Source organism: Kribbella deserti (genome assembly GCF_042434725.1).
In the GTDB taxonomy this organism is placed as follows: Bacteria; Actinomycetota; Actinomycetes; order Propionibacteriales; family Kribbellaceae; genus Kribbella; species Kribbella deserti.
The window spans coordinates 1-56,598 of sequence record NZ_JBHLTC010000026.1; the positions used below are offsets into that span (position 1 = coordinate 1).

Below are 56,598 nucleotides of genomic sequence, written 5' to 3' on the forward strand. Positions count from 1 at the left end.
GGGCGACGGCACCTTCAACAGCGGCCAACCCGTCGGCCACGGCTGGACCGGCTACCGCCCGGCAACCTACTGACAGCAGATCTACCGCCCACTGGCCATCCGAAGGCCAGTGGGCGGTAGATCGAGGCTATGCCTGCTGGAGGCGCTGGAGCTCTTCGCGGCAACTACGCCAGGCACTGTGGCCGCTGTCGATGAACTCGAAGTGGCCGACGTCAGGGAGTTCCGTCAGGGTCACGGTAGCGCCGGCGCGGGTCGCCGCGTCGCGGTAGCGGCGGCTCTGCTCGATCGGCACGATGCGGTCAGCGGCGCCGTGCACCAGGGAGATGGGTACGTCGAGCGGCACCTGCTCGTACGGCGACGCGAGCTCGTACCGCGCCGGGTCTTCGGATGGGCTCGCGCCCATCAACGACCGAACCGCCTGCCCGCCGAGGTTCGCGCGGACGCCGTCGACGAGATCGAGTACGCCGGCCTGGGACACCGCACCTTTGAGAACCACCTTCGGCGCGGCGCCGGGAGCAGTAGGCGGCAGGCGGTGACGGCCCGCGGCCCAGACGGCGAGATGGCCTCCGGCTGAATGGCCTACCGCGACAACGCGACGAAGGTCGAGCCTCGGTTGACCTTCGAGCGCATCGATCGCGGCGGCGACATCCTCGAAGGTCGCGGGCCAGCCGCCGCCATCGCCGACCCGGCGATACTCGATCGCGTAGCCGGCAATACCGTGCGCCGCGAGATCCTCGGCGAGCGGCGTGGCCAGCTCGACGCCGTACCCGCTCATCCAGAAGCCGCCGTGGATCACGACCGCCACCGGTACGACGGCATCGCCCGGCGGCAGGTGGAGGTCCGCCACTTGCGACGGGTCCGGCCCGTACGTCACGCGCTGGACGGCGCCCGCGGACTTCTTCTGGCTACAGCCCGTCGCGAGCGCCGCCGTACTGAGCGCCATGGACAGTACGACGCGCCGGGTGATCGTCATGCCAAGTGTTCGTCACCAAAGCTCTCCCGGATCGGCCAGGCCGGCCGCGCGGGCCACCGACGCGGCGGCCCCTCGGATCGACGCGGCCGGCCAGCGAGATCGGCGTGGCGATTCAGGCGGTTAGGTAGCCGCCGGAGGCGTCGAGGTCGGTGCCGATGACGGCGCTGGACTCGTCGGAGCTGAGCCACATCACCACCGACGCCATCTCCTCCGGCCGGACGATCCGCTTGATCGGATAGTCCTGGGCGATCTGTTCGTAGGTCACCCCGAACGCCTCGGCGGCCCGGCGCAGCATGGGCGTGTCGACAGCGCCGGGCGCGAAGGCGTTGACCCGGATGTTGTCGGCGGCGTACTCCAGGGCGGCGACCTTGGTCAGCGAGGCCACCGCATGTTTGCTCGCGTTGTACGGCGCGATCGTCGAGAAGCCCACCTCGGCGGAGATCGAGGCCGTGTTGATGATGACGCCGCCACCCTGCTTCAGCATCGGCGGGATCTCGTACTTCATCCCGAGGAACACCCCGGCGACGTTGGTACGCCAGACGGTCTCCAGGTCGGTGAGCGTCTGCTCGTGCATCCGAGCCACCCGTGGGCTCTCGATCCCGGCGTTGTTAACGGCGACGTCGAGCCGCCCGTACCGCCTCAGGCAGGCGTTGACGAGGTCCTTCACCTCGGACTCGTTGCGCACGTCGGCTCGCCGGTACGTCGCCTCGCCGCCGGTGGTTCGGATCTCCTGCTCGATCTTCCGGCCCAGGTGGGCCCGGCGGCCGCAGAACAAGACGCGCGCGCCTTCGGCCGCCATGGCCCGCGCGGTCGCCGCACCGATACCCGAAGTGGCACCGGTGATGAGCACGACCTTGCCGGCGAACCGCCCAGCCCGCGCGACCTGCCCGGAGGTGGACGGGGCTGAGGCGGAGGAGGCGGACGCGGCGTGGGCGGGATTGGCCAGGGCCGCCGCGCTGCCGACGGCGCCGAGCGCGCCGATGGTGAGGGCCTGCCGCCGGGTACGACGTACTGCTGGTTTGTCTGTCACTGGGAGAACCTTTCGATCGGCGGGAAGGTCAGAGCGGGAAAGGCGGGCGGGAAATGCGGGGCGGGAAAGGCGGGGCGGGAAGTCAGGGCGCGAGGCGGGTCGGCAGCGGCGCCAGCGGGTAGTTCCGCCAGAAGTACGCGTCGGCGGCGTGCTGATCGCTCGGGTAGTTGACCGCCTCGGCGATGCGCCCGGCCTTGATGCGGAACGCCAGTGCCCAGGTGATGTCGAGTCCCTCCGGCCGGGTGCTCCAGCCGCGATGCAGGTCGACCACCCAGTCGCCGTCGGCCGCGAGGAAGATCGGGTCGGCGCGGAACCCCGCCTTCGCCAACTGCGCGAAGAAGGCCAGCACCTCGTCTGCGCCGTGCTTGGTCCCGGCCAGTGGGTGATGGCCCGGGATGGTCCAGCGGATGTCCGGCGCGAAGTACCTGGTGCGCATCGCGTTGAGGTCGTTCGCGGCGTAGGCCTCGTAGTAGCCGCGGATCAGCTTGACGTTCGGGTGTTCCCCACGTTTCGCGTACGCCGTACCAGGCACCGCCAACGCAGCAGCGGTCGTCAAAGCGGCCCCGCGCAACAGCGTGGCCCGGGAAATGTCCGACATGGCAGAACTCCTTGGTTCAGAGGGTGATTGGGCAGATTCCTTCCGACGGTCGGACCCGAAATGCGGGTTGCCACGCTCCTCCCTGCCCACGGTCGGACGCGGAATGCGATCCACCGGCGCGTAACCGCATTCCGCGTCCGACCGTGGGTAGGTCAGCTGCGGTGGCGGGTCGTATTCCGCGTCCGACCGTGGGTAGGTCAGCTGCGGTGGCGGGTCGTATTCCGGGTCCGACCGTGGGTGGGGTGGTAGTGGTGGTGGGTCGTGTTTCGGGGTGACCGTGGCTGGGCTGCTGTATGTCAGGAGATCGCGGGGGTAGGGGTGGCGTCCAAGACCTTTGGCTATGCAGTGCGTGCATAGGCGTGCATAGGCGTGCATGGGCGTGCATGGGCGTGCATGGGCGTGCATAGGCTGGTGGTAGGGACCGGGGAGGATGAGGGCGCGCATGGATGTGGATACGCGGTCGTTGCGGTACTTCGTCGAGGTGGCGGAGCAGCTGAACTTCAGTCGTGCCGCTGAGCGGCAGTTCGTGTCCCAGCCGGCGTTGAGCCGGAGCATCCGCCGGCTGGAGGAGGATTTGCGTACGCCGCTGTTCGAGCGAACGGCCCGCGAGGTGAAACTGACGGCCGCCGGTGAGGCGTTGCTGCCGTTGGCGCGGCAACTGCTCGCCGACTGGCAATCGGCCCAGCGCAGTACGCGCGTTGCGGCGGCGGCGAGATCGCGCATCCTGCGGGTGGGGTTCACCGCCTCGGGTGCGGGATCACTGGCGACGCGGGCCTACACCGAGTTCAAACGCAAGTATCCCGACTGCGCGGTGGAGCCGAAGGGGTTCGAGTGGGGTGGGGAGGTCGCTGCGCTGCACGACGGCCTGGTGGATCTCGCCTTCGTCTGGATGCCCGCGGACACCACCGGACTGCACACGCGGATCGTCGCCGTCGAACCGCGCCTGGCCGGGCTAGCGAGCGATCATCCGCTGGCGGGCCGGACGGAGCTCTCGATCGCGGACCTCGCGGAGGAGCCGATCGTGTGGACCCGGAAGGCGCCGCGCGGTTGGGTCGACTGGTGGGCGGTCAATCCGCGCCCGGACGGCCGCGAGCCGATCTGGGGACCGGAGAACGACAACGTAGAGGAAATGCTGGAGCACGTCGCGGCGGGATCGGCGATCTGCATCGCGCCGGAGTCACTGCGGCTGCACTACGGCCGGCCCGATCTGGTGTGGGTGCCGATCGTCGACATTGCGCCGCTACGGATCGCGATGTGCCGCCCGATCGACTCCAGCAATCCGACGGCCGCCGGCTTCGCCGCCGTGGTCGAAAGCCTGCTCCCCAGCTAGGGCCCCGGCTGAGGCCAACAGAGAAGCGCGAAGGCGCCCGACGGAAATCGCCGGGCGCCTTCGCGGACTTCTTCAACACTTCGAACCTTCAGCCGTGATGGCCTCAGGCCGCGTTGGTTCAGGCCAGCGTGGCCAGGGCGTCGTTCCAGGTCTTCGACGGGCGCATCACGGCCGCGGCCTTGGCCGGGTCCGGGTGGTAGTAGCCGCCGAGGTCGACCGCGTTGCCCTGTACGGCGAGCAGCTCGTCGACGATGGTCTGCTCGTTCGTGGCGAGGGTTTCGGCCACCGTGGTGAAGGCCTTCGCCAGCTCGGCGTCGTCGGTCTGCGCGGCCAGCTCCTGCGCCCAGTACAGCGACAGGTAGAAGTGGCTACCGCGGTTGTCGATGCCGCCGACGCGACGGGTGGGGGACTTGTCCTCGTTGAGGAATGTCGCGGTGGCGCGATCCAGGGTGTCCGCGAGGACCTGGGCCCGGGCGTTGCCGGTCGTCTGGGCGAGGTGCTCGAAGCTGGCCGCCAGCGCGAAGAACTCGCCGAGGCTGTCCCAGCGCAGGTAGTTCTCCTTCACCAGTTGCTGCACGTGCTTCGGCGCCGAGCCGCCCGCGCCGGTCTCGAACAGGCCACCGCCGGCCATCAGCGGTACGACCGACAGCATCTTCGCGCTGGTACCCAGCTCGAGGATCGGGAACAGGTCGGTCAGGTAGTCGCGCAGCACGTTGCCGGTGACGGAGATGGTGTTCTCACCGCGGCGGATCCGGTCCAGCGAGAACTTGATCGCCTCGACCGGGGCCAGGATCTTGAGCTCGAGACCTTCGGTGTCGTGCTCGGTCAGGTACTGCGTGACCTTCGAGATCAGCAGCGCGTCGTGGGCGCGGGTCTCGTCCAGCCAGAACACGGCCGGGTCGCCGGTGGCGCGGGCGCGGGTGACGGCGAGCTTGACCCAGTCGCGGATCGGGGCGTCCTTGGTCTGGCAGGCGCGGAAGATGTCACCGGCGGCGACCTCCTGCTCCAGTACGACGTTGCCGGCGGCATCGACCAGGCGGACCGTACCGGCCTGGGCGATCTCGAACGTCTTGTCGTGGCTGCCGTACTCCTCGGCCTTCTGCGCCATCAGGCCGACGTTCGGCACCGAGCCCATCGTGGCCGGGTCGAACGCGCCGTTCTCGCGGCAGTCGTCGAGCACGACCTGGTAGATCCCGGCGTAGCTGCTGTCCGGCAGTACGGCGAGAGTGTCGTGCTCCTGGCCGTCCGGGCCCCACATGTGACCGGAGGTACGGATCATGGCCGGCATCGAGGCGTCGACGATCACGTCGGACGGCACGTGCAGGTTGGTGATGCCCTTGTCGGAGTCCACCATCGCCAGCGCCGGGCCGTCGGCCAGCTCGGCCTCGAACGACGCCTTGATCGCGTCGCCGTCCGGCAGTCCGGCCAGGCCGGTGTAGATCCCGGCGAGGCCGTCGTTCGGGCTGAGGCCGGCGGCGGCCAGCGTCTCGCCGTACTGGGCGAAGGTCTTCGGGAAGAACGCGCGCACCACGTGCCCGAACACGATCGGGTCGGACACCTTCATCATGGTGGCCTTCAGGTGCACCGAGAACAGCACGCCGTCGGCCTTCGCGCGGGCCACCTGCGCGGTGAGGAACTCGCGCAGCGCGGCGGCGTGCATGACGGAGGAGTCGACGACCTCACCGGCGAGCACCGGGATCGACTCGCGCAGCACGCTGGTGCTGCCGTCGGCGCCGGCCAGTTCGATGCGCAGGGTGTCGTCGGCCTGGACCACGTACGACTTCTCGGTCGAGCGGAAGTCGTTCTCGCCCATGGTGGCGACGTTGGTCTTGGAGTCCGCGGTCCACTCGCCCATTCGGTGCGGGTGGTTCTGCGCGTACTGCTTGACCGAGGCGGGCGCGCGGCGGTCGGAGTTGCCCTCGCGCAGCACCGGGTTCACGGCCGAGCCCTTGATCTTGTCGTACCGCGCCTGGACGTCGCGCTCGGCGTCGGTCTTCGGCTCGTCCGGGTAGTCCGGCAGCGCGTAGCCCTGGGCCTGCAGCTCGGCGATGGCGGCCTTGAGCTGCGGCAGCGAGGCGGACACGTTCGGCAGCTTGATGATGTTCGCGCCCGGCGTCTTGGCCAGGTCGCCGAGCTCGGCGAGCGCGTCCGGAATGCGCTGGTCCTCGGTCAGGTGGTCGCCGAAGACGGCGATGATCCGTCCGGCCAGCGAGATGTCCCGGGTCTCCACACCCACCCCGGCCTGCGCGGCGTACGCCTGGATCACCGGCAGGAACGAGTAGGTGGCCAGGGCCGGGGCCTCGTCCGTGTGCGTGTAGATGATGGTCGACTCAGTCACCGCGTACTCCGCTTCCTCTGCTCCGTCTATGTCGCCCGCGGGTCACCCCGCCAGGCATGCCCACCCTAATGGGCCGGGCGGCCGCGCCCGACCGGGAGTGGCGATGGTCACCGACCGTCGTAGGGTTGCGGGTATGGAGCAGGAGCCGAGTTGGCGTGAGAAGCGGCGCGAAGCCGCCATCGCGCACGGTGCCGCCCTGGAGAACCAGCGAGCCGCCGAAACCGCGCAGGCCCGGGCGCTACTGGCCGATTTCGTCGAGACGATGACGGCCCTCGGCATCGAGCCCGTGCCGTTGCGGGCCCCGGTGGTCGGGTCCGGCGCGAGCTACCGAACCGGTCTCACCGGCTGGTACCTGCGTCGCAACCGGTCACTCGGAGTAGATGCCGAGTGCAACTTCTACGTGCTCGGCACCCCGGCCAGCCTCAAGGCCCGGCTCCTCGGCGTAAAGGTCCTGCCTTCCGACCCGCCCTTGGTGGTCGGCCGCGGCGCCCGCGACGGCGAATCCCTCCCTCTGGCCGAACTCCTGCAAAACCGCCTGACCGAGGCTGAAACCGGCTGATTCTGACCGGCACCTGCGGTTCATCTGGGGTTTGGGTGGTGGCTGGGGGTGGGTTACGTGGCGGGGACAGGCTGGCGACCGCTTTCCACGGACCCGCCCTGTCGCAGGAGGAGCTCTATGTCTGTCTCTCGTCGTCGCTTTCTCGGTCTGGGAGGCGCCGGTACTGCCGCCGTACTGCTTGGCACCGGTAGCTGGGACGCCTCGACCACGTTCGCCGCGCCGAAGGCCGGGAACCCGTTCACGCTTGGCGTTGCCTCGGGTGATCCGCGGCACGACGGGGTGGTGTTGTGGACCCGGCTCGCGCCCGACCCGTTCGCCGTCGACGGTCGTGCGGGTATGCCGGCCAGGCCCGTGCGGGTCGAGTACGAGGTGTCGCGGGATCCGCTGTTCCGGCATGTTGTACGGCGCTCGAGCGTGGTCGCGACTCCTGAACTCGGGCACTCGGTCCACCCCGAGGTGCACGGGCTGGCGCCGGATCGCGAGTACTACTTCCGCTTCCGTACGGCCGGGGAGATCTCGCCGATCGGGCGTACGAAAACGACGCCGCAGCCGCTGGCCAATCCGCGCGAGCTGCGGTTCGCCTTCGCCTCGTGCAACGCCTGGCAGGACGGCTACTTCACGGCGTACGAGCACCTCGCGAACGAGGACCTGGACCTGGTCGTCCACCTCGGCGACTACCTGTACGAATCGGGCGTGAAGACCAACCGGCGTGGGGTGGTCACCGATCCGCGGTTCCACACCGAGACGTTCGACCTCGCGCGGTACCGGCTGCAGTATTCGCTGTACAAGTCCGAGCTGCCGCTGCAGCAGGCGCACGCCCGGTTCCCGTGGATCCAGACGATCGACGACCACGAGGTGGAGAACAACTGGGCGGGCGACCTGTCCCAGGCCGACACCGAGCCGGACCAAGACCCGGCCGTGTTCCGGGTACGACGTGCCCAGGCGTTCCAGGCGATGTACGAGAACATGCCGCTGCGGCACGACCAGATGCCGTCCGGCCCGGACGTCAAGTTGCACCGGCGCCTTCCGTACGGCCGGCTCGCCGACATCACCATGCTCGACACCCGGCAGTACCGTTCCGACCAGCCCTGCGGCGACGGCGCCTCCGCGGTTTGTGACGACCGGTTCGACCCGGACAACACGATGCTCGGCGGTAAGCAGCGCAAGTGGCTGCTCGACGGCTTCCGCCAGTCGCGCGCCCGCTGGCAGGTGCTCGGCAACCAGGCGCCGATGGGCCAGACCGACTGGGAACCGGGCCCGACCACGCATGTATGGCTCGACCCGTGGGACGGCTATGTCGCCGAGCGGAACCAGGTGCTCGCGGCGGCGCAGGACAGCGGCGTACGGAACCTGGTGGTGATCACGGGGGACCGGCACCAGAACTACGCGCTCGACCTCAAGCGGGACTTCGCGGATCCGGCGTCGCGGGTGGTCGGTACCGAGTTCGTCGGTACGTCGATCACGAGCGGTGGCGACGGCGCGGACACCACCCCGCAAGGCGAGAACTTCCTCGCGGCCAATCCGCATCTGAAGTTCTTCAACGCCCAGCGCGGTTATGTCCGGGTGACGGTCGACCGGCAGCGGTGGCGCAGTGACTTCCGGGTCGTGCCGTACGTGACCACGCCCGGCGCTCCGATCAGCACCCGGGCGTCGTACGTCGTGGAGGACCGGCGGCCCGGCGTACAGGCGCTCTGAAGAGGCCCGATTCGGCTGTCGCGGCAGTGGGCCACCGATTCACCAGCCGGACGGCCTGGTGACGGGGAGTAGTTGGCGTTTGAGCTGGGTGGAAAGGATGGTGTGGGGGATCGGCGCGGATGAGGATGTCACGCGTCTTGATCGGCCCTACCGCGAGGAGCACCGATGCGTGCGCGCCTGCACCGGATCCTGCTGTGTGCAACGATTCTGACCTGCCAGCTGCTCCTTCCCACTCATGCCGGCGTCACCGCGGGCGACGAGACGTGGAACCCGTCGACCGCAACGCACGCAGGCATTCCGACGCCCGCCGGGGCCGGTCCGTACTACCAGTACGCGCCATCCGTCGTACAGCTCTCGCCGACCGAGCGGATGGCCTACTACTGCGCGAACCGGGTTCCCGGGCAGGTGTGGGATCACATCGGCGCCAACAAGGGCACCAAGCAGGCAGACGGTAGCTACGCGTGGAGCCAGATCTCCTTCCCACTGGACCCACAGCGGGCTGGTACGCCTAGCTGGGCGTCGAGGCACATCTGCGATCCCGAGGTCGTCCGCGGCTCGTTCCGGCTTGGAGGCCACACCTACGGCTGGGCGATGTTCTTCCTCGGTTATCCCGACACGGACCGCTATCCGACCGAGGACGCGATCAACGTGATCGGCGTCGCGTACGCCGACTCGCCCGAGGGACCGTGGCGCATCGCCCCGCGCGCATTGCTCGATCGCGGTACCGAGGGGCCGGTGAGTGAGTGGGGTATCGGTCAGCCCAGCGCTACCTCGGTCGACGGTGGTGGCAAGGTCCTCTTGTTCTACAGCGGTTTGAACACCCTCGCACGGCGTGAGGTGGACCTCAGCAACGCCGACAGCCCGCAGCTCGGCTCGCGCGTCTGGGTGCCTTCGGACGGGCTCACCCCGGAGCCCGGAGGTGGAGTCTGGCTGCATAACGCGTCGTTTGTGTACGACCCGGCGCGGGACGAGTTCTTCGTATCGCGTGACACCGGCCCTGGTAACGACCGGGTCCAGCAGCACACGGAGATCGCCCGGATCCCGGGTGCGGCCATCTGGAGCGGTACCGGCACCTGGTCGGTGGTCGGGCAGGTGACGAGCTGCCTCAGCGGCTATCCGTACAACCACAACTCCGGCATCGTGCGCAACGCTTACGGCATGCTCGCCGACGAGCTCGACGTGTACTTCGCCACCGAGCCGACCGGAGGCGGGTTCTGGTCCTACCGGCTCTGGCAGGCCCGATCTCCGTTGAGCTTTGTGAGCGGGAGCAAGCCTGAGGTCATCGCCCAGCAAGACGGCAAGCTGTCCGTTTTCGGGCACACCGCGAACCGCTGCGAGGCGAACGTCTGGAGCTCCACCCAGACCACCACCGAGTACGGCGGCTGGCAGCGATTCGGCGCGAGCCCGGCCGGTAGGCCAGTGGCGTCGCGTCAACCGGACGGACGGGTGGTGCTGTTCTCGCGGGCGGCCGACAGCACGATCTGGTTCAACCGGCAGGCTGAACCGAACGGCGCCTTCCCCGGATGGACGCAGCTGCCAGGCTCATCAGCGGCTGCTGGCGATCCGGTAGTAACTCGCACGCAGGATGGCCGCCTCGCGGTCGCGATCCGGCGGAACGAAGCACCCGGTTCCCGGGTCTACCTGAACGTCCAGCAGGCCGCGAACGGCAGCTTCGCCAGCACCTGGCAGGACCTGGGCGCGAGCCCGGCCGGTCAACCGGTCTTCGGCACGAACGCGGACGGCTCGCTGGTGTTGTTCGCCCGCGCGGCTGACGGGTCAATCTGGTTCAACCCGCAGGTGGCGCCGAACGGTTCGGCCTGGGGCGGCTGGCGCGTGATCACTGGGCCCACATTTGATGGCGATCCGACCATCGCCCGGCAGGCCGACGGCCGTCTGGTGGTCGCCGCCCGGCGCTGGGAGGGCACGGCCTCGATCGTGTACGTCAACACCCAGACGGCTGCGAACGCCGCCGGGTTCTCCGCGACCTGGACGAGCCTTGGGGCGAGTCCGGCCAACGATCCGGTACTCATCAGCCAGGCCGAAGGGCGACTCGCCTTGGTGTCCCGCGCTGCCGATGGCAGTGTCTGGTGGTCCCACCAGCTCAGTGCGAACGGCGGCTTCGGTGGTTGGTCCAGTCTGGGCGGTTCCGCCGGCAGCGACCCGGTGGCGTCGTTGCGATCGGACCAGCGCCTCGACATCGTGATCCGCCAACCCGACGGCCGCGTCTTCCACCGCCTGCAGACCGCGCCCGGCAGCCCCACCTTCACCGATTGGCAACCGCTCCGGTAACCGCCCGGGCTTGAAGTGCGCTGGCATCCGTAAGCGGGTGTCATGGGTGGACCGTGACAACTGCATGGGCCGGGCGTGACAGAGCGTGGGTGCCGGTCGCGCCCGGCCGCCGGAAGACTTTCGGGTATGACAGAGATGACTCGAATCGCACCGATCGCGGCGGCGCCCGCCGGTGTCAGTTGGCGGCACTGGCTGCGGCACTTCTTCGAGATGCTCGTGGCCATGGTGGTAGGAATGGCCCTGCTGGATCCCTTGTGGCAGGCCATTCTGGGGGATCGCATCGAGATCACCACGCTGACGATGGCGGTGGACATGGCCATCGGCATGGGCGTGTGGATGGTCTACCGCGGTCACGGCCGGCGTGACTTGATCGAGATGTCCGCGGCCATGATCGTGCCGTACCTCGTTCTGCTGGTGCCCTTCCGGCTCGGCTGGATCTCGGCCGGGGACCTGGAGATGGGCGGGCATACCGCGATGATCGTGGCGATGGTCGCGGTGATGCTGTTCCGGCGGCGGCACTACTCCGCGCACCAGCACGGCTCGCACCAGCACGGCTCGCATCAGCACGGAGTGGATCAGCACGGATCTGCGCGGCCGTTGATCGCCGCGATCGGCCGTCGCTGGCCGACCTGGATCGCGCTGGCGATGACCGCCGACAACTGGGTCGATCCGTTGGTGCCCGGGCCTTGGGTGATGCTCGGCCTGCCGGTGGCCTTCACCTTGATCGGCGCGATCCGCGGCCGGTTGCGCGATCCCCGCATGCTCGCGATCCAGCTGGTCGGCCTGGGCGTGTACGTCGGCCTGGCGGTTGTTGCCGCAGGCACTGATCCTCGGACGGCGGGCTGGATCGTGGCGGCCGGGTTCGCCCTGCACGCGCTGTGGGATGCGGTGCACCATCGGTACGACGCGGTGGTACCGCGGGCGTACGCGGAGTGGTGCGGCGTGCTGGACCTGGTCGTTGCCGCGACGATCGTGTTGTCATGGTCGGCATGACCTCGCTCGACCTGCCGTCGGCCGAGGATCCGGGGCTGATGCGCCGCGTGATCCTCGGCCTGACCGGCCTGCTGTGGTTGCCGTGCCTGATCGGGCCGGCGCTGGCATGGTGGGACGAGCCGGACCCGTCGCGTCGCTGGCTAGGTGCCTTCGGCATCGTTGTGCTGGCCGTCGGCTACACGTACTGCCTGTACCGGGCGGCCGCAACCAGCCAGGCAACGAGTGGTCGCCTGGTAGCGGTTTTCCTCGCCGTCGCGTTGCTGTCGATCCCGTTGGTCGCGCCGCTCGGACCGCCCGACCGGCACACCTGGGCCTGGATCGGAGGTGCGACCGCCGGTTACCTGCCGCTCGTCATCGGCCGGAGCTGGGGCGTGGCCCGATGGCCGATCGAGTTCGGGCTGGTAATTCTCGGCACGCTTGCGGTCGGTGCCTGGACGGGCGGTTCCCTGTTGGTGCACGGCGTCATCGCGGTGTCGATCGGACTGACCGTACTCGCGACCGCCGTACTGCCGCTATGGCTTTGGACATTGCTGGAGCAAGCTCGCGCCGGTCGCGAGGCCCGGGCCCGGCTGGCCGTGAGCGAGGAACGCCTGCGGTTCGCACGCGACGTACATGATGTGCTCGGCCACCAGTTGACCGTCATCGCCCTGAAGGCGGAACTCGCCGCACGCCTCGCGGGCGTGGACCCCGAACGGGCCACGCGCGAGGCGTACGACGCTCAGCACCTCGCTGCCGCGGCGCTTTCGGAGGTACGCAAGGCCGTCGAGGGCTATCGCGCGGTCGACCTCGGCGATCAGGTGGACGCCTTCGCCAGCGTGTTGCGCGAGGCCGGTATCCGGCCCGAGGTGGATGGCGCCGCACTCGACGGGCTGCCGGGGGAGGTGTCGACCCAGTTGGCGCTGGTGCTGCGCGAGGCGTGTACGAACGTGCTGCGGCACAGTTCGGCGACATGGTGCAAGATCGGCGTCAGCCGGAACGCGACGGAGGTGCGGATGACGATCACGAACGACGGTGCTCGCCGGGGTTCGGCCGATCCTGGTTACGGCCTTCGCGGCGCTGCCGAGCGATTGGCCGCCGCGGGTGGCAAGCTGCGCGTGGACTCGCGGAACGGCCGGTTCGAGCTCGGAGTCGAGATCCCCGTTGGCTGAACCGGCGGCGATGATCCGCGTGCTGCTCGCCGATGACGAGGAGCTGATCCGGCAGGCCGTCGCGGCGCTGCTCGGGCTGGAAGCCGATCTCGACGTTGTCGCCCAGGCCGCGGACGGGCGGGCCGCGGTCGAGGCCGCGCGGGCCCATCGTCCCGACGTCGCGGTGATCGACCTGCAGATGCCTGGTCTCGACGGCCTGGAGGTGACCGCGGAACTGACCCGCGCTGTGCCGTCCTGCAAGGTCGTCATCCTCACGGGCCGCGGCCGCCCGCCGCATCTCGCGCAGGCCTTGCACGCCGGAGCGAAGGGCTTTCTGCCCAAGGGCTCACCCGGTGGTGCCCTGGCGGAGGTGATTCGCCGCGTGCACGCCGGCGGCCGGTACGTCGACCCGGCCCTCGCCGCCGATGCGCTGACCGCGCCGCCTTGCCCGTTGACGCCGCGCGAACTGGAAGTCCTCCGCCTGGCGCAGTTCGACACCCCCGCGACGGCCATCGCGCGTCGTACCGGCCTGTCCGCGGGAACGGTGCGCAACCACCTTTCGGCGGTGATGAGCAAGCTCGGGGTGAACAGCCGAGCCGATGCCTATCGGCTCGCGGAGACCAACGGCTGGCTCTGACCCGACCGCTCGTCGGGGTAGGATGAAGCTTCAACCTGTAACTCGAGTACTGCCCGTTGACAGAGCCGGCAGGCGGCGTGCGTTCCCGCTTCCTGCCAAACATGGACGGTTGTTGGTGGCATGACGGACCGATGAAGTCGAACGCCCACGGTCAGATCACCACCCCGACGGGCAGCGGAAGGTATCACCGTGCCGGCACTCACCGGACGGATTCGCACGCCCGAAACCCAGCAGAGCGGTTACGCCAACGCTTTGCGCACACCTGGCGCGTGGAAGTTCTTTTTGGCCGGAGCACCAGCCCGGATCGGTATCGCGATGACTGGTCTCGGCATCGTCTGGCTGGTCCACGGCTCGACCGGCTCGTACGCCGCGGCCGGAACCGTGACAGGCGGATTCGCCATCGCCGAGGCGATAGGCGGGCCGCAGGTGGCGCGCCTCATAGACCGGTACGGGCAGACCCGAATGTTGCCGGTCACGTTGGTGGCGCATGCGGCGGCCGTGGCCATGCTGATCGGCCTGACCGTCTCGTCGGCGGAGCTCTGGCTGCTCATGGTGGCGGGAGTCCTGGCAGGCGGGTCGATCCCGCAGATCGGCGCCCAGACCTCGGCCCGCTGGTCCCACGCCCTGGCCGGTAGTCCGGCGCTCGCCTCGGCTTTCGCCCTGGAGTCGTTGCTGAACGGCCTCGCCTTCCTGGTCGGCCCGGCCTTGGTGGGCACGGTGAGCTCCCTGGTCGATCCGGTCGCGGGGTCCGCGCTTGCCACGAGCCTGCTGCTGGCTGGTGGATTCGCGCTCGCGCTGCAACGCCGTACGGCGCCTCCCGCGCGCGTAGCGCGTACGGCGGCGGCGGCGGAGCAACCGGCGCGGCTGATGCGTCCGGGGTTCGGCGCGCTCGTGGGCACGAGCATCGGCGTCGGGCTGTACTTCGGCGCCATGCAGGTATCCGTCACGGCCTTCGCGGTGGGCGGGGGAATGGCTTCGCTGGCCGGCCCTCTCTACAGCGTGACCAGCTTGGTCAGCATCGTGGTCGGCCTTGTTTATGGCGCACGAACTTGGCGAATGCCTGCGCCTACGCAGTTGGTGCTCGCACTTGGTGCACTGGGCCTACTCAGCGTTCCGCTGCTGCTTGCCGACAGCGCTGGCACGCTCGCTATCGCGCTCGCGCTGCCGGGGGCCGCGCTGGCGCCGTACATGGTGTTGTCGGCGGTGATGGCCGAATCCATGGTGGAACCCGTCGTACTCACCCAGGCCTTCACCTGGTTGAACTCGGGCAGCGCGGCCGGAATCGCTGGTGGTGCCGCGATCGCCGGCCGGGTGATCGACCAGCACGGGCCGCACTCCGGCTTCGCCCTGGCGATCCTCGCGACCGCCGTCGCCACCGCGATGGCCGTCACCGTACGGCGGAATGCCGGCGGGTGAGGGTTCAGCGGCTCGGGCGTGGCATCGTGTGGGCATGAGTATCGAGGTTCGGCCGGCTTCGGTCTTTGCCGACGTTCGCGCCGTGCTCGGCCCGAAGTCCCCGGATGCCAACGTTTGCTGGTGTTTGAGCTATCGGATCCCGTCCAAGCTGAACAACGAGCTGCGCGGTCCGGCCAGAGCCGAGTACGTCGCCGAGTTGTGCCAGGGCGAACCGGCTCCCGGAGTGCTCGCGTACGACGGTGACGAGCCGGTCGGCTGGGCCGCGGTCGGCCCGCGTTCGGAGACCACGTTCGCGCGCAACCGGAAGATTCCGCACGTGGACGAACTTCCGGTCTGGTCGCTGTGGTGTATCCGCGTCCGCCCGGGTCATCGCAAGTCAGGCATCTCGCACGCCCTGATCGCCGGGGCCGTCGACTTCGCCCGCGCCAACGGAGCACCGGCGGTCGAGGCCTATCCGCTCGACAACGGGGACGCCCGGGTCGATCTCACGATGGCGTACGTCGGCATCCGGAAGAACTTCGAACGCGCGGGCTTCACCAAGGTCGCCGACACCACCTCCGTGCTCGCCGGTCACCCCCGCATCCTCATGCGCCGCAACCTCTCTTGACCTACGAGTGAGCCGCGGGCGTGGGCGGAGCAGGTTGTCGGCGAGCCAGCCCAGCAGGGCGAGCAAGAGAATCGCGATGACGTAAGCGGCGAGTTGAGTGAAGGTGAGCACAGCAGCCATCGTCGCCAGGCCTGTCGCTACTCGACAGTGGCAAGAATGCCCCTCTTCGATAGATTAGTGACATGCATCGTGTTGCCGTTCTCATCGCCCAGCGGGTGAACAACCTCAACCTGGCGATTCCCGGGCAGGTCTTCGGCACCGCGCACTCTCAGGACAAACCGGCCGGCGTGCTGTTCGGAGCTCCGCTGTACGAAGTGGTCATGTGTGGCGAGCGACCGGACCTGGTGGTCACTGGTCGAGGCGGAGTCGAGGTCTTCCGCGTCACCGCGCCGTACGACTTGTCCGCGGCGCTGACCGCCGAGACGGTGATCGTGCCGGGCGCGGGAACCGATACCGAGCCGGCCGCAGAGGTGCTCGCGGTGCTGCGGCAGGCCCACGCCCGGGGCGCGCGGATCGCGTCGATCTGCACTGGCGCCTTTCTGCTCGCGGCGGCCGGACTGCTCGACGGGCGGCGGGTGACCACGCACTGGACGTCCGCTCCGGCCTTGGCCCGGCGGTATCCGAAGCTGGAGGTCGATCCGAACGTGTTGTTCGTGGACGACGGTGACGTGCTCACCTCTGCCGGAGCCGCGAGTGGGTTCGACCTGTGCATCCAGATGGTCCGCAACGATTTCGGCTCGGCGGTGGCCGCCGAAGTCGCTCGTCATATCGTCGTTCCGCCTCAACGCGAAGGTGGGCAGGCGCAGTTCATCGTTCATCCGGAGCCCGTCGCCGACAGTGGTTCGCTGGAACCGACCATGCGGTGGTTGCGGGACCACCTCGGCGACCCGCTGACGCTGGCCGACATCGCCCGGCAGGCGGCCATCAGCCCACGCACGCTCAACCGGCGCTTCCACGAACAGACCGGGTTGACGCCGCTGCAATGGCTGCTCACCCAGCGAGTCCGTCACGCCCAAGCGCTGCTGGAGACAACCAGTCTGTCGGTCGAAGAGATAGCCGGCCACTGCGGTTTCGGCACCGCCATCAATCTCCGCCAGCACTTCACCCGTCGGGTGCACATGTCGCCGGTCGCCTACCGCCGCGCCTTCCAGGCTCCCTTGCCGGCGGATTCGCCTGCTTCGGCGAACTAGCCTTCGTGCGACAGGTTGGTACGGATGCCGAGCATCATGAGGTCCAGGCCGTGACGGAAGAGGGTGTCGTTGCGCGCGGCCTCCTCCGCGGAGGCGGGAGTGGGCTCGGCGGCGATGGCGGCCATGCTCCAGCGGGCTGCGGTTTCGAAGATGTCGCGAGCGGTGGATTCCGGAACGCCGAGGCGGACGAGTGCCTGGAGCTGGGCGCGGACGAGTTCCGCCCGGTTGTCGTCGCCGCGGTCGCGACCGGGAATCGCCTTGGCCAGGATGAGCTGAGCCAACCCCGCGTGGTCGGCGTAGAACGCGCGCAGTCTTAGCGATCCAGCCGTCGTCACCGCGATCCAGTCGTCGAGGCTCGCCACCTCGTCGTACGCCTGCCGGGCGGGCGCGAACGCGGCGAAAGCGTTCCGGGCGACCAGGTCGAGTAGCTCGTCCTTGTTGCGCACGTGGTGGTAGAGCGACGGCGCCCGGACCTTCAGTTGCTCGGCCACTGAGCGCATGGTCAGACCGTTGACACCGCGTTGCCGGATGACCGCCAGCGCGGCCTCGACGATGGTGGCGACCGAGATACCGGCCGCCGCGTGGGAGGACCGATCGCGTGGGCCCATGTCCGGCTGCTCCGAATTCGCTTGTCCGTCGCCGGGCGGTCCGGCTACGTTGCTGTCTAACAACGTTAGACAATAGAGCAGGAGTACGCCGATGACCGCGCAGGCTCACCCAGGCGAAGGGTTTTTGCCGGACTACCCGGTGCGTACGCAGCGGCTGGATCTTCGGCCGCATCGCCGGGACGATCTCGATGACATCTACGCGTTCCACTCGCTGCCGGAGGTCGTGCGGTATGTGCCGTGGCCGCTGCGCGATCGGGAGCAGACCCGCGCCGCGCTGGAGGTCAAGCTGGGACAGGGCGCGCTGACCGAGCCCGGACAATGGCTGGTGCTGGCCATCGAGTACCGCGAGACCGGAACCGTGATCGGTGAGGTACTGCTCAAGTGGGCCAGTGCGGCGGATCGCCAGGGTGAGGTCGGATTCGCCCTGCATCCGGCGTACCAGGGTCGCGGGCTGGCGGCCGAGGCCGCGGACGCGATGCTGCGGCTGGGGTTCGAGGACCTCGGGCTGCACCGCATCATCGGGGTCTGCATCGACGCCAACATCGCCTCGGCCCAACTGCTGGCACGCCTCGGCATGTCCCGCGAAGGCCACTTGATCCACAGTGCCTTTCACAAAGGCGAGTGGGTCAACCAGTTCGTCTACGCCATCCGCGAAGACACCTGGCGAGCCGCCCGCCAACCCGCCTGACTCAGCGGCCGGGCTTGGCAATCCCAACTGGACTGATCGGCCGAGCCGGGAAAGGGAAAGTGGTTGACGGTGGGGGTGTTGTCGGCTGTGCTGCTGCCGTGAATGTCCTTCGGATAGTGGCGCCTGGCAACGAATCCATGCTCGAACAGTGGCGCCACGTGCACAACACGATCATCCCGACGCATCTGTTGTCCCTGGACGACGTACGAGATCGATCCAGGCGGCACCACCTGGAGGTCGCCTATCTCGGCGAAGCCCTTGTTGGTTGCAGCACGGTGCGGCCGCCGACGGACGAATCACCCGCCGCCACGGTGATCGCGCGCGTACTTGCCGACTACCGCGGGCACGGGATCGGAACGACGCTCTACACCCGTGGGCTCGCCCGGGCCCGGGAACTGGGCGCCGAAATCATCGAAACCGTGGTGCTTTCGTCGAACCCGGAGGGCCTACGTTTCGCTCGGCGGCAAGGCTTCGTGGAGCTTGAGCGGTACGTCCTGCCAGGCGAAACCACGCCCTGGATCGACCTGCGCTTGGAGCCGCAGAACCAGTGACACCGTCCTGCGGAGGTTTCGCCGCCGGACCCGGATCACGGCACCAGTCGCCAAACAAAGGTGACGGTCGGACGCAGTTTGTCGCGTCCGACCGTCGGTAGGAACCTTTCAAGCGAGGTCGAAAGCCTGGTGGGGGACCAACCCGCGTGGTCTGATCGGCAGCAGTTCGGCCGGTTCGGGCCGCAAAAAGATGAGGAGCACCGGGGGATATGACCAAGAGACTGCGCACCACCGTCCTGGCCGCGTCGATCGCAACGGCCGCCCTCCTGGCCGTGCCCACGTCGGCCGGCGCCGTTCCCGCGCCGGCCGGCGCCGCGCCCATTCCCGCGCCGGCCGGCGCCGTTCCCGCGTCGGCTGGACCCGCGACCGCCGGGCAGGCGCAGCTCGCGGTTGGGGTGCCGGACACCTCGCCCGCGGCCGTGTCTCGCACCTACGAGACATACGTCGCGTCGTGCTCGAGCGGCTACGTCTGCGCGGCTGTGCCGTACCACGAGGGCTACTTCAACTTTAAGTTCTACGCCTACGGCACCTACCGCCTGTACAACTGGACCGGCTACGGCCTCATCTCCGACCGGCAGACGGGCACGGCCTCCACCAGGACGCTGAACGCCGGTGGCGGCCAACTGGCGTGCTGGAACGCCGGCGGCGGCTCGGGCTCGTACGACTGGACGCCCGTCGAATACATCCGCCTATCCCAAAGCCGCTGCTGACCACCGGTAGGGCAGGCACCGGCCTGCCCTACCTCACCACCACGGCGGCCACGCTCGAGTAACCACCCGCGTGCTGCTTGGTGGTTCCGCGCAGCACCCGCACGCCCCAGGTACCGGTCGCCGGGAAGGCGTAGGCCAGGTTCGCCACCGTGCTGGTGGGAATCACGACACTGCGAACCGACGTCCACACGGTCGACCCGGGCTTACGAACCTGCAGATACGCGACCGCGCCCGCGTCGTACGGCGTCGCCACCACCGAGTAGGTGACCGACCGGCCGCGCGTTGCGGCGGTGGGCGCGCTGCGCCAGGCGACGTTGGCCACGGACACGGCGGGGATCGCGGGGGTAACGACGGTTTCCGCCGGAACGGATGAGGCGAGTACGGCGCGGAAACTGCCATTGGTCACGCTGGTGAACGGGATCGAAGCGATGCCTCCGGCAACAGTCTTGACCGAGCCGACGGTCGCCCACGTGGTACTGCCGGCGACCTGGCGCTGCAGCGTGACGTTCACCCCGGCCGGTGCCGCCGACCAGACGCCGAGCTTGTGGTTGTCCTGCACAACCACCTTCGCCGTACCGCGCTGCCCGTAACGAACGGCGGGCGCGGTGACGGTGGCGCGGCGGGCGGCGTACACCGTGGCCGGCTGGACGATGAGCCGCTGGTATACGCCGGTGTCCAGCGAGAACCCGAAGTTGTGGGCGCCCGAGGCCCTCGGCGTCACCGGCGCGGTGGTCCGGAGGGCCTGGAGGCCCGTGGTGCAGAAGCGGCCGATCGGCGCGTTGTCGATCGCCTGCGGTGCCGCGAGTTCGATGTCGCACCGCTGCAACGGATGCCCGGTCGGGCCGTCCGCGCTGAGCGTGACGGTGGACCGTCGGCCGACGACCAGTGTGGGCGCGGTGGCCTTGGCCTTGAAGTCCGAGACCAGCACGGTTCGGGTGGTCGGCTTGCCGATCAGGCGCCCGGCGGCGTCGAGCAGCCGCAGTTCGACCTGGTGCGTGCCGAGGGTCAGCTCCGGGCCTTGCATGGAGAAGCCGACTCCTTGCTTGGCGGTCGGCTGCTGCCAGTTCTGCGGAATCCAGGCCGCCGGAGTCACCGCGACCTCGCGCGTGGCGCCGTCCACGGTCAGGGTCACGGTCGACGGCTTGCTGCCGCTGAGCAGCGGACCCTGAATCTGCAGGCTGCCGCCGACGCCGGCCCAGCCGACAACCTTCGGCTTGTCCTCGCCGAGGTCGAAGCCGGCCTGATTGGCGTGCGTGACACGGACGAAGGTGTAGCGGCCGTAGCCGTAGTAGCCGTCGGTGTTGCGCGCGCGGGTCTCGGCTCGGTAGAGCCCGTCGGGCAGCCCGGAAAGGTCGAGCGCGAACAATGCGTCTTTGCTCAGCCCGCGGCTCACCGAGAACGGCGCCGAAGCGGTGAGCCGGGCGACGCCGACGCTGTCGATGAGCCTCAGCTCGGCGACGGCTTCGCCCGGAGCCCCCTCGACGCTGACCCGGAAGTTGCCCACGGCATCGGCGACACCGTCTGGGAAAAGCTGACCGTCGCGGACGAACTGCAGATCCGAGATCGTGGTCGGGCCGGTGATGTACAGCGAACCGCCGCCGAAGGTCTGGAGACCCGACGCGGTGGTCAGCTTGGCCGACAGCATCATCGTGCCGTGCGCCGGCCCGGTGCGGTCCCACTCGCCGACCGTCAGCGCTACGGTCACCTCGCAGCCGGCATCGCAGGTCCCGGCCTCGATGATTGCGGCGCCGGAGACGTAGTGCCCAAGCGTGACATCGATCCGGCCGCTGGGTTCGCCGGCGAGGTCGACGGCCATCCGCACCGATACCTCGCCGAGCGGAATGGTGCTGTCGGCAACCGGACTCAGCACGGTCACCGACGGCTCAGTCATCGACCGCTCGGCCACCGACCGCTCAGCCGCCGCGGCGCTGGCCGGCGTCGTGGTGGACAGCGGCGTGGCGGCGGCTGGTACGGCAGACAGCAGCGCGCCCGCGAGCGCAGCGGGCAGCATGAAGCGGAACAACGGACGCACGAAAACCCCCAGAGAAGACCTGCGCCCACTCTGGCGCTCGCCTGCTAATCGGCGCAGGTCGCCGAGCGTTACATTCGGAACTCTGTGTAGCTACGCGATCACAAGCGCGTAGCTGTTCGGCTCGGCGCGTCCACCCCGGCGGTGACGAATACCGCGGCGGCGGCAGCCAGCAGCTTTTCCTGATTGCGGATCACGTCGACTCGTTTGCCTCGCGCCGGCGCAGCTGCGACCTCGTCTTCCGGGACATCCCGTTCAGTCCCGTTGTACTGCCCGTGCCGGGCCGACCGGCGTTTCGATGATGGGTGTCGCGCTGCCGGGATCGCGCGGCTCGCGGTAGGACTAGGGATGTGCGGCGAGTGAGTTGGCGCGGCCGACGGTGAGCGGCAGGCCGAAGGTGGCGAACAAGGTCCGGTCCTCGAAGACCTCGATCCGCCGGATTCCGGCCGGAGTGACGGTCAGTACGTCGATGGCGTAAGCGCGGTAGAGGTCATCGCCCTCCGGCCGGTACACGCCGAAGCCGTGGTTGCCGCGGATCTTGACGGGGACCTTGCGGGATTCGCCGAAGAGCGGGCAGTGGGCCACGAGTTCGAGCAGGGCCTCGCGCCCGGAAACCTGCATCGCGGCCCGGTTGAAGGTGGCGTCCTCGGTGAGGGCGAACGAGAGCGCGGCGACATCCCCGGTCTCGAACGCGGTCGCGTATTCGTCGAGTGCCGCGTCATCGGCCACGGACTTGTCCCGCGGCACGCTCGTGGCCCGCAAAGAAGCCGTCCGCGTAGAAGGCGGTCGGGGCGTGTCGCCGTCGGCCGGGCGGTTCTGCTCCAGGCGGTTCCGGCTGCGGTGCACGAGCGTGTGCACCGCGGTGCCGGAGGTGCCGATGAGGTCGGCGACCTCGGTCGCGGGCACGTCCAGCACGTCGCGCAGGATCAGCGCCCGGCGCTGCCGCGGGGACAGCTCTTGCCACGCGTGATTCAGCGCTTCCCGACGGTGTTCCCGGGCGGCGACGATCTCGGCCGGGTCGGTCAGTGGTGGCGCCTCGAGGTCGACGATGTCGGCCTGCGACGGCCAGAGCTCGGGCTGTCCGTCGGCCGGTTCCGCCTCGCTCAAGCCGGACGGCACGGGTAGGCGCCGCTGCCGCTCCAGCGCCGTACGGCAGGTGTTGGTGGCGATCCGGTAGAGCCAGGTGCGCAGCGTGGATCGGCCCTCGAAGGCGCCGTACGACCGCCAGGCCCGCAGGTAGGTTTCCTGGACCTGGTCCTCCGCGTCGTGCGACGAACCGAGCAGGCGACGGCAGTGGGCCAGCAGCTCGCGGTGATACGGCTCGACGAGCCGCGTGAACTCGGCCGCGTCGATCTGCGGGTGGTCCGGTTCGGGCTTGGTCATCTCGCTCCCCGCAGTGTGACGAGCCCCACATCCGGAACCCGCGGCCGATGCGAAAGATCAACTGGCCGCGGCTGGTCTGCATTCCCATGTCTGACAAAACGACTTCCGCGCCGGTCGCTGTGGCGGCCGGGCCCGATCCGCGACGCTGGCGAGCGCTGGCGATTCTCTGCGCCGCCTACTTCATGATCATCATCGACTCCCAGATCGTGGTGCTCGCACTGCCCACGATCGACGCCGACCTCGGGCTCGGCGCCGGCGGTGCGCAGTGGGTCATGAGCAGCTACCTGCTCGCCTTCGGCAGCCTGCTCCTGCTCGGCGGCCGGACCGCCGACCTGTTCGGCGGCCGCCGGATGTTCCTGATCGGTACGGCGCTGTTCCTGGTCGCCTCGATGGGCTGCGGCCTGGCCACGTCCAGCGGCGTGCTGATCGTGGCGCGGGTGATTCAGGGTGTCGCCGCGGCGGTGATGGCGCCGACCGCGATGGCGGTTCTGATGACCACCTTCGAGCAGGGGCCCGAACGTAACCGCGCGGTCGGGATCTGGAGTGGCATCGGGGCGTTCGGTGCCACCGCCGCCCTGCTGGTCGGCGGCTCGATCACCGACGGTCTCGGCTGGCAGTGGATCTTCTTCATCAACGTCCCGATCGCGCTGCTCGTGCTCGTGTCCGGACCACGCCTGCTACGGGAGACGCCGTACGGCCAAGGGGCCTGGACGCTGGACCCGATCGGCGCGGTCACCATCACGGGCGCGCTCGTACTGCTGGTATTCGCCGTGGTGACGGGGCCCGATGCCGGCTGGGCCTCCGCCCGCACGGTTGCTCTGCTGCTGGCGGCGCTTGCCGCCCTTGCGCTCTTCGTCGCCGTCGAGCGCAAGGTGGCGGCTCCGCTGGTGCCCCCGCGCATCTTCCGCAACGGCACTCTCGTGGCCGGCAACCTGATGACGCTGCTGGTGTGCATCGCGTTGTACGGCGCGGCGTACAACATGTCGGTGTACGCGCAGCAGGTGCTGGGCTATTCGCCAACCCGGTTCGGTCTGAGCACGGCCGTGTACGCCGCCCTGTCGATCATCGGCTCCAACGTGGCCGGCGCCCTCATCGCGAAGGTCGGTTACGCGCGAGTCGGTGTGGTGGGCGCGGGATTGCTGACAGTGGGTGCGTTCCTGCTCAGCCGGGTCAGTGCCGACGGCAACTATTGGACGGACCTGTTCCCCGGGCTCGTCGTGATCGGCTCCGGAATCGGCACCACCGTGGTGGCAGGCGCGGTGGCGGCGTTGTCGAACGTGAACGGCCAGGAAGCGGGCCTCGCGTCCGGCATCAACAACTCGGTCTTCCAGATCGGCGCAGCCCTCGGCATCGCCATAAGCACCACAGTCGCCCTGATGCGGCACAACCCGGCGGCCGAACCGTCGACCAACCTCATCGAAGGCGTCCGGTCCGCCTTCCTGGCAGCCACAATCGCCGCCTTCGCCTGTCTCCTAGTCGCCACCACCCTCACCCTCCGCCGACGCCGCTAGAACGCGGCCCTCAGCCCGCCGCTGCCCAGCTGCGGCGGGCTGAGGGGGCTATCGCCTTCTGGCTTCGCTAGCCGGAAGGCCGCCCTCGGGGTGGCCGGACGGTTCTTCCAGTCGGGGTGTGCCGATGGGGGAGTCGAGCGCGGGGGCGTCATGTCCGTGCGGGTGGTGGAGTTCGGCCGCGGTGGGCTTTTGCACGACGTCGGCGAAGTAGAACGACGAGATACGCGCGCGGATCCGGTCGCGGCGGCGGTGTGGCGAGTCAACGCCGTTGGGGTCGGTTTCGGGGCCGGCCTCGATCGGGATTTGCCGGTCGTGCGCGGTGAGTTGATAGGCCTCGTACGTCGAGATGGGCGCGTGTTTCTCGACGTACCGGCCGTCCGGCAGGCGCTGGATCACGCCGGTTTCCAGGCCGTGCAGTACGCGCTCGCGGTCCGCCCGTTGCAGCGAGATCGCGATTCGCCGGGTGATCCAGAACGCGAGCGCGGGACCGAGGAAGACGCCGATCCGGCAGACCCAGGTGATCGCGTTGATGGACGAGTTGAAGTGGGTCGCGATCAGGTCGTTGCCGCTGTTGAGCCACAACACGCCGTAGAAGGTGATGATCGCGGCGCCGATACCGGTCCGCGTCGGCTGGTTCCGGGGCCGGTCCAGCAGGTGGTGTTCGTGCTTGTCGCCGGTGACCCATTGCTCGATGAACGGGTACAGCGCGACGAACCCGATGAACAGCGGCGGCATCAGCAAGGCCGGGACGAGGATGTTCCAGCTGATCGTGACGCCCCAGAACTCCGACTCCAGCCCAGGCATGAGCCGGACGGCGCCATCGAGCCAGGCCATGTACCAGTCGGGCTGCGATCCCGCGGTCACCTCCGCCGGGTTGTACGGCCCGTACAGCCACACCGGGTTGATCTGCAGTAGTGCGCCCATGATCGCCAGCACGCCGAACACAACAAAGAAGAACCCGCCCGCCTTTGCCAGGTAGACCGGCATCAACGGATAGCCGACCACGTTCTTCTCAGTCCGGCCCGGACCCGGGAACTGGGTGTGTTTGTGATAGACGACCAGGATCAAATGCACGGTGATCAGCGCGAGCAGAATCCCCGGAATCAGCAGCACGTGCACGGTGTAGAAGCGAGAGACGAAGTCGTCGCCGGGGAACTCGCCGCCGAAAATGAAGAACGAGAGGTACGTGCCGACCACGGGTGCGGCGAGCACCAGGCCCTCGGTGATGCGTAGTCCGGTCCCGGACAGCAGGTCGTCGGGCAGGCCGTAGCCGATGAAGCCCTCGATGATGCCGAGGAACAGCATCGCGATACCGATCAGCCAGTTCAGCTCGCGGGGTTTGCGAAAGGCGCCGGTGAAGAAGACCCGAAGCAAATGCACGCTCATCGCCGCGGTGAACAAAATCGCCGCCCAGTGGTGGATCTGCCGCATCAGCAATCCGCCGCGAATGTCGAACGAGATCCGCAGGGTCGATTCATAGGCCTCGGACATGTGCAGACCTTTGAGCAGACTGTACGAACCCTGGTATTCCGTCTCGGCCATGGACGGCTCGAACCACAAGGTCAGGAAGATCCCGGTCAGGATCAGAATCAGAAAGCTGTACAGCGCGATTTCGCCCAGCATGAACGACCAGTGGTCGGGAAACACCTTGCGCAGGTTCTTCCGGCCCAGCTTGGCCAGGCCCAGCCGATCGTCGGCCCAGCGTAGTCCGGGCGCGAGGTCCTGGTCTGCCATCGGTGGTCCACCACCCTCGATCGGCGTTCATGGAATTGCCCGGGGCCGGTCCCGTTTGGTCGCGGGTACCCCGGACGATCTACCGCAAACTTAGGCATAAGTTAGGCACGGCGTCTACTGAGGTGTAAAGATCGCAGAGGTGTCCGGTAGTTCACAGCCGGGTACTGCAGGACGAAGCGTGCGGCGGACCCGGAGGTGGCGAAGTTGACGGATGGCTTGGTGGTGACACGGCAGGGCCCGGCGCGCTCGATCGCGGTGGTGGGATCGCGCCAGACCGACGACGTGATCGATTGGCTCGGCGTGCGGGTGGCGGCGGCCAAGGCGACGGTGTCGGCGTACGCCGGACAGCGCTGCACGGAGTACTTCACCGCGCCGGAGACCGCCGTACTGCGCGAGGTGCTGCCGGAATTCGTGGCCGAGGGCAAGTATGTGCGGTCCACCTTCGCCTATCTCGGCTGGTTGTGCGGGCAGGCCGAGTCGGCCGCGGCCGCCGAGGCGGTGGCGGGCCTGGAGTTGCTGCACGCCTTCGCGCTGATTCAGGACGACGTCATGGACGACTCCGCCACCCGGCGAGGCCGTCCAACCGTGCACGTCCGCCTGGCCAACTGGCACACCGCCCGCGCCGCAACCAGCGACCGTCGGGTTTCGGACCGGTTCGGGCGGTCGGCCGCCGTACTGCTTGGAGATCTTTGCCTGATATGGGCCGAGCGGATGCTGCGGGAGGCGGATCTCCCCGCGGCGAGTTTGGACCGCGCCTGGCCGGTGTACGACCTGATGCGCAGCGAACTCGCCGTCGGGCAGTTCAGCGATCTGCTGAACGACCTGACCCAGGAGCCGGAACTGGCGACCGTGCTCGATATCGCCCGGCGCAAATCCGGCAACTACACAGTCCGGCGGCCGTTGGAACTCGGCGCGGCGCTCGCCGGCTGCGATAGGCGAACCACCCGGGCGTTGCAGCGGTACGGCTCGATGGTGGGGGAGGCCTACCAGCTTCGCGACGACCATCTCGGCGTTTTTGGTGAGCCGCGAATGACCGGTAAGCCGCTGGGCGACGACCTGCGCGAAGGCAAGGCGACCACCCTGCTCGTGGTGGCCCGCGATCTCGCCAGTCCAGGCCAGCGTGCCGAAATGGCCGACCTGGCTCGCCGTACGCCCGCACCGGAGGACCCCGCAACCGACGAGTGGGTACGGCGATGGCAGGAGCTGATCGTCGCGACCGGCGCTGACGCGCGGATCGAGCAGCTCATCGCCGAACGGGTCGACGCCGCGATCGAGCTGCTGAGCCGGGCGGAACTACCGACCCGGCCGTACGACGCGCTGGTACTACTGGCCGGGCGCTGCACGAACCGGGATCACTGACATGGCCCTGCGCACGGTGTCCGGCCGAACCGATCGGGTGGTGGTGGTCGGCGCGGGTTTCTCCGGCCTGGCCGCCGCGTTGCACCTGGCGGGTAGAGGCCGCAAGGTGACGGTCCTCGAACGCGCAGCGGTCCCCGGTGGCCGTGCGGGCCGCGACACGATCGACGGGTACCACCTCGACACCGGTCCGAGCGTGCTCACCATGCCAGGCATCATCGACGACACCCTTGCGGCCGTCGGAGCCGCTCCGCTCGACCTGATCGAGCTGGACCCGGCTTATCTCGCCCAGTTCGCGGATGGCAGCACCCTCGCCGTACATCGCGATCCGGAGCAGATGGCCCAGGCCATCACGGAGTTCGCTGGTCCCGCCCAGGCGGCGGGCTATCGGCGGCTGCGGAAGTGGCTGGAGACGATGTACAAGGTCGAGTTCGACCGGTTTGTCGCGTCGAACTTCGATTCACCGCTCTCGATGCTGTCGCCGAAGCTCGCCCGGCTGGTGGCGTTGGGCGGCTTCCGCAGGCTCGACCCGATGATCGCGCGGTTCATTACCGACGAGCGGTTGCGGCGGGTCTTCACCTTCCAATCCCTGTACGTCGGCCAGGCGCCGCAACAGGCCCTCGCGCTGTATTCGGTCATCACTTACATGGACACCGTCGCAGGGGTCTACTTCCCTCGCGGCGGGATCAGCGCCGTGCCGGATGCTTTGGCCGCCGCAGCGGTCGATGCCGGGGTGAAATTCCACTACGGCAGTACGGCTAGTGAGCTCGAACGGACCGGCCGAAGGGTTCGAGCGGTTCGTACCGCCGAGGGCGATCGATTCGCGTGTGACGCGGTTGTCCTCACTACAGAACTTCCCGTGAGCTACAGGCTGCTCGGCGCGGAACCACGTCGGCCCGTTCCACTGCGGGCAGCGCCATCCGCGGTCGTCCTCCACGCCGGAACCACCGGGAAGTGGCCGCAGCTCGCGCATCACACCATCTCGTTCGGCGCGGCCTGGCGGTCGACGTTCTCCGAGCTGATCGACGAGGGCGAATTGATGGCCGATCCGTCGTTGCTGATCACCCGGCCGACCGCGACCGATCCACTGCTGGCGCCACCGGGGCACGACCTGATCTCGATCCTCGCGCCGGTACCGAACCTGCTGCGCGGCCCGCGGGACTGGGATCGCGACGGCGCGGACTATGCCGAGCAACTGGTGAAGCTGGTCGAGCAGCGGCTCGCGCCCGGGCTCGGCGCCACCCTGACTGCGCAAAAGCTGATCACGCCGGCCGACTGGGCTCGCCAGGACATGTCCGCGGGTACGCCGTTCGCCTGGTCGCACACCTTCGCCCAGACCGGCCCGTTCCGGCCGGGGAACTTTCCGCGCCGGACCAGCAACGTCGTACTGGCCGGTGGTGGAACCGTGCCGGGCGTCGGCGTACCAACGGCATTGATCTCCGGCCGGCTCGCGGCCGACCGCATTACCGGACCACCCTCTGCCCGTTCGGGGACGATCGCTGGAGGTCAGCCATGAGCACCGCCGAACTCGACGCCGCCGGCATCACCGAACCACGGTTACGCCACGCGTACACCCGTTGCCGTGAGCTGAACGCCGAGCATGGCCGCACCTACTTTCTCGCCACCCGGATGCTGACGGCCGTCCAGCGCCCGGCGATCCACGCACTCTACGGATTCGCGCGCTTCGCGGACGACATCGTGGACGAGCCTGCGCAGGGTGCCACGCCGGCCGATATCGAGGCAGCGCTGCGAGCGGTCGAGGCGGCCCTGTTCGACGGTCTACGCGATGGCCGCAGCGATGATCCGCTGCTGGCAGCGGTGATCGATACGGCGCATCGCTACGAGATCACCGAAGACCTTTTCGACGACTTCCTGACCTCGATGCGGATGGACCTGACGACCAGTGATTATGCCGATCGGGCCGCGCTGGAGAAGTACACCCGCGGCTCGGCCGAGGTGATCGGCCTTCAGGTTCTACCCGTGCTCGGCACCGTCACGACCCGCGAGGAAGCGGCTCCCGCGGCCGCGGCGCTCGGGCTCGCCTTCCAGCTGACGAACTTCCTGCGCGACGTGGCGGAGGACTACGAACGTGGCCGGATCTACCTGCCCTCCGACGAGTTGGCCGCATTCGGCGTGGACCAGGAGCGCCTCGGTTGGTGCGTCGCCCAACGCCGTACCGACTCCCGCGTCGCGGCGGCGCTCGCCGACCAGATCGCGACCACGCGCGCGATCTACCGACGAGCCGAACCGGGAATCGCCATGCTGGCGCCGGTTTCGCGGCCCTGCGTTCGTACGGCCTATGTCCTGTACTCCGAGATCCTGGAGCGGATCGAGGCCGCGGAGTACGACGTGTTCTCGCGCCGGGCCAGCGTTGGCACCAGGCGGAAGGCGACTGTGGCGGCGGCCGCGTTCGCCCGGGCGCTCTGGGCTCGCCGTGGGGCGTCCCGGCAGCGGGAGGCGGTCTGATGGATCGCTGGCACTACCTGCTGGTGCTGGCGGCGTGCGTACTGATCACGCTGCCGCTCGAACTCGCCGGAGCGCGGGTCTACCGGCGCCCGCGCCGCTGGCTACTCGCGCTCGCGCCCGCGGTGGCGGTTCTGCTGGTGTGGGACATCGTGGCGATCGCGGCGGGTATTTGGAGCTACAACCCGCGTTACCTGCTCGGCATCACCTTGCCGTTCCAAGTGCCGCTGGAGGAGCTGCTGTTCTTCCTGGTCGTTCCGACCTGTGGCCTGCTGACGTACGAGGCCGTGCAAGTGATGCTCGAGCGGGTACGGCGTTTCCGCGCCGCCCGGGCCAGCGGGGACCGCTCGTGAGGGGGATCGGCTACACCGTGCCCGCGATCGCCGCCGTCGTGCTGGTGGTTCTGCTGGAGCGCTACGTACTCCGGACAGGCCTTTTCCGTAAGGCCTCCTACTGGATCTCGATGGCCATCGTGCTCGGCTTCCAGGTTCCGGTGGACGGCTGGCTCACCAAACTCGACGCGCCGATCGTGCTGTACGCGCCGGACCACATCACCGGCGTGCGGTTCCCCTGGGACATCCCGATCGAGGACTTCGCGTTCGGCTACGCGATGGTGACCGCCGCCTTGCTGGCTTGGGAAAAGCAGCGCCGGCCGAACGACGACCCGAACCGCGAAAGGCGTTCTGAATGAGTAAACACAGTACCGACGGCCTGCCCCGGCACGAGGTGCCTGCGGCCTTCGACACCGCCGCGGCCGGGTATGACCGGCTCGTCGGCATCAACCCCGGCTACCACCGGCAGCTACGGAAGTCGGCGAGCCGGCTCCAGCTGCCCAACCGTGGCGCGGGGATGCGTTTGCTGGACGTCGGTTGCGGCACTGGCGCGTCGACGAAGGCGCTGCTACGGGCCGCACCTGAGGCCGAGATCACCGCCGTGGATGCGTCGGGGGAGATGCTCGAACAGGCGCGGCGCAAGGCGTTCCCACCGTCGGTGCGGTTCGTACACGCGCGGGTGGAAGACCTTGAAGCCGCTGGGGTGGACGGTCCGTTCGACGCGATCCTGGCGGCGTACCTGATCCGGAATCTGGCTACGCCGGACGTGGAGCTGCGGCGGTTGTTCGAGCTGCTGCGGCCGGGCGGACGCCTTGCCGTCCACGAGTACTCGGTGAGCGAATCGGCGCGCGCCCGACTGGTCTGGGACGCGGTGGCGTGGTCGGTCATCATTCCGACCGGGCGCATCGTCACGGGGACCAGCGAGCTCTACCGGCATCTGTGGCAAAGCGTGCGGTCGTTCGATGGGGTAACCGCCTTCGAACGACGTCTGGCTGATGCGGGCTTCACGGAAGTACGAACCGCTGGCATGACCGGCTGGCAACGCGGTATCGCGCACACCTTCCTCGCGGCTCGCCCGGTGCCGGCCGATGGTTGATCGCCGGATGGAGCGGCACGCGCCGCCACCACCGTCGGCCTCCGCCGATCCGGAGGTACCGCGCCGGGTGGCCGTCGTCGGCGGCGGTATCGCCGGGCTCACCGCCGCGACGGGCTTGGTTGAACGCGGGATCGACGTCGAGCTGATCGAACGCGAGCACTACCTGGGCGGCCGGGTTGGCGCCTGGCCCGAACAACTGCCCGATGGGACACCGGTGACGATGAGCCGGGGTTTCCACGCGTTCTTCCGGCAGTACTACAACCTGCGCGGCCTGTTGCGCCGGACGGACCCGCACCTGGATCGCCTGGTCGGCGTGGACGACTACCCGCTGATCGACGCGTTCGGGCGTCGCGACACGTTCGAGGGCCTGCCGCAACGGCCACCCTGGAACGCGATCGCCTTTGCGCTGCGCAGCCCGACTTTCGACTGGCGGGACCTGCTCCGGCTGAACGCGAAGGCCGCGCTGCCGCTGGCCCGGGTCGAGGTGCCGGGCACGTACGACTTGCTGGATGACGTCGACGCCGCGTCGTTCCTGGCGTCGATCAACTTCCCGCCCGCGGCTCGGCACCTCGCGTTCGAGGTGTTCTCGCGCAGCTTCTTCGCCCGGCCGGAGGACCTGTCAGCCGCGGAGCTTGCCGTCATGTTCCACCTGTACTTCCTCGGTTCGTCGGAGGGCCTGCTGTTCGACGTACCGAATGACACGTTCGAGGCCGCGCTTTGGGGACCACTTGCGACGTACCTGACTGACGCCGGAGCGCGGTTGAGTCTCGGTACCTCGATCGCCGCGATCGAGCCGGGTGGTGACCGGCGCTACCGGCTGCACGAATCGTCCGGCGCCTATCGCGATGTCGATGCGGTCGTGCTCGCGACCGATTTGCGAGGGTTGCAGAAGTTGGTCGCGTGGTCGCCCGGCCTCGGTACGCCGGATTGGCGCGATCGGATTGCCGCCCTACGTTCGGCGCCGCCGTTCCTGGTGCACCGGCTGTGGCTGGATCAGCCGGTGGCCACCGATCGACCCGCGTTTTTGGGAACCGGCGGTTGGGGTGCGTTGGACAACGTCAGCGTGCTCAATCGCTATGAGCGCGAGGCTCGCGCCTGGGCGGATCGCCACGGTGGCGCGGTGGTCGAGTTGCACGCTTACGCTGCCGAAATGGGCTCGGCGGCGGACAGCGACGCTTTGGCCAAGGAGCTGGAAGGCCTTCTGCACAAGGTGTATCCGGAGACCCAGACTGCGACGGTGGTGGGCACGTTGTCGCAGTGGCGTGACGACTGCCCACTCTTCTCGCCGGGCAGCTTCCGCGATCGGCCGACGGTGCAAACGCCCGATCCGCAGCTGGTGCTTGCCGGGGACGGCATCCGCATCGACCTGCCCGTAGCCCTGATGGAACGTGCCGCGACTACCGGTTGGCATGCGGCGAACCTCTTGCTGTCGCGGTTCGGCCGGCGCGGGCACGACCTGTGCACCGTGCCCACGACCGCCCGAATCAGAGCCCTCCGCCTGCTCAAACCCTCTAGAGACAAGGAGTACGAGCGATGAGCAAGGAGTTCCGCAAAGGCGACAAGGTCGAGTGGAGCAGTCACGGCGGTACGGCCGAAGGCGTGGTGGAAAAGCGCATCACCGAGCGCACCGAGGCGGCCGGTCGTACGGTAGACGCCTCGCCGGAGGAACCGCAGTACCTGGTCCGCAGTACAAAAAGCGGCGGTACCGCCGTACACAAGCCGGAGGCGCTCCGCCGCAAGTAGCGCCTACAGACCGCGGGAGCGGAGCTGGTAGCGGCGTTCGGCGTAGGCGAGGTCGTCGCGCCAGAGCCGTCCCGCGGTCCACTTCATCGCCGGGCGCAAGAGCCTGCCGGCCGAACGGGCCAGCTGGAACCCCGGTCGCTCGGACGCGGCCACCGTGGCCTCGATCACCGCTGTGCGGGGAGTACCGTCCGCCGCGGGGGACAGGGGAGTGGCGTGAGTCTCGACCACGCTGCCGAGGCCTTCGCCTTCGACGATGCGCATGACCACCGTGCGCGGCCCGGGGCAGGTGAATTCGGCCAGGACCGGTACGCCGAACGGCCCACCGAGGCGGAACGTCACCTTCACCAAGAACTTGTCGTCGGCCTCAGCGACGTGTATCTCGGTAGGCGCGCTGACGACCTCGAGGTCGGAGAACGAGTACGGGTGGAACCAGGCGCCGTGCCAAGGGTCGAGGCGGTTCGCGACGATGTCCACGGGCTCGCACGCACCCGTGAGTACGGCGACCGCGTCCAGTGCCGGACCGGCCGGACGCTCCGGCACGGGCGGTACGTCGGTGGGGGTTTCGCCGCCGAGCTGGTCCAGCCGCACCCAGCAAAGAACGCCGTCGTCATAGCTGGGTAGTTCGTCCCAGCCGGTACGCCCGGTGCCGCTGCCCACCCGCAGGCCATGCCAACGGCAGACCAGCGTGCCGCAATCCACCTTCGCCAGTGCCAGCGGTGCGCCCAGATGCGGGCACGCGCCGGGACCGACCACCAGGCTGCCGTCCTCGCGGCGCCAGGCCACGAGTTCGATACCGCCCACGTCGGCACCGAGGGGCGTTGAGCTGGTTACCGAACGGCTCGCGGCGAAGACGAACCAGTTGCCGCTGGCACGTGTCGAGGCTCGTTTGACCGCACCCTCGATGACCGCGGGGGAGGCCTCGCGGTACGTCGGTTGTTGCCGCGCCCAACGAGTTTTCGGGACCAGTTGCACGGGCCATCGCGACGGCCAGCGGTCCGTCAGCCTGTCGGTTGCCATGGTGGTGAACCTCCTTGCACGAGTCCCCTTGCGGTACCCACGATCATGCTCTTGATAGCTCGTCGACTGCTTCCGTCAGCGCTGAGAGCGGGCGCACGCGCGACGACCAGCCGGGCCCGGCCGCAAGGACCTGTGGCGCATGGGCGGTCAATCGCCGGCGAAGCGACGCCTGATTGGCGCAGGACGTCAACGACCACAGCACAACGGCCCGCGGCCTGCTCCGGGCAACCGCTCGCACCACCGCCTCGGCCGGTATGCCGGACGCCAGGAGAACGGCCGGAAGCCTGCGCTCCAGCAGCGCGGCCTGCAGCACCTTCATGGGCAGCCAATGCCGTTCGCCTGGCGAGCATGCCAACAAGATCGGCCGGTCACCGCCAGTGGATCCCCGATGACCGGTGTATCGATCAACGGCCCGCGCAGTCTCATCGGCCAGCAGGGTTTCGAGGTCGGTGCAATCGCCATCTCGCAGGAACCGCTCGCCGAGCCGCCGCAGGGCCGGAGCGAGTACCTCGTCCCAGCCGGTCTGGACGCCCAACTCCCGCAGGCACTGATTCAGGTCGTTCGCGAGGTCTTCGACCCGGAAGGCCTCGGTGGCGGCAAGTAGCGACTCAACCCGCTCGGCAGCGGACGCTTGCTGGGATTGGGTCGGCGGGGGTGATTCGACACTGAGGCGAGCGGCCTCGGCAGGCGGCGTACCACCCGCGATCAGGCGCTGCATGCGACGCAAACGAGCCACGTCCTCGTCGCTGTAGCGCCGGTGGTTGCCCGGCGAACGCAACGTCGGCGCGATCCCGTACCGCACCTCCCAACTGCGCAACGTGACGGCCGGAATCCCCAGCATCGCCGCCACCCGGCCAACCGGCCACACCACCGGCGCCGGCTCCCCCCGCGACCGCAAAGCCTCCGTCATACCCACCACGATGACACGAATCCCCCGCCACCGGTGAATCCCCGCCTAAGTTCTGCATAACCCTCAACCACCCCGTCCGCCCGAGCCGATGCGCTCGCGGAGGCCGACCATGGTCGGTCATGTCGGGAGGGGGCGGTACGACGAAGTTCGCGCGCCTCTCACACGAGTCGACCGCGAGGCGTCGCCGGCGACCGAGTACAACGCGCTCTCACGCGACAGGTGAGCTGGCTCCGGTCAGTCCGCCCGTCCGCCCATGCGCTGTGCGTCAGTAGCCCGCCGCTTAGTCCGGGTGGTGGATGGGTCCGGGCCCACTGCCGACTTTTAACGCGGGTACCTGGTTGCAACCGGGTAGTGGTGCAACAACCCGGCAGTGGCTCCACCACAACCGGGTAGTCGCGCAAAACCCCGGTACCCTCCTCGTGTCCCCAAGGTGGCGGGTGATCCGGTGACCAGGCTCGCGAAGAACGACGCCACCACGGTGATAACCAGCAGCACCGGGGCCACCAGGGCACGAAGCAGTACGACCAGTACGAGTCCAACGAGCACCAGCACGAGCGGCATGATCAGCAGGCGGTCGCGTTCATCGGCCTGCCCGCCCCGCCGCCGCATCGGCACTGCCCGCCCGGCGTGTCATCGGACCCTAGTTACTCGGCGTGTCGCCGTTCATCGGACCCTTGTGACCAGGCGTGTCGCGGTTCATTGGACGCTTGTGGCCGGGCGCGATCAGTCGTCGGAGACCGTCAGGTGGACCTTCTCGCCCTGTACGCCGATCAGCGTGAGCAGTTCGGCGGACCGCTCGTCGGCACTACCAAGCCAATGCGGCACCCGGGTGTCGAACTCCGCGGCCTCGCCCGCGCGCAAGACGAACTCCTGCGAACCGAGCACAAGCCGAATCGTCCCGTTCATCACGTAGAACCATTCATAACCCTCGTGCGTCTTCGGCGTCGGCGCTCCCCATCGCGACGCCGGCGGGTAGATCACCTTGAACGCCTGGATACCACCGGCCCGCCGGTTCAGCGGCACAAACGTCATGCCCTGGTGCGTGACCGGCCGCAGGTGGATCCGCGGATCACCCGTCTCCGTGGACCCGACCAACTCGTCAAGCGGCACCCGGTACGCCCGGGCCAACGGCAAGAGCTGCTCGAGCGTCGGCCGGCGCTTGCCGTTCTCCAACCGGGACAACGTGCTGATGGTGAGCCCGGTTTCGTTGGCCAGATCGGTCAGGGTGGTCCCGCGTGCCTGGCGTAGCGCCCGCAATCGTGGTCCCACACCCGCCAGCACAGAGTCCGCGTCGTCGGTCATGACCTCCACCTTGCCAATTGGCAAAGAACATTGCCAGGACCGAACGCCGATGGCGAGGGTGCTCTGGGAGGTGAGACCTGATGCTCAGGTACCTGAAAGTGTGGACGGCCGGCGTGGTGATGAGCCTGCTGTTGTTGGGCTGCGGCGCCGTACCCACGGGAGAGATGCAGACCAGCACGGCCGAGGCCGAACGGGTGTCCTTCGATGCCGCAACGCGCGACGACGACGAGTTCAACCGGCAATTCGAGCACGAGTTCGCCGACGTCAACGGCGTACGGATGCACTACGTCACGGGTGGCACCGGCGAGCCGCTGGTGCTGCTGCACGGTTGGCCGCAGTCCTGGTACGAATGGCGCGGCCTGATGCCGGAGCTGGCCAAGCGCTATCGGGTCTACGCGCTCGATCTGCCTGGTCTCGGCGACAGCGCCGGATCGCCGACGAGCTTCGACAAGGCGACGCTCGCCCGGTACGTCCACGGCCTACTCGTCGATCGCCTTGGCCTGAAGGCGATCCGGCTCGTAGCGCATGATCTCGGCGCGGGTGTGGGATTCCAGTACGCCGCTCAATACCCGGAGCACGTGGTCCGGTATGCCCATCTGGACTATCCGTTGCCCGGGCCCGCGTTGAGCGCGGCGAAGTACCGGACGTTCAGCTGGCACATGGCCTTCCACACCCAGCCGAAGGTGCCCGAGCTTTTGGTGGACGACGAGGTGCGGGACTACCTCGCGGCGTTCTACCCGCAGGTGGCGTACGGCGGTGTGGCCTTCGGTGGCAAGGGCGCGCGGTCGCCGTTCACGGAGCGCCAGGTGAACGAGTTCGCGCGTACGTATCGACGGCCGGAGGTACTGCGTGGAGGGTTCGAGTTGTACCGGAGCCTGGATCGGGATGAGCGGGACAACCTGGTGGCTCGTACCAAGGTCCCGACGTTGCTGCTGACGGCGCAGGGCGGGCTCGCGTCCACCCGGCCGACAATCGATCCGCTGATCACGAACATCGAACGGGCCGTGGAGGTGCCCCGGGCCGGTCACTGGCTCCCCGAGGAGAACCCGGCCTTCGTGACGAAGGAGCTGCTCACCTTCTTCGGCCGCCCCTGAGCCGAGCCCACCCGGCGGGCGCACCGGGCGCTCGCTGGGCGGACCGGCGGTCGCGCGGCGGTATGGATCAAGGTGCCGCCAACGAATCCGGAATTGCTTTGCTGAATGCGGAGAAGTGCCGGGGCGATCGATTTGGATCAAGACGTGACAGCGGCCCCAAAATGACTTTAGAGTCCCAGCTCCAGCATGCCGGCGGCTTCTGCCGGCGTCTTTCCGATCGAGGAGACGCAATGCAGCTATCCCAGCATCGGCGATTCACCGCCGCCGTAATCTCGGTAATCATCTTGATTAGCACTCACGCAACAGTCCCGGCCAGCGCGCGATCGGCTCCGGATGTAGTCGGTCCGCAAGCTGCGAATACCGTGACCAGGGATCATTTCGACACCCTGAATCACGGCGTCTGGAAGTGTGAGTTCACCTGCCCGACGATCGCCGGCGGCACCGCGCAGTTCAACCTGCAGCCGGGCATCCAGCCGAACCAGGCCGGCTCCTGGTCGAAGGTGGGCTACAAGCCGGCGCGGTACACAAAGGGCAGGTTCACGATCAGGTTCAAGCTCACCGAGCGGCCCAAGGACCAAGCCGTGTGGTGGGGCCTGGCGCTGTGGAACGACGGCCCGGCCGCCGACGGCAGCCAGTTCAGTGAGATCTGTTTCGGCTACACGACGAATCAAAGTTTCACCAACACCCAGTTGCGTTTCGAGAGCGCTCATCGCGGTCACGACGTGTCCCTGAAGGTCGATACGGGCGTGGATCTCTATGACGGCAGGTACCACACCGGCACTCTGGAGTACGGCCCGGACTATGCCGCGTTCTACCTCGACGACAAGCTCCTGAAGGTCATCAACGACGAGAGCTTCATCCCGAGCGACCCGCTGGAACTCGTGATCGGACCGCGGCTGGTGACCGGTAGCGCGCCGCTGCAGAAGAAGTTCACCCAGACCGTCGACTGGGTCAAGATCGACGCCTGAGGCCGCGCCCATTCGTAGCGGGCAGCCAGCGGGAACGGGCGACCTTCCGCGCCTCCCCGCAGTTGGCGGGAAAGGTCACTCGGCGGTGGCGAAAATGGTGCCGGCGCCGCGCGATAAGTCTCGCTCGCATTGTGGTGCGCCACGCGTGGGCCGACGCATTCCAGATGGCACCTGGAACGACCGGAATGAGGCTGCCCGGAGAGTACGGGAATAGGCGTTGGCGCGAAAAATGTAGGTGAATGGCGTCCGCGTTGGGCGGACGGTTATACGGCGCCGGTGCCTATTTCCGGTGGGAGGCCCAATGGCCGGTTCGTGTTGGTGTGGATCGCGCTGCTTGTGCTCACCGCCGAGGGCCTGGCGCGGCGCCGTACCCGCACCGCCAAACCGCGGGTCCCGGTGACGTACCCGGGGCCCGCGGTTTGAACAGCCTGTGGGTCTTAGTTGCTCGGTGTGCGGCCGTAACAGAGCTTGCCGGCGAGGACCGTGCGGTAGATCGCGTTCACCAGTGAGGTCGGGCCCGTGGTGTCCTGGGCCAGCTGCCAGTACATGATGCCGCCGGCGTTGGCCATCGCCCACTTGGTTTTGGCCTTGATCGTGGGGATGCCGTTATAGCACTCCTGGACGCCGTTGACCGTCACGCAATCCTTGTACGCGTTGGCGGGATCCATGGCGACGAACTCCGAGTAGGCGATTCCGCTCGGGCGGCTGTAGAACGGCACACCCAGGACCGTCTTGCTGGCCGGTAGTCCCCGGGCTTTCCACATGTTGGCGGAGTCGATGGCCCACTGGTAGTTGGCGTGCGGGGTGCCGGAGTCGTACGTCATGATGTTGATGAAGTCGACGTAGCCGAAGACGACCGGCTCGACGCCGTTCGCCGTGGTGGCGCGAGCGCTCACGGCGGCGGTCAGCAACTTGCCCCGCTTGCGCAGTTCGCCGCTCAGCTGCTTCATCAGCGCGCTGAAGTTCTGGGCGGACGTGCCCGGGTCGGGCTACTCCCAGTCCATGTCGATGCCGTCGAGATTGTACTTCTCGACCTCACCGATCAGGGTGTTGACGAAGGTCGTCCGGGTGCTCGGATTGGCGGCGAGTGTCTCGAAGGCCGAGTCGTCACCGTTCATCCAGCCGCCGACGGCCAGCGAGATCTTCACGCCCCACTGGTGACCCTTGGAAACCAGTGCGGTGAGCTTGGCGGGGTTCGCGAGCGGCTGCAAAGTGCCGTTCGCGTTCGGCCGTGCGAACGAGTAGTTGATGTGAGTGATCTTCGCGTACTGGATGGTGTCCACGCTGCCGGCGCCGGAGGTCAGGTACGCGACGCTGCGGAACCCGTTCGGCAAGTAGGTGGCGCCGGCTGGTGCGGTGGTGGCCGTGAGGGTGGCGGCGACCGTCGCCGCGGCAATGGCCAGACCGGCCAAACGGGTTCGAACGCGCTTGAAGGACGAGAAGGCTGATGGCATGGGCGGTTCCTCTCGGATCAGCACCCCGGACGGCGAACGCTGACGGCCGGTGCGAGGTGGTGTGACGTGGGGCTCGTGCACTGAGCAGAGTCAAGCGTGCAACCGATTGCACGTCAAGGGTCGGTGAACTTTGCTGTTGGGCCGCAGTGCCGCGCGAACTTACCTTCTATCGTTAGAAACCACGCGGAACACTCGGGCTCGACCGCGCTGTGCGGGTGGGCTCGCGTCGTACCGCGTGCAACCGATCGCACGTATGTCACGCGCCACGGGGAGTTTCACCACGCCGTGGCAACCGCTTGCCGTGGGCAACAAGTGAATTAGGTCTCAGCGACGAATCAACGTTCAGACCGGTCAGAACGTACGCCGTAGGGATGTGTGGCGGCTGTTGCCGGCCTACTGCTGCCCGTTTTGCTGCTCGACGTCCGCGACGAGTTCTTGTGCGATCCGTCGCAGCTTGACGTTGCGCTGCTGGGAGAGCCGGGTCAGGAAGGCGAAGGCCCGCTGGTCGGTGAGCTTGTAGCGCTCCATCACGATGCCGATGGCCTGACCGATCGCGCGGCGGGTTCGCAAGGCCTCGGTGAGGTCGTGGATCTCCTGGGCGTACTCGATGGCCATCGCCGACTGGTGCTTGAACAGTTCCCCGATCGAGCCGAGGTCCTCGAAGGCGCCAAGTTCGCGCGAGTACAGATTGAGGGCGCCCTGGGATCGCGGCGCCTCGAACAGCCGCAGACCCGCCTGAGCGCGGAAGCCCGCTTCCAGCGCATGGGCCGCGTAGCGCGGGAAGCGCGGGTCGGTGGCCAGGTCCGGGGAGATCACGTGGGCCGTCTCGGTGGCGGCCTCGTAGCAGGGGCCTTCGTGAAGCTCGTACTGCGCCTTGTCGACGCCCCACAGCACCTCATCCGTGGGCGCGACGGTTTCCAGCCGGCCATCGGCGTGCAGCACCGTGATGCTGGCGCACGCCACCTGGGGTAGTACCTCGGTCGCCGCCGCGGTGATCCGGGCCAGCGTATGGTCCAGGTCGCCCGGAGTGAGCGCTTTCGCCAGCCGGCTTGCCGCCGCCACCAATCCCGCGTCTGCCATGCTTAGACCGTACCTCTCCAGACTGCCCCCGCCATGCAATCGCTTGAGGAAGCTTCCCAGAGCTGCCAGCGGTAACAGAAGACCTCAGGCCCACCATCCGTGACAGAAGAACCCCAGTGCCAGGGCCTCAGAGGTAGCGTCCGCCGTAGAAGATCAAGGGCTCCTCGGTGGAGTCGTTGGCGACCGCGGCGACCACCTCGCCGAAGAGCACGAGGTGGTCGCCGCGCATCAGCAGTTCGTTGACGGTGCAGTCGACGTGGCCGAGGCTGCCCTGAATCACCGGCGCGCCCGTACGGCCCTTGCGGGTGGGCAGGTTCGCGAACCGGTCGGCGCCGGACCGGGCGAACGTCTCACCCAAACTCCGCTGACGCCGGCTCAGGAAGTTCACCACGAACGATCCGGCCGCAGTGATCGCCCGGCCACTACGGGAGTTGGCGTCGATGCAAACCAGCACCAGGGCAGGCTCCAGCGAGACGCTCGTGAAGGAGTTGGCGGTCAGGCCGACGGGCCCGTGTTCCCCGGCGGCGGTCACGATCGTGACACCGGTCGCGAACCGGCCCAGCACGGTTCGTAAACCGTGCTGGGAACGCGCTGGATTTGTCGCCGTGGCCGGTAACATCAGGCCACCCGATCCGTATTGTTCTGCAGAATTCGCGCATGTAATGAACGTAATTCGTCACAAGGATCGACGCCGACCTCCGCGCGTAATCGGCCGTCGATTTCGCAATAGGCTTCCAGTGCCTCCGTTTGCCGGCCCGAGCGGTATAGACAGGTCATCAACTGCATCCAGAAACGTTCGCGGAACGTGTGCTGGCCGACCAGTCCCCGCAGCTCCGATACCAGCTCCCGGTGCCGGCCCAGCGCGATCTCCAGTTCGAACCGGCGCTCCCGCGCGAGCAGCAGCTCTTCTTCCAGGCCGGGAATGATGTCGGCCTCCAGCGACGGGCTCTGTACGTCGCACAGGATCCGGCCGTGCACCAGGCCGAGCGCTTCGGTGAGCTGGTCGGCCGCCCGGGTCATGTCGCAGGCCGGGATGTTCTGCGTGAGACGGCGAAAACGCACCAGATCGACCTGCATCGGATCGACCTCGAGCCGGTAGCCGCCCGGCTCACTGCGCACCACCGTGCCGAGGCCGGGCCGGCCGCGTTCCAGCAGTTTGCGGATCCGGGTGATCCGGGTCTGCAGGGCGGCGCGCGGCTGATGCGGCATGTCCTCGCGCCAGAGGCGGTCGATCAACTCGTCGGTCGAGACCAGCTCCCCGACCCTTACCAGCAACAAGGCCAGCAGCACGCGGTGCTTGCCGGCCGGAATATGGACCTGCTGGCCACCGGCCAGGATCTGTAGTGGTCCCAGCACTCGACAGTCCAGCTCGTCGACTTCGTACGCAATGGACACGAATACACTCTCCCCAGAGTTTTAGCGGTCGCGGCCGCCAAAGTGCATGTGACGACAGGTGCCGTTCTGGTCGCGCACGGTGATCACGCCAGGCCGGGCGATCCAGCCGGAAATTCCGCGCGGACCGGTCAATCCGTGGTGGGCCTCCGAACTTCGCCCCCACGATTCCGGCTGGAGAACGCCGCCGGCAGCGCGCGATCGGCCAGGGCGAGGGCTCCTCGGCGCGCGTCGGGGCGGAAGACGATCACTGCTGGGCCTGGGCGGTCACCGCTCGGACGGCTTCGTTGAGCAATCGGTACGACGCGGCGCGGGCGCGCACGTCCTGGATCAGGGTGAGCGCCAGAATCTCCTGGCAGCCGGTCGTAGCGACCAGGGCGTGGACCTTGTCCCGCACGGTGGCGACATCGCCGATCAGGTGGCTGCGCAGCTGCTGGTCGACGGCCAGCTTCTCGCGCGGATCGAACCGGTACGACGCGGCCTCGTCGGCGGTGAGGTTCGGGCCGTTGCGCTTACCCCGGAGGAGTTCGGCGACGACGACTCGCAGCGGTCCGGCCAGGTGGTCCGCCTCGGCCGCGGTTTCGGCGACCGTCGCGGAGGCGGAGACCGCGGCCCATGGTTCGGTGGACCAGGCGGACGGCTGGAAGGCCTGCCGGTAGGCGGCGATCGACTCGGCCGCGGCGTCCGGGCGGACGTGGTACGCGTAGGCGAACGGAACACCCAGCCGGCCGGCCAGCGCGCCGCTACCCGGGCTCGCGCCCAGCACCCACAGCGTCGGGCGGGACTTCGTCGCGGGCACGGCCTGAACGGTCTCACCGGTGATGTCGCCCATCACCTCGGATCGCTCGCCGCGCAGCAGCAGGTCGGACAGTTCCTCGACCAGCGGCTCGAACTCGGCGCCGGGCCGCCGGTGCAAGGCCTTCGCCGTCTTCAGGTCGGTGCCGGGCGCCCGGCCGACGCCGAGGTCGATCCGCCCGGGATGCAGCGCCTCCAGCGTGCCGAACTGCTCCGCGACCACCAGGGGTGCGTGGTTGGGCAGCATCACCCCGCCGGAGCCGACTCGGATGCGCGTCGTCCGGGCCGCGATGGCCGCGACCAGGACGGGCGGGGCGCAACTGGCGATGAACGGCGCGTTGTGATGCTCGGCAACCCAGTACCGGTGCAGACCGAGGGCGTCGGCCTCGATCGCAAGCGCGACCGAGTCGCGCAACGCGTCCGCCGGGGTCTGCCCCTGCCAGATCGGCGCGGTGTCCAGCACCGAGAGCAGCACCTGCCCGGCCCCGGGGCGGTCGGCGCCGGTGGGATCGCCCGGCTGAAGTCGTGGCGGAACGGTGGTGGTGCCGGGCATCACGTCTCCTCACTGCTCGACGGCGATTCCCGGGTCCCGTGGGGTCCGGGAGATCCTTTATTGCTCCCACTTAAACACGCTCCGTGCCCGAACAAAAGCGTGTTCTATTCAGGTGAAACCAGGATGAAAGTGCCGCGAAAGTTACACGATCGGTGTCATGAAAGAGGCGTCGCCTAGGTTGATTCCGAAGGCGCTACTTGGCAATTCGGTCAAGTGGTCTAAAAGGAACCATCTAGGAGGTAGCGATGCACGCTTACGAGCCGCCCATGCTGACCGAGGTCGGGAGCTTCGCTGACGTCACGCTCGGCCGTCCGAGCTGGGGCTTCGAAGCCGACTGGTCCTGCGTGATGCTCTGCTGATCTCAGCCGAGCGCGAGCTGGACTGACGGGTCGTTCCCGACCCACGTACTTGTGAGGTGCCGGCGCCGGCTGTTCGGCGCCGGCACCTCCCTTAGCGCCGGCACTTCTAGACCTCTTACCGGTTCTTCCCGAGGTGCCTTCGATGGCGACGACGACGGCAGAGCAGAGGTGGCGCGATGACTTTCCTGATCTTTCCCGACCATGCGACCGCGTCGCAGGTGGCCGAATCTTTCGAGTGGCCCGCCGGTACGCAGGTCATACCGCATCCCGGCAGCGGCCGGCCCTGGCTGATCGGGCAGTGGCGGCCGGGCGAACTGACCACGGTTCGCGGCCGGGATCGCTGCTTGGTGGTGCTCGGCGTGACCGAAGTGCCGCGGGACATCGAGAGCGAGCTGGACCGGCTGCGGACCCCAGCGGCGGCCGATGCGCTGACACGCCGGTTCGCGGGGGACCGGCACCTGCTGCTGTCGTACGGCGGCCGGGTGCGGGCGCAGGGCACGCTCTCGTCGTCGCGGCAGCTGTTCTGGATCCGGCACCGGGGCGTGGACATCGCCGCCGATCGGGCCGATCCCTTGATCGAACTGACCGGTATCGGCGTGCACGACGACGCGATCGCCGCCCGGCTACTGGCACCTTGGGCGCCTTGGCCTTTCGCTGAGCAGAGCCTGTGGCAGGGAATCCAGACCGTGCCGCTCGGTCACTGGCTGGGCTGGAACGACTCCGGACAAGCCAGCGCCAGCCGCTGGTGGTCCCCGCCGCCGCCCGAACGATCGCTGGCCGAGGCCGCTAGTGCCACGGCGGACGCGCTCAAGGACGCGGTTCGGGTGCGGGTGCTGCATAGCGAGGTGAGCGCCGATCTGTCCGGCGGGCTGGACTCGACGTCGCTGAGCTTCCTCGCCGCGAGCCATCGAACCGGCCTGACCACGACCAGCTGGGAGGCGGCGAACCCGGCCGACGAGGACCAGGTCTGGGCCTCACGAGCGGCGCAGCGGCTGAACGGCAAACACCACGTGATGAGCCGGCAGGACGCGCCCGGGTGGTTCTCGGACCTGGACGGGCACGACGAACTTGAAGGTCCTTTCGCGTGGATCCGAACGCGCGGCAAGCTCCAGTACCAGGCCGAACTCCTGGCGGCTCAGGGCTCCAAGCTTCATCTCACCGGGCACGGCGGTGACGAGTTGTTCACCGCGACCCAGCTCTTTCTCCCCGAGCTGATGAGCCACCCGGTCCGGGCCCTGCCGTACATCAAGGCCTATCGCGCGGTGCATCGCTGGCCCGCGCTCGAGACCTTCGCCGCGTTGCGCCGTTCCGAGACCTTTGCCGAGTGGCTGCGCCGGGCGGCGACCACCATCGACCGGCCGATCCAGGAGTATCTGCGCAAACCCGACTTCGGCTGGGGGATCGGCTATCGCATGCCGGACTGGGCCACCGCGGCCGGGATCGACGCGGCCCGGCGACAACTTGTCCGCGCGGCCGAGACGGACCCGCAGCCGATGTCGCCGTACCGCTGGGTGCATGCGTTGCTGCAGGACGTCCGGCTGTGCGGCGACACCATCCGCCGGGTATCGCGGTGGACCGAGCGCAGCGGCGTGGCCTGGCACGCGCCGATGACCGACGACGCCGTGATCGAGGCCGCGTGCTCGGTGCGCGCGTACGACGTGGCGATGCCGGACCGCTACAAGCCCCTGCTGACCGAGGCGATGCGCGGCGCCGTACCGGACGAGTTCCGGGGGCGCCGGACCAAGTCCGAGTACAGCGCCGAGGTCTACGACGGCGTACGCCGGATGCGCGGGCGCCTGCTCGAGGTGTGTGACGACCTGCAACTCGCGCGGCGCGGCCTGGTGGACGCCGATCGATTGCGGGACCTGGTCGTCCGGCCACCACAGTCGTCGTTCGCGTTCATGCCGCTGATCAGCACGCTGGCCGTCGAGGCCTGGCTGCGAACGGTCAGCCGGCGCGAAACCCGTCCGGCCGATTCCCACCAGCAGCTGACACCCCAAGGAGGTCTGTCATGAGCTACACCCTCGCGCCTGGCATGAGCTGGACCGACACCGGCGACGGCATGGTCTTGCTGAACGAGAAGTCCGGCCAGTATCTGACGCTGAACCGCACCGGCGCCACGGTGCTGCAGGGCATTCTGGACGGCAAAACCGTCGACGAGTTGATCGACTCGTTGCGTACTTCGTATCCCGAGGCGTCGGACCGGGTGGCCGACGACGTGGGCCGGCTGATGGCGTCGTTCGAGCAGGCGGGGGTGCTGCGGCGATGACGATGCCGGTGACGTTGGAGTACGGCGCCGAGGTCAACGCGTGGAACCGGCTGCTCGGCCGGATCTGCGTGCTGGCGGCGTTCGCGTTGATCAAGCTGCGCCCGGCCCGGCTGCGGCGGGCGATGGAGCTGGTCCGGACCGGAGCCCGGCCGGCTACCGAGGCGGAGGCGCTGGCGGCTCGTTCCGCAGTTGTCGTGGTGAGCGTGACGTGCGCCGGGCAAGGCTGTCTGCCGCGTTCGGTCGCCACCGCGCTGCGCTGCCGGCTCTCCGGGGTCTGGCCCGCCTGGTGCACCGGCGCCCTCACCGAACCGTTCCGCGCGCACGCGTGGGTGGAGGTGGACGGCAAGCCCGTGGGGGAGCTGGACGACGTACGGCACTTCCGCAAGCTGATCGAGGTGCCTGCGAAGAAGGCGGTGTCACCATGACCGAGTTCGTCTCCGTCGTCGCCCGGGCCATGCTCGCCGCGGTGTTTCTCGCCGCGTTCCTGGGCAAAGCCAAGACCCGGGAGAGCTTTCGCGGTTTCGCCAGGTCGGTGCAGGGGCTGGCCAAGTTGCCCAGCGATCGGGTCGCCTGGATCCTGGCCACGATCGTCGTCGCGGGGGAAGGGCTCGCCGCCGCGCTGCTGGTATCGCCGTTGGCTCCGCGCCTGGGGTTCGTGATCGGCGGGCTGATGCTGCTCGTTTTCACTGGGGTCGTGGTGCGTTCGGTCCGGGCCGGCATCTTCGCGGAGTGCCGCTGCTTCGGTGGGCGCGGCGCGATCATGAGTGCGGCCATGGTCGGCCGGAACCTCGTGCTGCTCGCCGTCGCGATCACCGGCGCCGCCCTGCCGGCCGCGTCGTTGCTGGAGCAGCCGCTGGTGAGCCTGCCCGCCGTGGTCGTCGGTATCGCTTTGGCGGTGCTGGTGATCCGCTACTACGACGACTTCGTACGACTGCTGCTGCGGCGCCACGCCACCGCGACCGCGGCCCACGGCGAGTGATCGGCCGTGATCGAGGCCGAGGGACTGAGCAAACGCTACGGTGACACGCTCGCCTTGTCCGAGGTGGATCTGTCGGTTGACACCGGGCAGATACTGGGCCTGATCGGTCACAACGGCGCCGGTAAGACCACGCTGGTGGAGATCCTGTCGACCTTGATCAAGCCCAGCGCGGGAAGGGCCCGGGTGGCCGGTGCCGACGTGGTCCGGTCCGCAAGGCAGGTCCGCCGGGCGATCGGCCTGACCGGTCAGTACGCGACAGTGGACGACACCCTGTCGGGAACCGCCAACCTGGTTCTGCTCGCACGCCTCAGCGGCGCCGGCCGCCGGGACGCCCGTCGCCGCGCGGCGGAACTCATCGAGCAGTTCGGATTGAGCCAGGCCGCGAGTCGCCGCGTCCGTACGTACTCCGGTGGTATGCGCCGACGGCTCGACCTCGCGGCCAGTCTCGTCACCGCGCCCCAAGTGCTCTTCCTGGACGAACCGACCACCGGGCTGGATCCGGGCAGCCGCCGAGCCGTGTGGGAGCAGGTCGCGCAACTCACCGAGCTCGGTACGACGATCCTGCTCACCACCCAGTACTTGGAAGAGGCCGACCAACTGTCGGACCGGGTCGTCGTACTGGCCGGTGGGCGGGTTGTCGCGGGCGGAACGCCGGCCGACCTCAAGGAGCAGGTGGGCCGTCGCACGATCGCGGTTCGGCTTCCTGCGGAGGCTCCCGCGGGGCGAGTGGTCGAGCGGTTTGCGGGTAGTGGATTGGACGTCGCCGTGAAGTGCCAATCCAGTACCGGTGGCGACACGCTCACGGTAGCGGCGCCGTCAACGCGCACGCTCGCGCAGGTGGTCCGCGTACTCGACGAACTCGGGGTGGAGCCGGAGCACCTGGAAGTCGCAGAGCCCAGCCTGGACGACGTTTTCGCCACTTTGGGGGCAGGTCGATGACTACTACCGCGCCACCTACGGGCACCAGCGCGCGATCTGCCGCTGACCAGGCGGATCGGACCGGCGCCGGCCGGATACTTCGACCGGCGCGGCGGCCGCCGCAGCGGTGGGAGCCGGCCGCCATACCGGCTCAGATCCTTGCGCTGCTTGGGCGTTCGCTGCGGGGGGTCGTGCTGGAACCACGCACGCTGATCGTGACGTTGCTCGGACCGATCCTGCTGGTGAGCGTGCTGAGCCAGTTACTGGGCAGCCTGGCGACCACGGTCGCGTTTCCGGCCGGCGTCGGGTACGTCGACTTCGTGGTGCCCGCGATCATGATCACGACCGCCCTGCAATCCGCGCTGGGATTGACGATCAGCCTGCTGCAGGACATGCGCAACGGACTGATCAACCGCTTGCGCACGATGCCGATCTGGCCGGGGTCGATCCTGGTGGCGCACAGCCTGGCGGGGCTGGTCCGGATGTTGCTGCAGTTGGCGGTGCTGTGCGTCTTTGCCGTACTGGTGCTGGGCTTCGATCCGCCGGGCGGGGTGCTCGGTACGGTCGCGGCGGCACTGGTCGCGGCCGCGGTCAGTACCGGTCTGGGCTGGATGTTCTTCGCGCTGGCCTGCCAACTCCGGCACACCGAACTGGTCCAGGCCATCTCCGGAACGCTCACCTTCCCGTTGATCATGGCCTCGAACGCCTTCGTACCGGAGTCCGGTCTACCGGGCTGGTTGCGCCAAGTCGCGGAGGTCAATCCCGTCTCGCACAGCATCTCCGCCGCCCGCCAACTCATCCTCGGCCACGCCGCCACCAACCAGGTCCTGGCCGCCCTCGCCGGCGTCACGGTCATCACCCTCATCTCCGCCACCATCGCCATCCACGGCCTGAACCGCCGGTCATAACCCGAGGTCCCACCCACTGCCCCCGCTTGGATCCGATTCGGCCATCCTCGCCAGGCAGCTACCGCCTCTTGGTCATCGGCGTTGCAACAAACTGCAGAATGCTTCCGCTGTCATGTCCGACAGTCGCAGACTCCTTTTGACCCATAGACAACTCCAAGGAGTACGTGTGCGACGACTTGTTGCGACTGGTGCCTGCCTGGTAGCTACGCTTGGCACGATTGGCGTTGCCGCGCCCGCCCACGCGGCCGAAACGTCAACGAAACCCTTCAGCCTGACGTATGGCGCCAGCTACTACACGGGCAATGTCACTTTCTCCAGCCGGTCGGTCACGGCCACGGGCCTGCTCCACTCAGTCGCCGGGAGCGGCTGCCGATGGGTTTCGGTGGTTCCATACGCGGGGACCACGAAGTACGAAGGCGGATTCCTCTACGCCCCGAGGTGCAACGGGGACTCCGGCACGGCGACCATCGGTGCCACGATCGACCTGCCCGGTGGACCCAGCAGTGTCGTGGTCGAACTTTGGACCTCCGATAGCGATGGCGGGAACCTCAAGGTGGTCAGGACGACCAGCAAGATCGCCCGCTGAAGCCATCGCATGAGGTCCGCTCCGTGATCGGAGCGGACCTCTGGAGGTGGCACCGCCTCCGCTCCTGCATCCAGCGGCCAATCCGCCTTCTCGCCGGGTGGCTCAGAACTCCGGCTGACCAATCAAGATTCTCTTTGTGTACTTCGATTTACAACGTTGCAGAAATTGGTGGTGGCGCCTAGCCTGGCGGGTGAGCCGGCTAAGGTGAGGAGGGGTCGTGAGTAGTGCGGGGCCGCAGGGGCAGGCGTTGTATGACGTGGCGACGGATGTTGAGGTGTTGTACCGCGACGGCATCACCGCGTTGAAAGGGGCGTTTCCGCGCGAGTGGGTTGAGCGGCTGCGCGAGGACATGATGGAGGCGTTCTGGGCGGCGATTCAGCGGCCTGGCGGCGCGGTCGGGCGTGGGCCGCGCCGGTGGTACGTCGAGGTGCACCCGCAGGACATCTCCGGTTTCGCCGACCTGGCGAGCCACCCGTGGATCACCGGGATCTGCGAGGCGGTGCTCGGGCCGGCGTACGAGATCGTCGAGCTCGGGTTCGACGTACCGTTCCAGGGCGCGAAGAACCAGCCTTGGCATCGCGATTTCCCGTCGCCGCCGGAGACCTATCGCGACCGGCGGATCACCTCGCTGGCGTTCAACCTGACCGGGGTGGACGTCACGCCCGACATGGGGCCGTTCGAGATCGCGCCCGGCGCGCACTGGGACGACGGACGCGAGTGGGACCACGAGATGTTCCCGCCGAAGGACGCTTGGCCGCGGTACGCCGAATGTGGCGTGCGCAAGTTCCCGCAGGCCGGTGACGTCTCCGCGCGGTCGGCGCTGACCATTCACCGCGGTACCGAGCACCGGTCGCCGATCGCCCGGCCGGTTCTCGTACTCGGTGTGGACGCTCCGGGTGCGGGCCATGCGGCGCTGCACGATCCGATGGTGACGCAGGACTACTACGACGCGCTGCCCGAGTCGGTTCGGCGCCACCTGGCGTGCCGGGTTGTCGACGAGTTGGTCCCGATCACCCAAAAGCACGACATCGAAGGCCTGGTGATGGGCGCGGAATGACCGCGATCGGCGGCGCCGGCTGATCCGGGGATGTCCAGTCCTCGTCACTCACTGGTACTAAACCAGTCGGCCGGAGGTTAGGTGAAACTTTCGCTACTTTTGCCGCGATTGCAGGTGACCAGTGAGTAGTTCAGATGTAAAGCGCCTGCTGGGCAATGGATTTCTTAAGTGAAAGCCGCGATCCGCCAGAGATTCTGAGGTGAGTTATCGCACGTCGCCACGCCGGTTCATCCCTTGGATGGGGCTGCCATCCGGCCTTCGCGTCACCTACAGTAGCCACGTCACCAGGAAGTGCGGAGCCACTGGCTTCGCCCGGCCCGGGACCTGTCAGGGGGCTGGCGGGGACCGCATCGAGCGCCGGGTCCGGGTGACGCTGTTCAGCCAACCGGGGCGGAGGGCTGAACAGCAACGGAGGGCGCGCCTGGCTCTCCGGGGGTCAGCTTTGCCGAATGCGCCGGGGCGGGCGCGCGGCAAAGCTGACCTGTCCCCAGCCGCCGATGCGTTGGTCCTCATGAGCGCGTTGGTCGCCGTCTCGTGGTCCTCAGCACCGCTATCGTCCGACCTGGCAAAGGCCGCGAACCGGAGGTGCACGTGGACGGAACGATGTTCCTCGGGCTGGTCGTCGTACTGCTCGCCGGAGCCGGTCTGACCTGGGGCGTGGTCGCGATCGTGCGGCGCCAGCGGTACATCAAGTCCTTGCGGGAACGCGGCTGGAACTTCGTGAACAGCCCGACGTACGACGCCGTGGCCCGGCTGGAACGGCCGCCGTTCGGCCTCGGCTTCAACCGCCGAACCGATGACCAGATCACCGGGCGAACCACGGCCGGCCGGGCGTTCCAGGTGATCGAGTACAGCTCCGAACACTGGTCCGGTTGGGTCGGCATGGTCACCCTGTCGCGCCGGCTCCCGGAGCTGTGGATGACCGGCGGCGCAACCCACCCGCGGTACGGCGTGGAGGCGACGGGCGTACCGGCCCCGGCGCAACTCGGCCCGGGCTGGCGGATCGGCACGCAGGATCCGGAGTACGCCGCGACGGCGCTGACCGGGCAGGCGTGCGACCGGTTGAACGCGATGGCCGCCTCCCGGCCCGGCCTGAATCTGAGCATCGACGCCGACCAGCTCGTCGTACTGGATCCACCGCGCAAAGACGTCGACCTGCTCGGAGGCTGGCTGGAGGAACTCGGCACTGTGGCGGACGCGTTCGACGCCGCGCCGCTGGATCGCTGGATCGAGCCTGAGCGGCCACCACGGTTCGCGTTCTACGGCCATCCGGACTGGCACTGGATCGGGGTGGACGACAGCCTGCTGGCGGTGACCCCGGTGAACGGGTCGGGCCACGATCACCGCACCGACGAGGTGGTCCGTGGCCGGGACGGCGACGGCCCGCCGTTTGTTGCGTTCACCCATCACTGGAAGACCACGCGAACCGAGACCAGCACCGACAGCGAAGGCCGGACGCAGACCCGGACCGTGGTCGAGAACCACAGCGAGGCGATGCTCGGCTTCCAGTTGCCGGTCGCGATGCCGCAACTCGAGGTCGGCCGCCGGGTGTTCGGTCGCGGCATCAGCTTCGAGAGCGAGGCGTTCAACGACCAGTTCGCGGTCAAGGCGCAGCACACCAAGTTCGCGTACGACGTGATCCATCCGCGGCAGATGGAATACCTGATGGCGAATCCGCCCGACCCGTTCCGGATCACCGGCGACTGGGTGTGGTTCGCGCCGTCGGCACACAGCCACCCGGTGATCGCCCGCAACTCCGAGTTCCTGCGCGGTTTCCTGGCCCGGGTCCCACGATTTGTCTGGCGCGACCTCGGCCTGCCCGAATCGCCGTACTCCCAGCCCGAGCCGGTCCTGCCGGGCTGATGCCACCTCCGTTAGTTCACTCGTGGACAAGGAGGGGGTCGCCCCGAGGCGCCTTCCCTTCGGCTAATTCGCGGGCGGGGGCGAGGGGGAATACCTAGGGTTGGCGGTGACCGCGATCGACTGGAGATGCTGATGCCTGAACTTGCTGTGCCGACCGTTGAGCTGCACGACTCCTGGCTGGAGTCGCGCGACGAGTGGGGGCGCGGCGCGCATCAGGACGGCACGGGCATCCGCTGGGCGGGTGATGTCGACAGCAAGGAAGGCTTCGCTGCCTGGGTCGAGATGTTGCGGCAGCAGTCGGACCACTCGATTCCGGTCGCGCCGGGGCTCGTGCACGCGGACTACTGGTGGATCGTTGAGGACGGCAACTACCTTGGCGCGATCAGCCTGCGGCACGAGCTGAACGACTTCCTGTTCAACGCCGGCGGGCACATCGGGTACAGCGTGCGCCCGTCCGCGCGGCGCCGGGGCCTGGCCACCTGGGCGGTATCGGCCGTACTCGGCGAAGCCCGGAAGCTCGGGCTGACGCGGGTGCTGGTGACCTGTGACGACTCCAACGCCGCGTCGGCGCGCACGATCGAGCGCAGCGGCGGTGTGCTGGAGGACGTTCGCGAGACCGAACTCGGGCAGACCCGGCGCTACTGGATCACCCTCTAGCCGGCACTCTTCGCGGGCCGGGCGAAATGGGTCGGCCGAAGTGGGCACCGGAGGGTGGGCTCGCCCTGTGGCCGACTAAAGTGGGCGGGCGCGATGCCACCTGTGGGATTCGCCGTGGTCGAGTCCGCCGCGACACCGCCGTACCGGGTGCCGGCAGGTCCACCGCGCAGTTAGTCAGGTGCCCGACGGGCGGAAAGGATCCCTGTGGCCGACCACACCCGGAGACCGCGCGTGCTCGATGTTCTTGCCGCTGGCGAACCCTGGGAAGTGCCGGACGAGTGGCTGACCGAGATCCGCGGCCGGCTTCGCGCGTGGGGTGATGACCCCGGCACGCTGCGACCACCGGGTGCCTTTCCGGACTTCGTCGACGGCACTCCGGCGGCGGTCTGGCTGACCCATCAGGTCGCGCCGTTGCTCACCGGCTGGATCCCCGTGTTGCACGGGGAATTCGCCGACATCGGGGCCGAAGTGGCCCGGGACTTCTACCGGCCGTCTGAGCGGTTCGGCGGCGCGGGCCATCTGATCCGCGTCGCGCCCACCGACTGGCCACTGCAGGTTGTGGCCGGCGCGCAGGGCTTCCACGAGGAGGGCCGTCGGCAGGCGTTGGAGCTGTCGCGCGAGGTGGTGAGCCTGTTCGTCGACGCGCCGCCGATGCGTGCTCGGGCCCGGGCGCTCACCGCGGCGTTCGATCGGGTGCTGGGCGATCGCGAGATCACCCGCATGCACGTGTTCGCCGACTACGAGACGATCGCCCACTTCTGGCGGACCGCCGTGTTCACCGAGCCGGAGCGCGCAGTACTGCCGGAGATCGCTGGTCCCGCTGCAGCCTTGCGGTACTCGCTCGACGCGTTGCGGCGCGTCCACGACGATCTAACGGCTGTTGTGCCGTACGGCGACGCGGTGGACTTCACGCAGCTACTGGCCCGTCTGATCCGCGCAGTCGGTCTGAGCGCTCAACCCCTCTCGGTTGGGCAGGTGCTTGGTATAGCCGGTTGGGACGTCGAGAAGGCCCTTGCCGATCTCAAGAAGGGGTTTGACCCCGAAGTCTGGCTAGCCCGGAACACGGACTGGTTGGCTCTTGCGGTGGCCCAGGATCAGCGGGCACTTGCGAGGGCCTGGGCGGCTGCAGCCACCCGGGTGTCGGTGTATCTGACCGGCGTACCGGATCAGGGGCCGTGGCCGGAGCCGGAGGTTCCGGATCTGACCACCTTCTTCCAGGTGCTCGATGGTGAGACGTCGGTGCGGGTCGTGACGACGTTCCAGGCGCCACCTCCGGTTGTGATCGACGAGCCGGTGGTGGAAGAGCCGGTCAGTGAAGCCCCGGTTCATCTCGAAGAACCGGTTGTGGTGGAGCCGGTCGTCGACGACCCGGCGGTAGTTGAACCAGTCGTCGCGGAGCCGGTTGTCCACGAACCGGCGATCGAGGAACCGGTGAACCAGACGCCGGTGGTCGAGGAGCCAGTCGCGCCTCAGCCGGTGGCCGAAGAGCCGGTTGTTGCTCAGCCGGTGCCGGTCGAGCCTGTCGTGTCGCAACCCGTCGAACCCCGGCCCGTCGTACCGCAGCCAGTCGTGTCCCAGCCGGCGCCGGTGGCTGCTCGGGCGGTTGTTACCGATGACGATCCGCTGGCCGAGTTGGAGGCGCTGGTCGGGCTGGAGTCGGTCAAGGAGGCCGTCCGGCGGATGGTGGCCGAGATCAAGACCAACGAGCGCCGCAAGGATCTCGGTCTGCCGACGCAGGACCGGGTCCGGCACATGGTGTTCGTCGGTAAGCCCGGTACCGCCAAGACCACGATCGCCCGGCTGCTCGCCCGGATCTACAGGCAGCTCGGCGTACTCAACAAGGGCCACGTCGTCGAGGTGGACCGCTCGGACCTGGTCGGCCCGAGCGTCGGTACCACCGCGCCGTTGACCGCGGCCAAGTTCCGCGAGGCGCTCGGCGGCGTGCTGTTCGTCGACGAGGCCTACACGCTGTCGCCGGAGAACACGCCGGGCGACTTCGGTATCGAGGCCGTCGCGACCCTGCTGAAGATGATGGAGGACCATCGCGACGAATGTGTTGTCATCGTCGCCGGGTATCACCGCGAGATGCAGCGGTTCCTCGAGTCGAACACCGGACTGGCCTCGCGATTCCCGAAGCTGCTCTCGTTCAGCGAGTACGACGCGGAGCAGCTGGTCGCCATCTTCGAGCTCCAGGCCCGGCAGAAGGGCATGACGTACACCGACGACGTGCTGGCCGTCGTACGCCGGATCATTCCGGCCACCCCGCGGGCGCACAACTTCGGTAACGGCCGCTTCATCCGGAACGTGCTAGAGGAGGCCATCTCCAACCAGGCGATCCGCCTCGCCAAGCGCGACTCGGACAGCCTGACCGAGCGCGACCTGCGCGAGCTACTGCCCGAGGACATCAAGCCGGCCGCCTCCATGCGCGCGGAGGACTACCTCTTCCAGAAGGAAGGGACCTAAGCGCGGCCAAGCGGCGCCGTACACCATTTGGCCAACAAAGCGACGGCAACGCCCACGATCACCATCGACGCGATCGTTGCGGGCACGGCCCGATCGTCCGCGTCGCTGAACCGGCTAGCCGCGGCGAGAACGGCGAGGACTGACGCCACCATCGGCAGCGGGACGACCCACCACCAGGTCATCCGGCCGGCCGTACGCGTGCCCACTGCGAGCACAGCCAAGTTGAGCACCTGCACCAGCGCACCGAGTACGGCGCCGAGCATCGCGCCAAAGGTGGCCCCGGTCAACCACCACTGGTTCGTATCACCTGCCTCGTACGACAACAGGCCGCCCACCACGGCACCGGCGAGCAACCCGGTTCCGAACCCGACCGGGAGCAATCGCGCGGCGCAGGACAAGACCGGTTGCGCTGCTGTTGGACGACTGGTTGAAGCGGAAGTTTCGGCCATGCGGCACATCCCTGCTTTCCCCGGTGGCTGTCGGTTCCCACTCTAGGCTCGTTCGGCTCAAACGCCAGTGATCGGCCGATCCGGCGGGCCTCAGGCAACGAAGTACTGGCATGAGCTTCGATGTCGCCGCCTACGCGGCCACCGCCCAGCCGTTGCGCTGGAATGACCTTGACTTGCGCGATTTCGATGCGGCCCCGCTGTCCGAGGGCGCGTTGCGGTGTTTGCGTTACATGAGCGACGTCGAGACCCATACCGTTTGCTATTTGCGCGACCTGCTGGTGACGCCGTCCCACCTCGATCCGGAGATCACGACGTTCCTGACGTTGTGGAATTGGGAGGAATACTGGCACGGGGAAGTTCTCGACAAGGTCCTCGAACGGCACGGCGTAGCAACCGGGCCGGAACACACCATGGCCCTGCGCAAACGCCTCGGCTGGCAGGACCGGCTCGCGCCGCTCGTGCAATCGGTGATCGCGAACCTGCTCGGCCCGGACTTCATCGCCACGCACATGACGTGGGGCGCCATCAACGAGTGGTGC

General features: G+C 68.3%; 54 protein-coding genes and 1 pseudogene (1 of these 55 only partly in view). 37 read left to right on the forward strand and 18 right to left on the reverse strand.

What is annotated here, in order from left to right; genetic code table 11:
• Positions 1-127 precede the first annotated feature (127 nt).
• The 3 genes from ACFFGN_RS20280 to ACFFGN_RS20290 form a co-directional block, all read right to left on the reverse strand.
• Positions 128-973, reverse strand: coding sequence for an alpha/beta hydrolase family protein (locus ACFFGN_RS20280; RefSeq protein WP_380049918.1), 846 nt, complete (start codon positions 971-973; stop codon positions 128-130).
• Between the two features lie 112 nt (positions 974-1,085).
• The gene (locus ACFFGN_RS20285) at positions 1,086-2,003 is read right to left on the reverse strand and encodes an SDR family NAD(P)-dependent oxidoreductase (RefSeq protein WP_380049921.1); all 918 of its coding nucleotides are present in this window, start codon (positions 2,001-2,003) and stop codon (positions 1,086-1,088) included.
• Positions 2,004-2,085: 82 nt separating this feature from the next.
• Positions 2,086-2,601 carry a nuclear transport factor 2 family protein gene (locus ACFFGN_RS20290; RefSeq protein WP_380049924.1) on the reverse strand — a complete coding sequence of 172 codons (516 nt, stop codon included), beginning with the start codon at positions 2,599-2,601 and terminating at the stop codon, positions 2,086-2,088.
• A gap of 442 nt (positions 2,602-3,043) precedes the next feature.
• On the opposite strand from ACFFGN_RS20290, the gene ACFFGN_RS20295 reads away from it, so the two are divergent.
• On the forward strand, positions 3,044-3,931 hold the full coding sequence (locus ACFFGN_RS20295; protein WP_380049927.1) for a LysR family transcriptional regulator: 888 nt from the start codon (positions 3,044-3,046) through the stop codon (positions 3,929-3,931).
• 118 nt (positions 3,932-4,049) lie between these two features.
• On the opposite strand, the gene ACFFGN_RS20300 is transcribed toward ACFFGN_RS20295, so the two are convergent.
• Positions 4,050-6,269 carry an NADP-dependent isocitrate dehydrogenase gene (locus ACFFGN_RS20300; protein WP_380049930.1) on the reverse strand — a complete coding sequence of 740 codons (2,220 nt, stop codon included), beginning with the start codon at positions 6,267-6,269 and terminating at the stop codon, positions 4,050-4,052.
• Between the two features lie 133 nt (positions 6,270-6,402).
• Here ACFFGN_RS20300 and ACFFGN_RS20305 point away from each other — a divergent pair, with 133 nt between their 5' ends.
• The 9 genes from ACFFGN_RS20305 (at position 6,403) to ACFFGN_RS20345 (ending at position 16,782) form a co-directional block, all read left to right on the forward strand.
• A complete protein-coding gene (locus ACFFGN_RS20305; protein WP_380049933.1) occupies positions 6,403-6,828 on the forward strand; it encodes a hypothetical protein in 426 nt (141 codons plus the stop codon).
• Between the two features lie 117 nt (positions 6,829-6,945).
• On the forward strand, positions 6,946-8,523 hold the full coding sequence (locus tag ACFFGN_RS20310; protein ID WP_380049936.1) for an alkaline phosphatase D family protein: 1,578 nt from the start codon (positions 6,946-6,948) through the stop codon (positions 8,521-8,523).
• A 165-nt stretch (positions 8,524-8,688) separates the two neighbouring features.
• On the forward strand, positions 8,689-10,812 hold the full coding sequence (locus ACFFGN_RS20315) for a DUF8189 domain-containing protein (RefSeq protein WP_380049939.1): 2,124 nt from the start codon (positions 8,689-8,691) through the stop codon (positions 10,810-10,812).
• 126 nt (positions 10,813-10,938) lie between these two features.
• A complete protein-coding gene (locus ACFFGN_RS20320; protein ID WP_380049942.1) occupies positions 10,939-11,805 on the forward strand; it encodes a hypothetical protein in 867 nt (288 codons plus the stop codon).
• Positions 11,802-12,953 (forward strand): sensor histidine kinase, encoded by a 1,152-nt coding sequence (locus ACFFGN_RS20325; protein WP_380049945.1) that lies wholly within the window; start codon positions 11,802-11,804, stop codon positions 12,951-12,953. The genes ACFFGN_RS20320 and ACFFGN_RS20325 overlap by 4 nt, the downstream gene beginning before the upstream one ends.
• On the forward strand, positions 12,946-13,569 hold the full coding sequence (locus tag ACFFGN_RS20330) for a response regulator transcription factor (protein ID WP_446685211.1): 624 nt from the start codon (positions 12,946-12,948) through the stop codon (positions 13,567-13,569). Before ACFFGN_RS20325 ends, ACFFGN_RS20330 begins: the two co-directional genes overlap by 8 nt.
• 189 nt (positions 13,570-13,758) lie before the next feature.
• The gene (locus tag ACFFGN_RS20335; RefSeq protein ID WP_380049948.1) at positions 13,759-14,985 is read left to right on the forward strand and encodes an MFS transporter; all 1,227 of its coding nucleotides are present in this window, start codon (positions 13,759-13,761) and stop codon (positions 14,983-14,985) included.
• A 34-nt stretch (positions 14,986-15,019) separates the two neighbouring features.
• Positions 15,020-15,592, forward strand: coding sequence for a GNAT family N-acetyltransferase (locus tag ACFFGN_RS20340; RefSeq protein WP_380049951.1), 573 nt, complete (start codon positions 15,020-15,022; stop codon positions 15,590-15,592).
• A gap of 182 nt (positions 15,593-15,774) precedes the next feature.
• Positions 15,775-16,782, forward strand: coding sequence for a GlxA family transcriptional regulator (locus ACFFGN_RS20345; RefSeq protein WP_380049954.1), 1,008 nt, complete (start codon positions 15,775-15,777; stop codon positions 16,780-16,782).
• Here ACFFGN_RS20345 and ACFFGN_RS20350 read toward each other — a convergent pair.
• Entirely contained in the window at positions 16,779-17,390 is a 612-nt protein-coding gene (locus ACFFGN_RS20350) for a TetR/AcrR family transcriptional regulator (protein ID WP_380049957.1), read from the reverse strand. The two genes, ACFFGN_RS20345 and ACFFGN_RS20350, sit on opposite strands and share 4 nt — an antisense overlap.
• Positions 17,391-17,481: 91 nt before the next feature.
• On the opposite strand from ACFFGN_RS20350, the gene ACFFGN_RS20355 reads away from it, so the two are divergent.
• The 3 genes from ACFFGN_RS20355 (at position 17,482) to ACFFGN_RS20365 (ending at position 19,339) form a co-directional block, all read left to right on the forward strand.
• Positions 17,482-18,078 carry a GNAT family N-acetyltransferase gene (locus ACFFGN_RS20355; protein ID WP_380049960.1) on the forward strand — a complete coding sequence of 199 codons (597 nt, stop codon included), beginning with the start codon at positions 17,482-17,484 and terminating at the stop codon, positions 18,076-18,078.
• Positions 18,079-18,176: 98 nt separating this feature from the next.
• On the forward strand, positions 18,177-18,629 hold the full coding sequence (locus tag ACFFGN_RS20360) for a GNAT family N-acetyltransferase (protein ID WP_380049964.1): 453 nt from the start codon (positions 18,177-18,179) through the stop codon (positions 18,627-18,629).
• A gap of 209 nt (positions 18,630-18,838) precedes the next feature.
• Positions 18,839-19,339 carry a hypothetical protein gene (locus ACFFGN_RS20365; RefSeq protein ID WP_380049967.1) on the forward strand — a complete coding sequence of 167 codons (501 nt, stop codon included), beginning with the start codon at positions 18,839-18,841 and terminating at the stop codon, positions 19,337-19,339.
• A 28-nt stretch (positions 19,340-19,367) separates the two neighbouring features.
• Here the strand turns inward: ACFFGN_RS20365 and ACFFGN_RS20370 are convergent, their stop codons facing one another.
• Together ACFFGN_RS20370 and ACFFGN_RS20375 are read right to left on the reverse strand one after the other, a co-directional pair.
• Positions 19,368-21,371 (reverse strand): hypothetical protein, encoded by a 2,004-nt coding sequence (locus ACFFGN_RS20370; protein WP_380049970.1) that lies wholly within the window; start codon positions 21,369-21,371, stop codon positions 19,368-19,370.
• A gap of 339 nt (positions 21,372-21,710) precedes the next feature.
• Positions 21,711-22,751 carry an RNA polymerase subunit sigma-70 gene (locus ACFFGN_RS20375; RefSeq protein WP_380049972.1) on the reverse strand — a complete coding sequence of 347 codons (1,041 nt, stop codon included), beginning with the start codon at positions 22,749-22,751 and terminating at the stop codon, positions 21,711-21,713.
• Positions 22,752-22,837: 86 nt separating this feature from the next.
• Here ACFFGN_RS20375 and ACFFGN_RS20380 point away from each other — a divergent pair, with 86 nt between their 5' ends.
• Positions 22,838-24,262: an MFS transporter gene (locus tag ACFFGN_RS20380; RefSeq protein ID WP_380049975.1), complete on the forward strand. Its 1,425-nt coding sequence runs from the start codon at positions 22,838-22,840 to the stop codon at positions 24,260-24,262.
• A 48-nt stretch (positions 24,263-24,310) separates the two neighbouring features.
• Here ACFFGN_RS20380 and qcrB read toward each other — a convergent pair whose 3' ends face one another.
• Positions 24,311-25,996, reverse strand: a complete 1,686-nt coding sequence (gene qcrB / locus ACFFGN_RS20385; RefSeq protein ID WP_380049978.1) for a cytochrome bc1 complex cytochrome b subunit — start codon at positions 25,994-25,996, stop codon at positions 24,311-24,313.
• Between the two features lie 204 nt (positions 25,997-26,200).
• On the opposite strand from qcrB, the gene ACFFGN_RS20390 reads away from it, so the two are divergent.
• Genes ACFFGN_RS20390 through ACFFGN_RS20425 form a run of 8 tightly spaced genes read left to right on the forward strand, consistent with a single transcriptional unit; the run spans position 26,201 to position 32,986 of the window.
• On the forward strand, positions 26,201-27,355 hold the full coding sequence (locus tag ACFFGN_RS20390; RefSeq protein WP_380049980.1) for a polyprenyl synthetase family protein: 1,155 nt from the start codon (positions 26,201-26,203) through the stop codon (positions 27,353-27,355).
• Between the two features lies 1 nt (position 27,356).
• Positions 27,357-28,868 (forward strand): phytoene desaturase family protein, encoded by a 1,512-nt coding sequence (crtI, locus tag ACFFGN_RS20395; RefSeq protein WP_380049983.1) that lies wholly within the window; start codon positions 27,357-27,359, stop codon positions 28,866-28,868.
• A complete protein-coding gene (locus ACFFGN_RS20400) occupies positions 28,865-29,818 on the forward strand; it encodes a phytoene/squalene synthase family protein (RefSeq protein WP_380049986.1) in 954 nt (317 codons plus the stop codon). Before crtI ends, ACFFGN_RS20400 begins: the two co-directional genes overlap by 4 nt.
• On the forward strand, positions 29,818-30,168 hold the full coding sequence (locus ACFFGN_RS20405) for a lycopene cyclase domain-containing protein (RefSeq protein ID WP_380049988.1): 351 nt from the start codon (positions 29,818-29,820) through the stop codon (positions 30,166-30,168). The genes ACFFGN_RS20400 and ACFFGN_RS20405 overlap by 1 nt, the downstream gene beginning before the upstream one ends.
• The gene (locus tag ACFFGN_RS20410; RefSeq protein WP_380049991.1) at positions 30,165-30,506 is read left to right on the forward strand and encodes a lycopene cyclase domain-containing protein; all 342 of its coding nucleotides are present in this window, start codon (positions 30,165-30,167) and stop codon (positions 30,504-30,506) included. Before ACFFGN_RS20405 ends, ACFFGN_RS20410 begins: the two co-directional genes overlap by 4 nt.
• Entirely contained in the window at positions 30,503-31,243 is a 741-nt protein-coding gene (locus tag ACFFGN_RS20415) for a class I SAM-dependent methyltransferase (RefSeq protein ID WP_380049994.1), read from the forward strand. Before ACFFGN_RS20410 ends, ACFFGN_RS20415 begins: the two co-directional genes overlap by 4 nt.
• On the forward strand, positions 31,236-32,780 hold the full coding sequence (locus ACFFGN_RS20420; protein WP_380049997.1) for a hydroxysqualene dehydroxylase: 1,545 nt from the start codon (positions 31,236-31,238) through the stop codon (positions 32,778-32,780). The genes ACFFGN_RS20415 and ACFFGN_RS20420 overlap by 8 nt, the downstream gene beginning before the upstream one ends.
• Positions 32,777-32,986, forward strand: coding sequence for a hypervirulence associated TUDOR domain-containing protein (locus tag ACFFGN_RS20425; RefSeq protein WP_380050000.1), 210 nt, complete (start codon positions 32,777-32,779; stop codon positions 32,984-32,986). The genes ACFFGN_RS20420 and ACFFGN_RS20425 overlap by 4 nt, the downstream gene beginning before the upstream one ends.
• 3 nt (positions 32,987-32,989) lie before the next feature.
• Here the strand turns inward: ACFFGN_RS20425 and ACFFGN_RS20430 are convergent, their stop codons facing one another.
• The 4 genes from ACFFGN_RS20430 to ACFFGN_RS20445 form a co-directional block, all read right to left on the reverse strand.
• Complete coding sequence (locus ACFFGN_RS20430) at positions 32,990-34,003, reverse strand: Rieske (2Fe-2S) protein (RefSeq protein WP_380050004.1); 1,014 nt, start codon at positions 34,001-34,003, stop codon at positions 32,990-32,992.
• 43 nt (positions 34,004-34,046) lie between these two features.
• On the reverse strand, positions 34,047-34,913 hold the full coding sequence (locus ACFFGN_RS20435; RefSeq protein ID WP_380050007.1) for a MerR family transcriptional regulator: 867 nt from the start codon (positions 34,911-34,913) through the stop codon (positions 34,047-34,049).
• Positions 34,914-35,234: 321 nt separating this feature from the next.
• The gene (locus tag ACFFGN_RS20440) at positions 35,235-35,522 is read right to left on the reverse strand and encodes an MMPL family transporter (RefSeq protein WP_380050010.1); all 288 of its coding nucleotides are present in this window, start codon (positions 35,520-35,522) and stop codon (positions 35,235-35,237) included.
• A 114-nt stretch (positions 35,523-35,636) separates the two neighbouring features.
• Positions 35,637-36,215 carry a helix-turn-helix domain-containing protein gene (locus ACFFGN_RS20445; protein ID WP_380050013.1) on the reverse strand — a complete coding sequence of 193 codons (579 nt, stop codon included), beginning with the start codon at positions 36,213-36,215 and terminating at the stop codon, positions 35,637-35,639.
• Between the two features lie 80 nt (positions 36,216-36,295).
• Between ACFFGN_RS20445 and ACFFGN_RS20450 the strand changes: the two genes are divergently transcribed.
• Together ACFFGN_RS20450 and ACFFGN_RS20455 are read left to right on the forward strand one after the other, a co-directional pair.
• Positions 36,296-37,309, forward strand: a complete 1,014-nt coding sequence (locus ACFFGN_RS20450; protein ID WP_380050016.1) for an alpha/beta fold hydrolase — start codon at positions 36,296-36,298, stop codon at positions 37,307-37,309.
• Between the two features lie 362 nt (positions 37,310-37,671).
• The gene (locus tag ACFFGN_RS20455; protein WP_380050019.1) at positions 37,672-38,277 is read left to right on the forward strand and encodes a glycoside hydrolase family 16 protein; all 606 of its coding nucleotides are present in this window, start codon (positions 37,672-37,674) and stop codon (positions 38,275-38,277) included.
• A 437-nt stretch (positions 38,278-38,714) separates the two neighbouring features.
• On the opposite strand, the pseudogene ACFFGN_RS20460 reads toward ACFFGN_RS20455, so the two are convergent.
• The 5 genes and pseudogenes from ACFFGN_RS20460 to ACFFGN_RS20480 form a co-directional block, all read right to left on the reverse strand.
• Positions 38,715-39,731 (reverse strand): annotated as a pseudogene (locus tag ACFFGN_RS20460) (glycosyl hydrolase family 18 protein).
• Positions 39,732-40,124: 393 nt separating this feature from the next.
• Entirely contained in the window at positions 40,125-40,811 is a 687-nt protein-coding gene (locus ACFFGN_RS20465) for a GAF and ANTAR domain-containing protein (protein ID WP_380050022.1), read from the reverse strand.
• 127 nt (positions 40,812-40,938) lie between these two features.
• Entirely contained in the window at positions 40,939-41,376 is a 438-nt protein-coding gene (locus tag ACFFGN_RS20470) for a flavin reductase family protein (protein WP_380050025.1), read from the reverse strand.
• A 53-nt stretch (positions 41,377-41,429) separates the two neighbouring features.
• Positions 41,430-42,206 (reverse strand): AfsR/SARP family transcriptional regulator, encoded by a 777-nt coding sequence (locus ACFFGN_RS20475; protein WP_380050028.1) that lies wholly within the window; start codon positions 42,204-42,206, stop codon positions 41,430-41,432.
• Positions 42,207-42,450: 244 nt separating this feature from the next.
• Positions 42,451-43,551 (reverse strand): LLM class flavin-dependent oxidoreductase, encoded by a 1,101-nt coding sequence (locus ACFFGN_RS20480; RefSeq protein ID WP_380050031.1) that lies wholly within the window; start codon positions 43,549-43,551, stop codon positions 42,451-42,453.
• A gap of 245 nt (positions 43,552-43,796) precedes the next feature.
• Here ACFFGN_RS20480 and ACFFGN_RS20485 point away from each other — a divergent pair, with 245 nt between their 5' ends.
• From ACFFGN_RS20485 to ACFFGN_RS20540, 12 genes are all read left to right on the forward strand, one after another.
• On the forward strand, positions 43,797-43,910 hold the full coding sequence (locus ACFFGN_RS20485) for a keywimysin-related RiPP (protein WP_380050033.1): 114 nt from the start codon (positions 43,797-43,799) through the stop codon (positions 43,908-43,910).
• 176 nt (positions 43,911-44,086) lie between these two features.
• The gene (locus ACFFGN_RS20490) at positions 44,087-45,925 is read left to right on the forward strand and encodes an asparagine synthase-related protein (RefSeq protein ID WP_380050036.1); all 1,839 of its coding nucleotides are present in this window, start codon (positions 44,087-44,089) and stop codon (positions 45,923-45,925) included.
• Positions 45,922-46,179 carry a lasso peptide biosynthesis PqqD family chaperone gene (locus ACFFGN_RS20495; RefSeq protein WP_380050039.1) on the forward strand — a complete coding sequence of 86 codons (258 nt, stop codon included), beginning with the start codon at positions 45,922-45,924 and terminating at the stop codon, positions 46,177-46,179. The genes ACFFGN_RS20490 and ACFFGN_RS20495 overlap by 4 nt, the downstream gene beginning before the upstream one ends.
• Positions 46,176-46,604, forward strand: a complete 429-nt coding sequence (locus tag ACFFGN_RS20500; RefSeq protein ID WP_380050041.1) for a lasso peptide biosynthesis B2 protein — start codon at positions 46,176-46,178, stop codon at positions 46,602-46,604. The genes ACFFGN_RS20495 and ACFFGN_RS20500 overlap by 4 nt, the downstream gene beginning before the upstream one ends.
• Entirely contained in the window at positions 46,601-47,158 is a 558-nt protein-coding gene (locus tag ACFFGN_RS20505) for a MauE/DoxX family redox-associated membrane protein (protein ID WP_380050044.1), read from the forward strand. Before ACFFGN_RS20500 ends, ACFFGN_RS20505 begins: the two co-directional genes overlap by 4 nt.
• 6 nt (positions 47,159-47,164) lie before the next feature.
• Complete coding sequence (locus ACFFGN_RS20510) at positions 47,165-48,097, forward strand: ATP-binding cassette domain-containing protein (RefSeq protein ID WP_380050047.1); 933 nt, start codon at positions 47,165-47,167, stop codon at positions 48,095-48,097.
• Entirely contained in the window at positions 48,094-48,984 is an 891-nt protein-coding gene (locus ACFFGN_RS20515) for an ABC transporter permease (RefSeq protein ID WP_380050050.1), read from the forward strand. The genes ACFFGN_RS20510 and ACFFGN_RS20515 overlap by 4 nt, the downstream gene beginning before the upstream one ends.
• Before the next feature lie 166 nt (positions 48,985-49,150).
• Positions 49,151-49,570 (forward strand): hypothetical protein, encoded by a 420-nt coding sequence (locus ACFFGN_RS20520; protein WP_380050053.1) that lies wholly within the window; start codon positions 49,151-49,153, stop codon positions 49,568-49,570.
• Positions 49,571-49,787: 217 nt separating this feature from the next.
• Positions 49,788-50,627 (forward strand): phytanoyl-CoA dioxygenase family protein, encoded by an 840-nt coding sequence (locus tag ACFFGN_RS20525; RefSeq protein WP_380050056.1) that lies wholly within the window; start codon positions 49,788-49,790, stop codon positions 50,625-50,627.
• A gap of 591 nt (positions 50,628-51,218) precedes the next feature.
• Positions 51,219-52,490 carry a hypothetical protein gene (locus ACFFGN_RS20530; RefSeq protein ID WP_380050059.1) on the forward strand — a complete coding sequence of 424 codons (1,272 nt, stop codon included), beginning with the start codon at positions 51,219-51,221 and terminating at the stop codon, positions 52,488-52,490.
• Between the two features lie 132 nt (positions 52,491-52,622).
• A complete protein-coding gene (locus tag ACFFGN_RS20535; protein ID WP_380050062.1) occupies positions 52,623-53,147 on the forward strand; it encodes a GNAT family N-acetyltransferase in 525 nt (174 codons plus the stop codon).
• Between the two features lie 231 nt (positions 53,148-53,378).
• On the forward strand, positions 53,379-55,610 hold the full coding sequence (locus tag ACFFGN_RS20540; RefSeq protein WP_380050065.1) for an AAA family ATPase: 2,232 nt from the start codon (positions 53,379-53,381) through the stop codon (positions 55,608-55,610).
• Here ACFFGN_RS20540 and ACFFGN_RS20545 read toward each other — a convergent pair.
• Positions 55,607-56,059, reverse strand: a complete 453-nt coding sequence (locus ACFFGN_RS20545) for a hypothetical protein (protein WP_380050068.1) — start codon at positions 56,057-56,059, stop codon at positions 55,607-55,609. The genes ACFFGN_RS20540 and ACFFGN_RS20545 overlap by 4 nt on opposite strands.
• A 110-nt stretch (positions 56,060-56,169) precedes the next feature.
• Here ACFFGN_RS20545 and ACFFGN_RS20550 point away from each other — a divergent pair, with 110 nt between their 5' ends.
• Positions 56,170-56,598: the 5' portion of a ferritin family protein gene (locus ACFFGN_RS20550; protein ID WP_380050071.1), read on the forward strand. Its footprint extends 366 nt past the window's final position; 429 of the gene's 795 nt are visible here — the first part of the coding sequence; its start codon is at positions 56,170-56,172; the stop codon falls past the right edge of the window.

Coding starts and splice junctions, on each gene's coding strand:
- ACFFGN_RS20280 (WP_380049918.1), bottom strand. CDS start 973: ATGACGATCACCCGGCGCGTCGTACTGTCCATGGCGCTCAGTACGGCG.
- ACFFGN_RS20290 (WP_380049924.1), bottom strand. CDS start 2,601: ATGTCGGACATTTCCCGGGCCACGCTGTTGCGCGGGGCCGCTTTGACG.
- ACFFGN_RS20295 (WP_380049927.1), top strand. CDS start 3,044: ATGGATGTGGATACGCGGTCGTTGCGGTACTTCGTCGAGGTGGCGGAG.
- ACFFGN_RS20305 (WP_380049933.1), top strand. CDS start 6,403: ATGGAGCAGGAGCCGAGTTGGCGTGAGAAGCGGCGCGAAGCCGCCATC.
- ACFFGN_RS20310 (WP_380049936.1), top strand. CDS start 6,946: ATGTCTGTCTCTCGTCGTCGCTTTCTCGGTCTGGGAGGCGCCGGTACT.
- ACFFGN_RS20315 (WP_380049939.1), top strand. CDS start 8,689: ATGCGTGCGCGCCTGCACCGGATCCTGCTGTGTGCAACGATTCTGACC.
- ACFFGN_RS20320 (WP_380049942.1), top strand. CDS start 10,939: ATGACAGAGATGACTCGAATCGCACCGATCGCGGCGGCGCCCGCCGGT.
- ACFFGN_RS20325 (WP_380049945.1), top strand. CDS start 11,802: ATGACCTCGCTCGACCTGCCGTCGGCCGAGGATCCGGGGCTGATGCGC.
- ACFFGN_RS20340 (WP_380049951.1), top strand. CDS start 15,020: ATGAGTATCGAGGTTCGGCCGGCTTCGGTCTTTGCCGACGTTCGCGCC.
- ACFFGN_RS20345 (WP_380049954.1), top strand. CDS start 15,775: ATGCATCGTGTTGCCGTTCTCATCGCCCAGCGGGTGAACAACCTCAAC.
- ACFFGN_RS20350 (WP_380049957.1), bottom strand. CDS start 17,390: ATGGGCCCACGCGATCGGTCCTCCCACGCGGCGGCCGGTATCTCGGTC.
- ACFFGN_RS20355 (WP_380049960.1), top strand. CDS start 17,482: ATGACCGCGCAGGCTCACCCAGGCGAAGGGTTTTTGCCGGACTACCCG.
- ACFFGN_RS20365 (WP_380049967.1), top strand. CDS start 18,839: ATGACCAAGAGACTGCGCACCACCGTCCTGGCCGCGTCGATCGCAACG.
- ACFFGN_RS20375 (WP_380049972.1), bottom strand. CDS start 22,751: ATGACCAAGCCCGAACCGGACCACCCGCAGATCGACGCGGCCGAGTTC.
- ACFFGN_RS20380 (WP_380049975.1), top strand. CDS start 22,838: ATGTCTGACAAAACGACTTCCGCGCCGGTCGCTGTGGCGGCCGGGCCC.
- qcrB (WP_380049978.1), bottom strand. CDS start 25,996: ATGGCAGACCAGGACCTCGCGCCCGGACTACGCTGGGCCGACGATCGG.
- crtI (WP_380049983.1), top strand. CDS start 27,357: ATGGCCCTGCGCACGGTGTCCGGCCGAACCGATCGGGTGGTGGTGGTC.
- ACFFGN_RS20400 (WP_380049986.1), top strand. CDS start 28,865: ATGAGCACCGCCGAACTCGACGCCGCCGGCATCACCGAACCACGGTTA.
- ACFFGN_RS20405 (WP_380049988.1), top strand. CDS start 29,818: ATGGATCGCTGGCACTACCTGCTGGTGCTGGCGGCGTGCGTACTGATC.
- ACFFGN_RS20415 (WP_380049994.1), top strand. CDS start 30,503: ATGAGTAAACACAGTACCGACGGCCTGCCCCGGCACGAGGTGCCTGCG.
- ACFFGN_RS20420 (WP_380049997.1), top strand. CDS start 31,236: ATGGTTGATCGCCGGATGGAGCGGCACGCGCCGCCACCACCGTCGGCC.
- ACFFGN_RS20425 (WP_380050000.1), top strand. CDS start 32,777: ATGAGCAAGGAGTTCCGCAAAGGCGACAAGGTCGAGTGGAGCAGTCAC.
- ACFFGN_RS20430 (WP_380050004.1), bottom strand. CDS start 34,003: ATGGCAACCGACAGGCTGACGGACCGCTGGCCGTCGCGATGGCCCGTG.
- ACFFGN_RS20435 (WP_380050007.1), bottom strand. CDS start 34,913: ATGACGGAGGCTTTGCGGTCGCGGGGGGAGCCGGCGCCGGTGGTGTGG.
- ACFFGN_RS20440 (WP_380050010.1), bottom strand. CDS start 35,522: ATGCGGCGGCGGGGCGGGCAGGCCGATGAACGCGACCGCCTGCTGATC.
- ACFFGN_RS20445 (WP_380050013.1), bottom strand. CDS start 36,215: ATGACCGACGACGCGGACTCTGTGCTGGCGGGTGTGGGACCACGATTG.
- ACFFGN_RS20450 (WP_380050016.1), top strand. CDS start 36,296: ATGCTCAGGTACCTGAAAGTGTGGACGGCCGGCGTGGTGATGAGCCTG.
- ACFFGN_RS20465 (WP_380050022.1), bottom strand. CDS start 40,811: ATGGCAGACGCGGGATTGGTGGCGGCGGCAAGCCGGCTGGCGAAAGCG.
- ACFFGN_RS20480 (WP_380050031.1), bottom strand. CDS start 43,551: ATGCCCGGCACCACCACCGTTCCGCCACGACTTCAGCCGGGCGATCCC.
- ACFFGN_RS20485 (WP_380050033.1), top strand. CDS start 43,797: ATGCACGCTTACGAGCCGCCCATGCTGACCGAGGTCGGGAGCTTCGCT.
- ACFFGN_RS20490 (WP_380050036.1), top strand. CDS start 44,087: ATGACTTTCCTGATCTTTCCCGACCATGCGACCGCGTCGCAGGTGGCC.
- ACFFGN_RS20495 (WP_380050039.1), top strand. CDS start 45,922: ATGAGCTACACCCTCGCGCCTGGCATGAGCTGGACCGACACCGGCGAC.
- ACFFGN_RS20500 (WP_380050041.1), top strand. CDS start 46,176: ATGACGATGCCGGTGACGTTGGAGTACGGCGCCGAGGTCAACGCGTGG.
- ACFFGN_RS20505 (WP_380050044.1), top strand. CDS start 46,601: ATGACCGAGTTCGTCTCCGTCGTCGCCCGGGCCATGCTCGCCGCGGTG.
- ACFFGN_RS20515 (WP_380050050.1), top strand. CDS start 48,094: ATGACTACTACCGCGCCACCTACGGGCACCAGCGCGCGATCTGCCGCT.
- ACFFGN_RS20535 (WP_380050062.1), top strand. CDS start 52,623: ATGCCTGAACTTGCTGTGCCGACCGTTGAGCTGCACGACTCCTGGCTG.
- ACFFGN_RS20545 (WP_380050068.1), bottom strand. CDS start 56,059: ATGGCCGAAACTTCCGCTTCAACCAGTCGTCCAACAGCAGCGCAACCG.